Raw genomic sequence first — 56,031 nt, forward strand, 5'->3', positions numbered from 1 at the left:
CCTAAGGGATTCCCCTAGGCACAATCAGGTCCAACCTGATATTCCCGTTATCCAATAGCCATTAATGTGACGCCATTCTCATTGCTGAACGGAGTCAGGCTTTTGTGCGCGACCACAGGACATCGGACCTCCAGTCTTTCGGCCGATCCCACCCGTGCAATTGTTTGCGAATTCACTTTCGCGGATCGGCAGGGGTGTGTCGCCGTGCGTCCGACCGCGGTCGACCTTGAGATCCAGCCGTTCGCCATAAGCGGTTTCCTTTCGCCTGACATGATGTTGTGGAGATAAGCATGCCGAACGATCGCAGGAACTGGAGTCAGCGTCTTCCCGAGCTTCTGATCGAAGCCGAGACGCTGCTGGCCAAGTCGGAGGAATGCCTGAGCCATCTGCAATTGATCAACAACGACAAGGATGCCATCGATTGTATGCTCAGCACCTTGCTGAAACTGTCGAACAAGGCCAATGCCTTGGCGCTGGAAGCCGTTTCGGAGTTTTCACTGCATATCCATGGTTTGCTCAGTCACGCGCAAAACCACATGGAGTTGCATGACCAGGCCTTGGACGCCCTGAAGGATTGTTTAACCCTGATGGCCTGGCAATTGGAACTGGTCGATCACACCACCGGCCAGTTGGGCCTGGACACCAGCGAACAGATCTCGTTGATCGAGGCATTCGCTTTCCAGGTAGGCCAGAGCCCTGGCCAGGCATCGGCAGCGTCACGTCCGCTGGCCTTGGTACCCTACCCCCAGAAACAAGCCTGAGACGACGATACCGGCTCAGTGCTGCGTGCCTGGTACGTGGCGCTCACCGCGCCATGCCGAGCGCGACCAACGATAGGTGAAGTGGTACTATCTCGCGCGTCAGCCACTTCAAGACAGCGCCGTAAAGCCGCCGACCGAAGCTGCCCTCGACCTGAAACGTTTACCCGACCGGGCCTGTCAGATGCGCTGACCGGCCAGCCCGCAGCGAACATTCATTGGCTCCATCCGCTATGTACGCCAGCCTCAAGTCATTCATCACCTGGCCTCCCTCCCGAGAAAACGCCCGTCGCTTCACATTATTATTGTGTATCTGCTCGACCCTCGGCTGCCTGCTGGCCTACCTGTTCGCCTACACGGTGCCGTTGAGCCTGCTGGTACTGAATGTCGCGGCCATGACCTGTGTGGCGATCCACCATCGATTGTCACGCAAATCCATCAAGTTCCAGCCTCAGGAACTGGCCGACCGGTTGCTTGAGGTCCAGGAAAACGAGCGCCATCGCCTCAGCCGCGAATTGCACGACGACATTGGCCAGTTGCTGACCGCAGCGAAGCTGCAAGGCGAATGGCTCAAGCGGCGGATGCCGGAAGAACTGCAAGGCCAATGCGCGCTACTCTGCGAGACCCTGGACGAAACCCTCAACAAGGTTCGCGACGTATCGGCGATCCTCAACCCCCGGCAACTGGCCAGCCTCGGACTGGAAGCCAGCCTGCGGGCGCACCTGCTCAAGACGCTGGCCAATGCCCCGGTGAAGTGGAGCCTCGATTGCCAACAGCGCATGGCAGGCATCCCGGAGGAAATGTCGGTCGCGGTGTTCCGGATCACCCAGGAAGCGGTCACCAACATCTTGCGTCATGCCCGGGCGACGAATCTGCTGGTACGCTTGCAACGCCTGCCTGACGGCCTGAGCCTGCTGATCAGCGACGATGGCCAGGGATTTGTCCCGGCCACCCACCCCGCTCGCGAAGGCCAACGGGGCATGGCCGGCATGTCGGAGCGGGTCGAACAGTTGGGCGGCACCCTCAAGGTCATCAGCGAGGCCGGCAAGGGCACGCACATCGAAGCACGCTTTCCCTGGGCGCCGCGAGCCCTGGAACGAGCCAGTAAGAATAAGGTTCTCCTTTGATTTGTAATTTGCTCCTGGTCGATGACCACTCCCTGATCAGGGCCGGCGTGCGCGCGCTGGTCATGGATATCCCGGGCTATGCCGTCATTGGTGAAGCCAGCGATGGCACGCGATTGGTCGAACTGGTCGAACGGTTGAACCCCGATATCGTGCTGCTGGACATTTCCATGAAGGACACCTGCGGCCTGGACGCCTTGCAACAGCTCAAGCGGGTGCGTCCCCACAGCAAGGTGCTGATCCTGTCCATGCATACGGATCCGGCGCTGATCATGCAGGCGCTGGAATCCGGAGCCCATGGCTATTTGCTCAAGGACACCACCGCCAATGAGCTGAAACACGCCTTGGAGGCGCTGCGCAACAACGAACGCTACCTGAGCCCGGCCATCGCCCATACCGTGATCAACCAGGCGCTGACCCGCGTCCAGAAGCATCAGTCGGACCCCGCCCGGACTCATAACCTGACGGCACGCCAGCTGGAAATACTGCGGCTGATCGTGCGCGGCAAGTCCACCCGGGAAATAGCCAACGGCCTGAACCTGAGCATCAAGACCGTGGAAACCCACCGGGCGCAAATCATGAAGCGCCTGCAGATCCATGACGTGGCCGGCCTTGTGCTGTTCGCGGTTCGCGAACAGATCATCAGCCTGGACGATTGAGCGCCGTCGCGCCACCCAACAGCGGCGAATCGGACGGCAGGTGCACGTTCAGTGCTTTTGGGCGGACAGTGAAACGCAGGGCGTCTACCTGCAACGGCTCGCCATCGAGATTGATATCCAGGCCTTGCGCGACCTTGATCTCCACCCATGGCAAGCGCGCGCGGACAAACATGTTGTCGATGCCCAGGCCACCCGCCAGCAAGTCCTTCAACGTACTGACCACCTCCTGAGGCGCCGGCAAGATGCTGATGTCCAGCAACCCATCATCGGCCAACGCCTGCGGGCACAGCACGTGGCCACCCCCCGCCTGGCGGCCATTGCCGATGCCCAGCGCGAGCAAATCGCCCTGCCAGTGGAAATCGGGGCCCTGCAACTCACCATAGGCGGCACTCAGCTCACTGAATCGCGACAGGCCGGTGAACAGGTAGGCCGCGCCTCCCAGGACTTTCTTGAGATCCTCGGAAGTGTTCGCCGTCACCTGGCTGCCAAAACCGCCGGTGGCCATGTTCAGGAAAATCCGACCGCAGACGTCCCCCACATCCACGGCCTGCGGCGCAACGTCGAGCAAATCCAGGGCCTGCGCAGGCTCCAACGGAACGCCAGCCGCCCGGGCGAAATCGTTGGCAGTGCCCAGCGGCAGCAGTACCAGGCTGGCTTCACTCGCATGGAGGACGATCGCTTCGGCGATATCACGCAAGGTCCCATCACCGCCGCCGGCGATCAGTCGCGTATAACCGGCCTGCAGCGCCTCATCGACGCATCGTTGGGCATCACCGGCCTCCCAGGTCAACCGTACCGCCAGGTCCCAGCCCTGCTCGCGCTTGAGCATCACTGCCGTGCGAACCTCTTCGTTGAGCGCTTGCTTGCCATGCAAAATCAACAGCGCCTTGCCTTTGCTCATCGTTGTCTCCGTCATTGGAAGGTTCAGGAAATGGGACCGCTCATTCGAGCGAAAAAGCCCGAAACATCTCAATTTATTAAAAAAGCAGGAAGGCTTGCCCCCCGGGAAAAACCCGCAGGGCAGCTCGTTCGACCGGGACGTCTTGATTCGAAGAGTTTTCTTACACGATCTGGCGAATCAGCTCAATTGACCCTCTAGCGGTATTGAGACACCTTGGCCTTCTGTTTTGCTGGAACGCTAAAACCCTCTTCACACAAGGAAGCACTTACCCATGGATGGATACGTCACGGCCCGCTGGGGCCGGATCAGTCGTTTGAACAGTTATGGCCAAGGGGATGAACCGTCCCATGCATAACCGTGAATACAAGCTGTTGCCCCAGCAGCGCGCGCCCCTTGGAAGCGCGCGGGCCAATACTCAGAACGCATGCAAAAGTTGCAGTAATCCCGTTGGAGGAATTGATTTGGAACCGCGCGTCGTTGAACTGGAAACCCACCTCAAATACATCCGCAAAGACATGGATGAAATTCGCACCGACGTAAAGGTGATCCGCCACAGGCTGGCCTATTCGGCCGGCGCTGCAGCGGTGGTGCTCGGTCTGCTGGGCTGGATTGCGAACAATCGATTCGACCAGGTGGTGATGCTGCTCACACGATGAAGGTGAGACGCGTGAAGGCCCGAGGATCCGGCTCGGGCCGCAGGACACCTGCCACGGTGCTAACCCAGGACTTCGCTCAAGGGAATGAAACCCACCTCATCGCCCTCCACCAGCGTCCGTCCCTCGAGCACTTCGACCAACCCTTCGGCCCAGGCGGCGCTGCGAAGGACACCCGAGCTTTGATTCCGGTAGATGATCGCTCGACCATTCTCCATGCGGCCTCGCAAGTATTCTCGTCGACTGCCAGCCTTCGGCCAGGCGAAACCGGCCGGCACCTTGAACATGAGCGGCGCCACCGACTTAACGCCCTGGCGTCTTAGCAGGTAGGGCCGTGCCAGCAGTGCGAAAGTCACGAGGGTCGAGGCAGGGTTTCCAGGCAGGCCTATGACCGGCACCCCACGGTAATGCCCGAACGTCAGCGGCTTACCCGGCTTGATGGCGAGTTTCCATAGCGCCAGCTCGCCGTCCTCGCGCAAGGCGATGCCCAGGAAATCCGCCTCCCCCACCGATACTCCACCGGTGGACAGGATCAGATCGACATCAGACAACCGTGCCAGGCGCTCGCGGGTGGCCGATAAATCGTCGGGCAAGATACCCGCGTCAATCACTTCACAACCCATGCATTGCAGCCAGCCACACAGCAGCACGCGGTTGCTGTTATAGATCTGGCCTGGGCCCAACGCCTGACCGGGCTCGACCAGCTCATCCCCCGTGGACAGGACTGCGACGCGAACTTTGCGCACCACTTCCAGCGAGGCACAGCCCAAGGAGGCTGCCAGCCCCAGCTCGATCGGCCCCAGGCGCGTACCGGCAGAAAGCACCTGCTCGCCGACGGTGGTCTCCTGTCCCTGGGGGCGAATGTTCTGCCCGCTGACCATGGGCTCGGTAAACCGCACCCGCTGGTCGTCTTCAACCACGGCATTTTCCTGCATCTCGACGCAATCGGCGCCAGCAGGGACTGGCGCCCCAGTGAAGATCCGCGCACACGTGCCAACCGCCAGCGGCTCCGGGGCCTGCCCGGCAAAAATCCGCTGGCTGACCGTCAGCGGCTCGCCGCTCCAGTCAGCCAACCGCAAGGCATAGCCGTCCATAGCACTGTTGGGCCATGGCGGCAAATCAAGGGTCGACACCAGATCCTCGGCGAGCACTCGCCCTAGCGCCGCGGCCAAAGGCAAATGCTCGCGCTGGACAATCGGCGTGGCCGCCGCCATCTCGAGCAGTCGCTCCAACGCGACCTCAACAGCCATCAAGGCCCCGGCCTTGCCCGGTTTACCCACGGGATTCACAAGGCGCTGCCTGTTTCAAATGAGCCACGAAGTTGCACGGCCGATGCCGCACATCCAGCTGTTCGGCCAGGATGCCATCCCATCCGGTACGCACCGCGTTGGTCGAACCCGGCAGGCAACACACTAGCGTGCCATTGGCCAGGCCTGCCAGCGCGCGGGACTGCACGGTGGAAGTGCCGATGTCGGCCACGGATATCTGTCGAAACAACTCGCCAAAGCCATCGACCTGCTTGTCCAGCAGGCACGTGACGGCTTCCGGCGTGCTGTCACGTCCCGTGAAACCGGTGCCGCCAGTGATCAGCACCACCTGCACCACGTCTTCGGCAATCCAGGTCGCGACTTGCGCACGGATCTTGTACAAATCATCTTTGAGCAGGACCCGCTGCGCCAGGTTGTGGCCGGCCGCCGTGAGCCGATCGACGAAGACCTGCCCGGACGTATCGGTTTCCAGGGTACGAGTATCACTGACAGTCAGCACCGCGATATTGAGCGGCACAAAAGGTACATCAGCCTTGGCTTTCATAGGCGCGTCCAGTTGTGAAGGAAACAGCCCGGTGTTATATCACAGCGCTTCATTTTTGCGCCCGTGCGGAGACACGCCATGACCTCGATTACGCCGCTGCCATCCTGCTCCATTCTGCTCTTGGCGGGTGGCCGCGGGCAACGCATGGGCGGTCAGGACAAAGGCCTGGTGCAGTGGCAAGGCGAACCGCTGATTGCCCATATCCATCGCCAGACCCGCGCCCTGAGCGATGACCTGATCATTTCCTGCAACCGTAATGCGCAACGTTATGCACCCTATGCCGATCAGTTGGTGCATGACGAGCAAGGCGACTTTCCCGGGCCATTGGCGGGCATCCGGGCAGGTCTCAAGGCTGCGAGGCACCCGTATTTGCTGGTGCTGCCGTGCGACGTGCCGCAGATCGACGCAGGCCTGCTCGACAACATGCGCAGGACGGCCAGCCAGCACCCCGGCCAGCCATTGATGGTGCGGCACGGCGAGCATTGGGAACCGCTGCTGTGTGTCATCCCGTTGGCCCTGGCAGCGAGCTTCGAAAAAGCCTGGAGCGACGGCGAACGCAGCCCCGGTCGGGTTATGCGCGCGTTGCACGCCGTTGCCTTGCAATGCCCTGCCGACGACCCACGGCTGGCCAATCTGAACACCCCAGAGTTACTGGCCCGACATAAAGGCGTGTCAGATTGACACTAGCCAGGAACTTGCGCGCAATGTATACGTCTGAAGGTCAGTAACTTGAAGAATCCATTTCGGAGAAACACCATGACACAACGGACCCTCGCCACGTTCATGCTCGCTCTGGGCCTCGCCACCCTTGCCGGGTGCGCTTCGCCAACAGTGATCACCTTGAATGACGGTCGCGAAATCCAGGCCGTCGATACCCCTCATTACGATGAAGAAAGCGGCTTCTACGAATTCGAGCAACTGGATGGCAAGCAGACTCGCGTGAACAAGGATCAGGTTCGTACCGTTAAAGACCTGTAATCTTCAGCGCTACCGCCAGATACGAAAAGCCCGCAACATTTGCGGGCTTTTTTATGCCTGGTCGGAAACCAGGGGGCACTACCACTGCAATATGATCTCGCTCTGAAATACACGTTCCTGGCCGGTGATCGGGTCGATGAAACGCAGCCCTTGCGCCAGTAGCTTGAGCGGGTTGGCGTAGTCATCCTCGGCGTCCCGAAGCACATCAGGATAAAACGGATCATTGCAGATCCCCGCCCCAAGGGCATTCATGTGAACCCGCAACTGGTGTTTCTTGCCCGTGACCGGATACAAGCCATAGCGCCACAACTCGCCGTTCCTTTCCAGCACTTCGATGGCCGTTTCGGTATTGGGCTCGCCCGGTCCTTCCTGCATCCGAAAGAACGGCTCACCATCGATCATCCGGCTTCTATGCACCCGGGGAAAGGTCAACCCAGGCAACGCGCGGGCAATGGCCTGGTAGCGCTTCTCGATCTGCCGTGTCGGGAACAACGACTGATACACCGAACGGGTGTGCGGGTTGGCCGAGAACAACACCAGCCCGGCCGTGTGCCGGTCGATGCGGTGCAAGGGCACCAGATGCGGGTTGTCCAGGCGCCGGATCAGCCGTCGCAACAAGGTTTGCTCGACGTATTCGCCCGCCGGAGTGACAGGCAGAAAATGCGGTTTGTCTGCCACCACCAAGTGCTCGTCGGCATACAGGATCGACTCCACCACCGGGATCGGCTTCTCGTCGGGCACTTCACGGAAGTAGTGGATGCGCAGGCCTTCACGGTATGGCAGGTCGACCTGGATGGCCTTGCCCTCCCCGTCCAATACCCGACCCCGAGCGATCCGGTCCAGCCACTGCTCGCGACTGATGGCGCTGAAATGCTCACACAGGCACTCCAGCACCGTCTGCCAGGAACCGGGCGGCAGGTACAGCGTACTGGCCTGATGATGAGCGGCGGAAAACGATGAACCGGACATTGAAAACTCTTAGGCATTTTTTGCGAGGCAGTATTATCCGACAGTCGCACAGGCCAGCCCAGCAATGATTGCTCACGTGGTGACCGACGTCGATTTTGCCGCAGCTTCGGTGAACTCTTTCAACCAGCGCAGCACTTCTACCGCCTCCCAGCGACCTGGATCATACAACGCGTACAACAGGCCCTGGTAACCCACCACATCCAGCTGTTTGTGATAGCCGGCACGCTGGAACAACGCTTCAATCTCGGCGAAACAGGTGTTGAAATGCAGTTTATTGAAGGGCGTCTTGCCTTCGGTAACCAAGCCATCCAGGCGCAGTTCCAGGACTGCCTCGCGCACAACGTCCGCGGACATCCTGTTCACGCTGCTTTTCAGTTGTTCGACATTGACCAAGGGGATGCACTCCAGATAACTGTATGCACATACAGTAACCGAAGCACGATACTTTCGCCAACCGCAGTATCAGGAACTGACAGATGAACTGCTCAACCGAGAAACTTCACGATCTGTTCGGCCTCGAAGGGCCAGTCCAGCTCGGCACCGGTATCCAGCCTGCGCAGCACGGGAATACGCAGCCCATAACTGTCCACCCAGGCTTCGCGTTCTGAAATGTCCACCAGCTCCACCAACAATCCATGTTCGACGAGAGGCATCAGTTCAGCTTCGGCTACTTCGCAAAGATGACACCCCAGGGTGCCGAACAACTGGCATTCAGGAAGCATGGCGGGTAGACCCAAAAAAGATAGACGGTCATTCTAGGCCCGACCCGGGAAACCGTCGAGTCGCTGGCTCGCTTCAAGGTGTTTCGGTAAAACGCTGATGCAAATCACTGAACGTCAATGCCTTTCCAGCGACGCTTGTCGCATTTTCCCCTCTACGCTGTGCGTTGTAGCCTTGAAACGGAGTTCCCCTTGTTTGCCAACCTGCTGATCATCCTTGCTTCGTCCCTGGTGGTCATCGCCTTGTTCAGACGGCTGCGCCTGCCACCCGTGTTGGGATATCTCTGCGTCGGGCTGGCGGTCGGGCCCACCGCGCTGGACTGGGTCAACGACAGCGAAGAACTGCCAGACCTGGCCGAGCTCGGAGTGGTGTTCCTGCTGTTCTCGTTGGGGCTCGAGTTTTCCCTGTCGAAAATGCTCGAACTGCGTCGGGTCGTGTTCGGCCTCGGCAGCCTGCAGGTGCTGTGCTCAGGGGCGGTCCTGGCGGGATTGCTGGCGTTGGCCGGCGCCCCTGTGATCGCCGCGTTGTTGCTCGGCGCAGGACTTGCCTTGTCCTCCACCGCCATCGTCAGCAAGGAGTTGACCAGCCTGGGAGAAATCTTCAGCAGCCATGGCCAGAACGCCATCGGAGTGTTGTTGTTCCAGGACGTTGTCGCGGTACTGTTGTTGACCCTGGTGCCGGTATTCGCCGGCAGTAGCGACCATCCATGGTACTGGGCACTGCCCTTGACCTTGGGCAAGACCCTGGTTCTGTTCGGTGGTCTGCTGCTGGCTAGCCGACTGTTGTTGCCCCGGCTGTTCCATGAGGTGGCGGCGTCCCGGTCCGCGGAACTGTTCGTGCTGCTGGCCCTGGTGATCGTGTTGCTGACGGCATGGCTGACCCACCTGCTCGGTTTGTCGCCAGCCCTGGGAGCGTTCCTGGCGGGCATGCTGCTGGGGGAGAGCCACTACCGGCATCAGATCGAAGCCGACATACGTCCGTTCCGAGATATCCTGCTGGGGCTGTTTTTCGTCAGCATCGGCATGCTGATCGACCTGCAGTTGTTCCTCGATGACGGCTTGTTGATCCTGGGATTGACCATCGGCCTGATGCTCATCAAGGGCTGTGTGGTCGCCGTCCTAGTGAAATGGCGCGGCAGCGACGTTGAAACCGCCTGGCGCAGTGGCCTGGCGCTGGCCCAGGGCGGTGAATTCTGCTTCGCCCTGATGGCCCTCATGCAGCAGAACCGCCTCATGCCCGCCGACATCAGCGGCCTGCTGCTGGCCGCGACCTTCTGCTCGATGCTACTGACTCCCCTGTTACTGCGTGCGGCGCCACGCATCGCCGCGCGCCTGCATCGCAAACCCAACGAAGAGGCGCAACTGGACCAGATCAGCGCACTCAACGCCGGCTTGTCGGGCCATGTGGTCATTTGCGGCTACGGGCGCGTCGGTCAATCCATCGGGCGGTTCCTGCGTCGCGAAGGCCAGGCGTTCGTCGCCCTGGATGACGACCCGGTGATTATCCAGGAAGCCACCGTCGGGGAAAACTGCGTGCATTACGGGGATTCGCGACGAGGGGACCTGCTTGCGGCCGTTGGCTTGAGCCGCGCCAGACTGCTGGTGATCGCGGTGGACAAGACCGACATTGCCATCACCGTGCTCAAGGCGGCCCGCCAGGTCAATCACCAGGTACCGATCCTGGTGCGCACCCGTGACGACAGCCAACTGGCCGAGTTGCAGGCTGCCGGGGCCAGCGAAGTGGTCCCGGAACTGCTGGAGTCGAGCCTGATGCTGGCCTCCCACGCCTTGATCATGCTCGGCCTGCCCGAGCAGCAGGTCCGGCATCATGTGGACCAGGTTCGTCATGACCGCTACCGCCTGCTCCATGGCTTTTATCCCGGCAACCAGGACAAGGAGCCATAGTGCGACGCTCGCGACGCTCAGTCCTGGCTGACCGCGCCGATCTTGTGAATCGACAGGTCGGCGCCGTAATACTCTTCTTCCTGGGTCAGCCGCAGCCCCAACACGACCCTGACCATGCCATAGACCGCAAACCCGCCGGCCAGGGCGACGACAACGCCCAGCGCCGTGCCGATCAATTGGCTGACCAGGCTGACCCCACCCAGGCCGCCCAGGGCGCTCTGGCCAAAGACGCCACAAGCAATGCCGCCCCAGACACCGCACAGCCCATGCAGCGGCCAGACGCCGAGCACATCGTCGATCTTCCACTTGCCCTGGGCCGCAGTGAAGCACCAGACAAACAAGGCACCGGCAATGGCCCCCGTGACCAGCGCACCGACCGGGTGCATCAGGTCGGAACCGGCACAGACCGCCACCAGACCGGCCAGCGGGCCGTTGTGCAGGAAGCCCGGGTCATTGCGTCCGACTATCAATGCCGCCACGGTACCGCCCACCATGGCCATCAACGAATTGACCGCCACCAGCCCGCTCACCCCGGGCAAGGTCTGGGCACTCATCACGTTGAAACCGAACCAGCCGACAATCAGGATCCACGAACCCAAGGCCAGGAATGGAATGCTCGAAGGCGCAAACGCCACCAGGCGACCGTCCCGGTAGCGGCCATTACGCGGGCCGAGCAAGAGCACGGCAGCCAACGCCAGCCAGCCGCCCATGGCATGCACCACCACGGAGCCGGCGAAGTCATGGAAACTGGCGCCGAACCGGGCTTGCAGCCAGGCCTGCAGGCCAAAATTGCCGTTCCAGATCATGCCCTCGAAAAACGGATAGACAAACGCCACGATCAGCACCGTGGCGCACAACTGCGGTGCGAACCGGGCACGTTCGGCAATACCACCGGAAATGATGGCCGGGATCGCAGCGGCAAAGGTCAGCAGGAAGAAGAACTTCACCAGGCTATAGCCATGATCGGCGCTGAGCACCGCCGCCGGTTGCAGGAAGGTCACACCGTAGGCAATCCAATAGCCTATAAAGAAATAGGCCAGGGTCGAGACCGCGAAATCGCTGAGGATTTTCGACAGCGCATTGACCTGGTTCTTTTGCCGGACCGTTCCCACTTCAAGAAACGCAAAACCGGCATGCATGGCCAGGACCATAACTGCGCCGAGCAGGATGAACAGCGTGTTGGAGCTGTGGACCAGACCGTCCACGGCGTTTTGCATATTTTCCATGGTATGGGCAGACCTGAAAAAGTTGAAAAAAGCACCAAACCGGTTCGCCAGCCTTGCGAGCGCACCAAGTTGAAACGACTCATTGGCCGTACGCAGGCCGACGAACCGCTTTGGTGCGCAAGAACGGTCAAAACGAAATCCCGCTTGGAGGTGCTTCGCGGGTTTTGATTATTTGGGTTAAGGTTTTTCGGGCTTTCGCCCAGCTTCAGCGCACTGGCGCAGGCTGACGCACCAGTACATGGCAAAAACCTGAGCAAAAGTTGTACCAGTCACTTGTACTGAACCTTCCAGCAAGGCTCATACTCGAACGTTTCAGACGTCACTTACGGAGATTCACCGATGACCAGACCCCAGGCAAAGACTGCTCAAGAAACCCTGATGGAAGATTTCCAGACGCTGGTCAGCGACACGGAACGCTTGCTCGATCACACCGCGACGCTGGCCGGCGATCAAGCCGATGCACTGCGCAGCCAGATTCACGAAACCCTCCTGCGCGCCCGCGAAACGCTCAAGCTGACGGAAGATTCCATGCGCGAACGCGGCCAGGCTGCGGTGGCCGCCACCGAGGAATATGTACAGGCCAACCCTTGGCAATCCGTAGGCATTGCGGCAGGCGTTGGCTTTCTGATTGGTCTGCTGGCGACACGGCGCTGATGATGGGTATCGACGAATCCGGCTCGTCCGAAGCGGGCACAAAAACTACAGCACGCCGCCTGGGCGCGGCGTTCCTTGGCTTGCTGCATAGCCACGTCGAATTGTTCGGCATGGAGCTGCAGGAACAGAAGGCACGCACTGTCAGTCTCCTGCTGTTCGCCGGCCTTGCGCTGGTGTTCGGCCTGCTGCTGTTGGTCGGGCTTTCGGCGCTGGTACTGATCCTGGTATGGGACACCTATCGTCTGGCCGGCATTATCGGCCTGTGCCTGTTTTATCTGCTGGCGGCGCTGTTCTGCGGGCTTCGGCTCAAGGCGGCGATCTACGACGAGTCCTCTCCTTTCCACGCCACCCTCGAAGAACTGGCCAATGACCGGGAGCGCCTGTTGCCATGAGCCTGCCTGATGTTCCTCAAGCCCGGACACGACAGGAAATGCGCAAGGCGCTGGTGCGTCTGCGCATGGAAATGCACCGCCAGGAAATCCGTCAGGAAACACGCCAGTTGCTGCAGCCCTTGCACCGGGCACGCGGCTTGACGCAAAGCTGGCACGAAGGCTTCGGCATCAAGCACGCGCCACTGTGGGGGGTGGCGGCGGTGTCCCTGCTCGGTTTCATCACCGGCAAACGAACCCGCAATGGTGGTGGCAGTGGCTTGACTGGCCTGATCCGCCTGGCAACGACATTGCTGCCGTTGATCAAGCTGGCCAAAGATATGCGCAAACCCTGAGGCCCCAGTGGCGAGGGAGCTTGCTCCCGCTTGAGTGCGAAGCACTCACAAAAATGGGCCTGCTTCGCAGTCCAGCGGGAGCAAGCTCCCTCGCCACACAGGGTTGTGTATCCAGTCTGTGCAGGCCTATAAGCCTTGCAGGGCAGCCCACGAACCGGGAAGCTAGGACAACGACACCATCAAACGGAGCACCCAGCCTTGGATTGGCACACCCTGCTGACTCGCGAACGCCTCGGAAAACCGCTGCACAGTCCGCAAGAACTGGGCCGCAGTCCTTTCCACAAGGACCACGACCGCATCATCTTTTCCGGCGCCTTCCGCCGCCTCGGACGCAAGACGCAAGTGCATCCGGTCTCCAGCAACGACCACATCCATACGCGCCTGACCCATTCTCTGGAAGTCAGCTGCGTCGGGCGGTCCCTGGGCATGCGCGTGGGGGAAACCATCCGCAATGCCCTGCCTGACTGGTGCGAGCCAAGCGACCTGGGCATGGTGGTGCAATCGGCCTGCCTGGCCCACGACATTGGCAACCCGCCGTTCGGTCACTCCGGCGAGGATGCTATCCGCTATTGGTTCCAGCAGGCTGCCGGCCGTGGCTGGCTCGATGCAATGAGCGAAGCCGAGCGCAACGACTTCCTCAACTTCGAAGGTAACGCCCAGGGATTCCGCGTCCTCACCCAACTTGAATACCATCAGTTCGACGGCGGAACGCGGCTGACCTATGCCACCCTCGGCACCTATTTGAAATACCCCTGGACTGCCCGCCACGCGGACTCGCTGGGCTACAAGAAGCACAAGTTCGGTTGCTACCAGAGCGAACTGCCACTGTTGGAGCAGATTGCCCACAAACTCGGTTTGCCACAGATCGAGGATCAACGCTGGGCACGGCATCCCTTGGTGTACCTGATGGAAGCCGCCGATGACATCTGCTACGCGCTGATCGACCTGGAAGACGGCGTGGAGATGGATCTCCTGGAATACCCCCAGGTGGAATCGCTGCTCCTGGACCTGGTGGGCGATGATCTTCCGGACACTTACCGGCAGCTGGGGCCGCTGGACTCGCGGCGACGCAAACTGGCGATCCTGCGGGGCAAGGCCATCGAACACCTGACCAACGCCGCCGCCCGGGCTTTTGTCGAACAGCAGGAAGCCTTGCTTGCCGGCACGCTGCCAGGAGATCTCGTGGAGCATATGCACGGCCCTGCAAAACGCTGCGTGTTGAATGCCAAGGACATGGCGCGCCGGAAAATTTTCCAGGACAAGCGCAAGACCCTGCATGAAATCGGCGCCTACACCACGCTGGAAATCCTGCTCAACGGATTTTGCGGAGCAGCCCTTGAACAACATGGGGGCCGCACGCCTTCGTTCAAGAATCGCCGCATTCTCGACCTGCTGGGGAACAACGCGCCGGATCCCAACGGCCCTTTGCATGGCGCGTTCCTGCGAATGATCGACTTCATTGCCGGCATGACCGACAGCTACGCCAGCGAAATGGCCCAGGAAATGACCGGCCGCACACGCCAATAAAAGGCACCCTTTGCAGCACCTCGAAAAAATGTGGGAGCGAGCTTGCTCGCTCCCACAGGGGATTGGCGGTGAATGTGAATTCTGTAGCGCTGTGCCACAGGGAGTTTGAAGTAGATAAATAATGTATGGCTTACACACACCTCGATTAAAAATCGCTTCCTTTGTTTGCACAACCAACACAATCAAAGAAATATCCCTTCACACACTGCCAACTCCTCCCATCTCTTTTTGCCATCCACCTACTAAAAAACCGATTACATCGTAATATCTTGCCTCTTTTTTTGTAGGAAACTTCTGAAATTGAAGTTGCATGCCCGTCTCTTCGTACGGCCCTGGTTGTAAGTGGGCTAAGGTGCGCGCTTTATTCAAGTTCGCAGGGTAATTTATTCATGAACTCCGTTTTCATTGTCGACGACCATCCGGTCATCCGCCTCGCTGTTCGCATGCTTCTGGAGCATGAGGGCTATAAGGTCGTGGGAGAAACTGACAACGGCGTCGATGCGATGCAAATGGTGCGCGAATGCATGCCAGACTTGGTTATCCTGGACATCAGCATTCCCAAACTCGACGGGCTGGAAATCCTCTCGCGCTTCAACGCCATGACCACTCCGCTCAAGACGCTGGTGCTCACGGCCCAGTCGCCGACGCTCTTCGGCATTCGATGCATGCAGTCCGGTGCCTCTGGTTACGTTTGTAAACAGGAAGACCTCAGCGAACTTGTCAGCGCAATCAAAGCAGTATTGTCCGGCTATAACTACTTTCCCAGCCAGGCGCTGAATCCGGTACGCCCGGATGACCCACGCAGTATCGAGCTGGACCTTTTCAAAAGTGTCAATGATCGGGAACTGATGGTGCTGCAACTATTTGCCCAGGGGCGTACCAACAAGGAAATAGCCAAAGGAATGTTTCTAAGCAATAAGACCGTCAGTACTTATAAGAAACGGCTGATGCAGAAGCTCAAGGTCAAGTCGTTGGTCGATCTGATTGAAATGGCGAAGCGCAACGCGCTGGTGTGAGAAAAACAGGATGCTCAGACGCATAACCGAATGTCTCCTGCTGATCAGCGCAGCGTTTTATACAGGAATGCTCACGGCGGCAGCGAATGCGCCCGAGCAATATACCCTGCTGGGCCGCTCGTCCATGGCCCATACCGAGGTCAAGCTGGATGATGTTCACCGCGCCTGGCTACAGGATCGGCAAGCGCTGGTCCTGGGAACTTCCGCCCCGGATTACCCGCCCTTCGATCTTTCCACCAGCGGACGCGACTACGAAGGCCTGACGGCTGATTACGCCGACATCATCGCCAAGGCCATCGACCTGCCCATAACAGTCCTGCGCTTCGGTTCCCGCGAGGCGGCCATGGCCGCACTCAAGGACGGGCAAATCGACATGCTTGGCACCGCCAACGGTTTCGAGGCGCGCAACCCCGACATTGTGCTGTCGACGCCGTACGCAGTGGACCAACCCGTTCTCGTCACCCGAACGAATGAAAGCCGATCCCTGACTGACGATCTCGAGGGGTTGCGGCTGAGCATGGTTTATCACTACCTGCCGCTACGGGAAATTGAAAAACTCTACCCCAAGGCACTCATTACCACCTACCCGTCCTACCAGAACGCCATCAATGCCGTCGCCTTCGGTCAGGCCGATGTATTTCTCGGCGATACCCTTTCCACCCACTACATGATCAACAAGGGCTACTTGAGCAATATCCGCATGGCCAGCTTCGGCAAACACGAATCCCATGGGTTCGGTTTCGCCGTACGGCGTAGCGACACCCGCTTGCTGGAAGTCATCAACGCTACGCTGAGCCAGGTTTCCATTGCCGAGCAAGCCGCCATCTCCAAGCGCTGGAGTGCAGGCAGCGACCTGTATCTCACGGACCACAGGATACAACTGACCGACCGTGAGCAACGCTGGCTGGCGGGGCATCCGGTGGTCCGGGTGGTGGTGAACGAAACCTCCGCGCCCTTCACCTTCTTCGATGCGGATGGAGACTTTCGCGGCATCAGTGCCGACCTGCTGGAACTGATCCGGCTGCGCACCGGCCTGCGCCTGGACATCCAGCGCCGCCAGAACGACAGCGAAATGATTGCTGCGGTCCTCAACGATCAAGCCGACATGATCGCCGCACTTTTGCCCAGCAGTGAACGACAACTCCAGTTGAAGTTCAGCCGCCCCTACGTCGATAGCTCGTTCGTCCTGCTGACCCGCAAACAGTCCGACACGCCCACGACACTCGATCAGTTAGGCCACGCCAGCCTGGCAATCGCCAAAGGCAATCCGGTCATCGGATGGCTACGCAGCCAGTACCCGAACCTTCAAATCATCGAAACGGACGGCCCCTTGCGCGCCGTGGAAATGCTCGCCCATGGCCAGGTCGACGGCAGCGTGAACTCGCAGGTGATGGCCAACTACTTCATCTCCTCCTATGCGTGGCGCGACAGGTTGCAAATCAGCAGCACGGTGGGCACCCAACAAGCCATGTTCGCGCTGGCCACGGCAAAAAACGCCACAGAGTTGAACGCCATCCTCGACAAGGCCCTGACCAGCATCGACCCTGACGAACTGGGCGTCATCAACAACCGCTGGCGCGGTTACGTCTCGCCTTCGGAACACACCTGGCGCACCTACAACCGCCTGTTCCTCCAGGTCGTCGTGGGCGTTGGCCTGTTGTTACTGTTTTCCCTGGCGTGGAACGCCTACATGCAGCGCCAGATCAGGCAACGCCAACGGGCGGAACTGGCCCTCAATGATCAACTCGAATTCATGCATTCACTGCTCAACGGCACCCCCCATCCCATCTACGTGAGGGATCGCAACGGCATCCTGCAAAGCTGCAACGACAGCTACCTGCAAACGTTCGACGTCAAACGCGAAGACGTCATCGGCAAGAGCCTGATGCCAGGATCCATGAGCAACGCCTTCGAAGCGCAGGAGTACCAGGCGGACTACCAACGCGTCATGGCCGAAGGCACCGCCCTGATCGTCGACCGGCCCCTGCACATCGGGGACCGGCAACTGACGATCTATCACTGGATCCTCCCCTACCGAAACTCCGCCGCCGAAGTGCAAGGCATCATCGGCGGCTGGATCGACATCAGTGAGCGGCGCCAGCTGTTCGAGGAGCTGCGCGCGTCCAAGCAACGGGCCGATGACGCGAACCGCGCCAAAAGCACGTTCCTGGCAACCATGAGCCATGAAATCCGCACCCCCATGAACGCGGTGATCGGCATGCTTGAGCTGGCCCTGAAACAGGCCGACAAGGGCCGTGTAGACCGTTCGACCATCGAAGTCGCGTACGAGTCGGCCTCCGGCATGCTCGAACTGATAGGCGATATTCTGGACATCGCCCGTATCGAATCCGGTCATCTGAGCCTGGCCCCCGAACGCGTCAATCTCAGGGCCTTGCTGCAATCGGTCATTCGGGTATTCGAGGGCGTGGCCCGGCAGAAAAACCTGGCGTTGTCCCTGCAGTTCGACGCCGCCAAGGGCAGCCCTGACGTGTTGATGGACCCGTTGCGGTTCAAACAGGTGCTGTCGAACCTGATCAGCAATGCCCTCAAATTTACCGAGCAGGGCCAGGTAGTGATCAAGGTCCGGCTGTCTCCAACCGACCGGGACGACGTCCTGCAAATGCACCTGGAGGTCAACGACAGCGGCATCGGTATTGCTCCGGCGGACCTGCAACGTTTGTTCGAGCCGTTTGCCCAGGTCGATAACACCAGCCGGATGGCCCGCAACGGTGCGGGGCTGGGGCTGGTGATCAGTCGTAACCTGTGCCGGATGATGGGCGGCAGCCTGCACATGAACAGCCAACCCGGCACCGGCACCCAGGTCCAGGTCTGCCTGCAGCTGACCGTCCTGGCGACGGCGCCGGTTCGCCCCCCACCTGAACCGGTCATCGAAACGGCCCAGGCCCCCCTGAACGTCCTGATCGTGGACGATCATCCCGCCAACCGCCTGCTGATGTCGCAGCAATTGGAATACCTGGGCCATCACTACCAGGTCGCCCATGATGGTGCCCACGGGCTTGAGGTCTGGCAAGAGAACCACTTCGATCTGGTCATCGCCGATTGCAACATGCCCATCATGAGCGGCTACGAACTGGCCCGGTCGATTCGTCGCGATGAATCCGAGCAGCAACGACCGCCCTGCACCCTACTGGGGTTCACTGCCAATGCCCAACCGGAGGAAAAACAACGCTGCCAGGACGCTGGGATGGACGACTGCCTGTTCAAGCCAATCAGCCTGAGCGCCTTGAGCCAATGGATCAAGGCAGTCAAACCCGTCAGTTGCCCGGCAGCTTTCAGCATACAAAGCCTGCAGGCGTTGACCGGCGGCGACCCGTCGTCCAACCGACGGCTGCTGGCCGAATTGCTCAGCAGCAGCCGCTCGGACCGCCAGGAGTTGCTCGACATCGCCCACAGCGCAAACCGGTCAGCACTGGCCGAAATAGCGCACAAGATAAAAGGCGTCGCCCGCATCGTCCAGGCGACCTCACTGATCCAGCGGTGCGAGGCGCTGGAACACGCTTGTCACCAGGCGCAAGCGCCCAGGCGAATCAGCGATTGCATCGACGCCCTCGACCGAGCCATGAGCGAACTGGAGCGGGCCCTCGAAACGGAGATCGCCAAGGCAAAATAATCCAGCGTTTACTATGCTATTCGCTCAGCAGTGCGTACCTGGGGGTTCTCGATCGGTTTCCCTGCACGCGGGAACACCATCGAGAACGCCCCCTGACACTTGGAGTGACTGCAATGCCCAGCGCACCGCGTCCGGAAAAACGCCGGTTCCCCCTGCACGTTCACATCAGCGTGATGTTTACCCTGCTTCTGTTGCTGACCGGGGTGGTGCTGGGGATTTTCAATTACCGGCAAACCACGCAAATCATCCTGTCCAGCAGTGAGAAACTGTTCAACCGTATTGAACAGGATGTGCGCCTGGATCTGTACGACACCTACGAACCCATCCGCCACCTGTTGAGGCTGTTGGCCGACTACCCGGCGACGCGCACTCCCCAGATGGCGCAACGCCTGGCCCTGCTCGTGCCCTTCAGCCAGGCACTGCGGGACAACCCGAACCTGGCATCGTTGTACCTGGGCGATCATCAGGGCAACTTCATGATGGTCCGGCCATTGCGCACCGTGGCCCTGAAAGTCGCCCTGCAGGCACCGGCCGAGGCGGTCTACCAAGTCTGGACCGTGGAGCGGGCAACCGAGCAAGGCCCGGTTCACTCCCAGTCGCTGTTCTACGACGAGACGCTGACGCTCATCGGGCGCCGGGACATTGTCGACGAAACCTACGACCCCCGCAGCCGCGGCTGGTTTCGCAGCGCCGCCGGCAGCACCGAGCAGATCACCACCGAGCCCTACGTTTTTTTCTCCACCCATAACGTCGGCACCACCCTCGCCCTGCGCAGTGGTGAGCAGGCTGTCATCGGCGCCGACCTGACCCTGGCGGCCCTGTCCCAGACCCTGGCCAAACACAAGGTGACCACCGGCACCGAAGTCGTCCTGCTCGATCCCAAGGGCAACGCAGTGGGTTATCCCGACAACAGCCGGCTGCTCGCCGATGCCCAGTCGGCACGCCTGATCAAGGCCCGAGACCTCAGCCCGGCCATCGCCGCTGCGCTCGACGACCACACCGATGCCACGCGCCTGGAAGCGGACGGACGCCAGTGGATCGTTTCTCGCAGCCACATGCAGGAAGGCGGGCCCCAGGGCCTGGAACTGGCGCTGCTGGTCCCTGAAGATGAGCTGCTGGACAATGCCTATCGCATGCGCTGGCAAGGCGCGCTCATCACCCTCGCCACGCTGCTGCTGTGCCTGCCCCTGGGTTGGCTGACGTCCAGGATCCTGGTCAAGCCTTTGCGCGAACTGGTGCAGGAAGCCGATGCCATTCGCAGCTTTGACTTCAACTACCCGGTGTCCCGTCGCTCCCCGGTGCTGGAAGTCGATCAGTTGAGCGTGTCGATGGCGCGCATGAAAGAGACCCTGGCGAGTTTCTTTGAAATCACCGCCAGCCTGCGCGCCGAAACCCGCTTCGCCCCGTTGCTGGAACGGGTGTTGTTTGAAACCGTAAAAATCGGCCAGGCCCAGGCAGGCCTGATCTACTTGCGCGAGAACGACGACAACCGGGTCAAGCCGTATGGGCTGGTCATCAATGGAACCCCCAGGGACCTCGAGGCCTTCAAGTTACGCAGTCATGAGCTCCAGGCTGGCGACAGCCCGCAATGGCTCCAGCAACTGGCCACCTCGGACAACCTCGTGGCCTCCCTGGGCTTCGAACAGGCGGCCGATCTGCAGAGCGTCCTGCGGGAGCTGGACTCGCCGCGCGTCCATCTGATCGGTATTCGCCTTCGCAATCGGCACCAGGAAACCGTCGGCGTCCTGGTACTGCTGATCACCGACAGCGGCACCGAAGCCGACCTGGAAAAACTGCAGCCCGACCGCATCGCCTTCCTGCAGGCCGTGTCCGGTGCCGCCGCCGTGAGCATCGAGGGCCAGCGCCTGCAAGCCAGGCAAAAGCAGTTGCTGGACGCCTTCATCCAATTGCTGGCCGGCGCGATCGATGCCAAGAGTCCCTACACGGGCGGCCATTGCCAGCGGGTGCCGGTCCTGACCCTGATGCTCGCCCAGGCGGCCGCTGCCAGCCAGGTACCGGCATTCGAAACCTATCGGCCCACCGAGGACGAATGGGAAGCCCTGCACATCGCCGCCTGGCTGCACGATTGCGGCAAGGTCACCACCCCCGAATATGTGGTCGACAAGGCCACCAAGCTGGAAACCCTGAACGACCGGATCCACGAGATACGCACCCGCTTCGAGGTGCTCAAGCGCGACGCCTGGGTCGATTATTGGCAGGCCGTGGCAAGCGGCGGCGAGCCGTCATCCCTGGCGCAACAGCGCGACGCGACATTGACGGCACTGGATGACGACTTTGCTTTCGTCGCCCGCTGCAACCTGGGCTCCGAAGCCATGGCCGAAGCCGATCTGCAGCGCCTGCGACACATCGCGCAACGCCCGTGGACCCGGACCCTCGATGATCGCCTGGGGGTTTCCTGGGAAGAAAACCGGCGCCAGGCCCGCACGCCCAAGCCGACACTACCGGTCACTGAGCCACTGTTGGCAGACAAGCCCGAGCACCTGCTCGAACACCACGAAGCCGAACTGATCCCGGCGGAAAATCCGTGGGGCTTCCAGCTCGACGTACCGGCCTGGAAATACAACCGCGGCGAGCTCTACAACCTGAGCATCACGCGAGGCACGCTAACCCGCGAGGAGCGCTACGTCATCAACCATCACATGGTGCAGACGATCCTGATGCTCAGCCAGTTGCCCTTTCCCAGTCACTTGGACAACGTGGCGGAGATCGCTGGCGGTCATCACGAGAAGATGGACGGCAGTGGTTATCCCAAACGTCTCAAACGCGAAGAGATGAGCCTGCCGGCGCGCATGATGGCCATTGCCGACATTTTCGAAGCGCTGACGGCAGCCGACCGCCCCTACAAGAAAGCGAAGAAACTGAGCGAGGCCCTGGGCATCATGGCCACCATGTGCCGTGACGCCCATATCGATCCCGAGCTGTTCGGGTTGTTCATCGATGAAAAGATCTACCTGAGCTACGCCAACCAGTTCCTCGACCCGCACCAGATCGATGAAATCGATCCCCACGGCCTGCTGGTCAAGGCAGGGTTGAAGGTATGATCAGCAATCCGTCAGGCGCAGGAATATCGCGGCCAACTGCTCGATGCCGGCTTGATCATGCTCGGTAAAACGCGCCAGTTTCGGGCTGTCCAGGTCGAGCACGCCGATCAGGCGCCCGTCCTTGACCAACGGCACCACCAGTTCGCTGTTCGACGCGCTGTCGCAGGCGATGTGCCCGGCGAAGGCATGGACGTCTTCGACGCGCTGGGTCTGCCGGGTCGCGGCCGCCGTACCGCACACGCCACGGCCAAAGGGGATCCGCACGCAGGCGATCTGGCCCTGGAACGGTCCCAGGACCAGCTCTTCGTTGCGATTGAGGTAAAAACCGGCCCAGTTCAGGTCGTCCAGCTGACTGGACAGGAAAGCCGAGAACTGCGCGGCGTTGGCGATGAAGTCACGCTCATCGGCCAGCAAGGATTCCAGCTGTGCCGATAACAACGCGTAGCCGTCAAGGCCGACTCCGGTGCCCTTCAAATCGATCATGCCTTGTGCTCCAACAATTTCAGGCCTACCCAATAACGGGCAAACTGATAGGCGCAACGTCCGTTGCGATTGCCGCGACCGGTTGCCCAGCGCACCGCCAGTACATCCAGCGCTTCGTCGCGCTGCCAGGCCAGCCCGGCCTTGGCTGCCAATTCGCCGATCCAGTGCTCCACCACGTTAAGGAAATGCTCCTGGGTAAACGGATAAAACGACAGCCACAGGCCAAAGCGGTCGGACAAGGCGATCTTGTCCTCTACCGCTTCGCTGGGATGAAGTTCGCCGTCGACCCGTTTCCAGTTCTCGTTGTCGCTTTCCTTCTCCGGCACCAGGTGACGACGGTTGGAAGTGGCATACAGCAACACGTTGTCCGGCGCCTGCTCCAGGGAACCATCCAACACGCTCTTGAGCACGCGGTAATCGCCTTCACCGGATTCGAACGACAAGTCATCGCAGAACAACACGAAGCGCTGGGGCAGTTTCGCAACCTGCTCCACCACCCGAGGCAGATCGGCCAGGTGGTCGCGTTCGATCTCGATCAAGCGCAGGCCATGCGGGGCATGTTCAGCCAACAGGGCGCGTACCAGGGACGACTTGCCGGTGCCACGCGAGCCCCAGAGCAAGGCATGGTTGGCAGGCATGCCATCGATGAACTGCCGGGTGTTGCGGCCCAGTTGTTCGACCTGGCGGTCTACGCCGATCAGGTCCGACAGGCGCATGTCGAGGCTGACCTGCAGCGGCAGCAGGTAGCCGCTACGGCCGTCACGCTGCCAGCGGGCGGCCAGGGTCTGGGTCCAATCGATGGTGGGCCGGGGCGCCGGCAGCAAAGGCTCGATCCGGGCCAGCACGGCATCGGCACGCTCAAGAAAAGCATTCAATCGCGAGTCCACGTCTTCTCCTCGGACAGGTTCACAGTAATGATGGCGCTCGAGCTACGAAACGTCGTATCCAATGGCGGGTCTACTTCACACAATACACACCGGCTGCACCGGTACTCAGAGATGATCAGCTATGCTTGACCGGCGAAGGGAAACGTAAGTGGTTCATCACTCAATGGACATCAGATTCACCCAACGGCTTTCCTACAAGCAGGCCCGCCTGACCGTCCTGGTGGGCTTCGTGTTGGGCACCTTGCTCAGTCTGATGCAGATCGGCATCGATTATGCCAGCGAAGACGCGTCGATCAACCGTGAAATCCTCTCGCTGCTGGAAATCAGCCACAACCCGGCCTCGCGTATCGCCTACAACATCGACGCCGAGCTCGCCCAGGAGCTGTCCATGGGCCTGTTGCGCTCACCGGCCATCATTGGGGCCGAGCTGATCGACAACAACAATACCGTGCTCGCCAGCGTCAAGCGGCCCGAGCTGCAAAGCAGCTACCGGTTCATCAGCGACTTTCTGTTCGGCGCCCAGCGTCAGTTCGAGGATCGGCTCTACCTGGATCATTTGCCCAACGAATCCCTGGGCATGCTGCGACTGGACGTCGACACCTATGCGTTCGGCAGTCGTTTCCTGCGCCGTGCCGAGGTCACCTTGCTCAACGGCTTCGCCCGCAGCCTGATCCTGACTGGCCTGCTGCTGGCACTGTTCTACGTGATGCTGACCAAGCCCCTGGTGCGGGTCATCCGCGAACTGAGCAGCCGCGACCCGAGCAGCAACGAACAGAACCGCCTGGAATGCCCTGCCGGCCACCAGTCCGATGAAATCGGCGTACTGGTTTCCGTCGCCAACCAGCAGTTCGAAAATATCTCCACCGAAATCCAGCAGCGGCGCACGGCCGAAAATCGCCTTACCGAATACCTCGCGCAACTGGAGAACATCGTCTCGGCACGCACCGCCGAACTCAAGGCCAGCAACGCCCGCCTCAGCCAGTCCAACGAGGAACTGGAAGTGGCCCGGCGCACGGCCCTGGACATGGCCGAGGCCCGTTCTGCGTTCCTCGCCAACATGAGCCACGAGATCCGCACACCGCTCAACGGCCTGCTGGGAATGATCGCCCTGTCCCTGGACGGCCCCCTGACGGCCGAACAACAGCAACAGCTATCGATTGCCCATGACTCGGGCAAGGTATTGGTCGAACTGCTCAACGATATCCTCGACCTGTCGAAATTCGACGCCGGTCAACTGGAACTCGAACGCATCCCGTTCGACCTCGGCTCCCTGGTGGAGGATACCGCCAACCTGCTTTCTCAGAACGCGGCCCCGAGTGTCGAACTGGCCTGCCTGATCAAACCGCAGTTCCCGGCGCAGGTACTCGGCGATCCGACCCGGGTGCGTCAGATCGTCAGCAACCTGCTGTCCAATGCCCTGAAATTCACGCGCTTCGGCCGGGTCGACGTGAAGTTGAGTCATTACGAAGGCGGCGTGCGCATCGAGGTCTGCGACACGGGCATCGGTATCCCCCAGGAAGCCCAGGCGAGAATCCTGCAACCGTTCACCCAGGCCGGCGCCGGGATTACCCGCCAGTTCGGTGGCACCGGGCTGGGCCTGGCACTGACCTACAACCTCTGTGAAGCCATGCAGGGCCGGTTGACCATCAGTTCCGAAGCTGGCTTCGGCAGTCAGTTCTGTGCCGACCTGCCCCTGCCTTGCCATCTCCCGGCAACGCCGGTCGAACCGTTGCGCGGCAACGTCGTCGCCATCACCGCCAGCAGCAGCGGCCTGGCCGAGTTGCTGGGCATGCTGTTGCCGGGGTGGGGCCTGGATTATGTGCAGCGCTCCATCGACGACGGGTTGCTGGGGCTCAAGCCTGACATGCTGATCACCGACTGCCCGGAATGCCTGTTCAACCTGCGGCCAACCTTTGACGCACCGATCCTGCTGGTGACCGCCTATGGCAGCTTCATGCCCAGCGAAGAAGCCGCCGCCCTCGCCCCGCTGATACAACAGGCTCGGCCGCTGGCGCGCCTTGCGCTGTACCAGATTCTGCGGCGCGCCATGCAAAGCGAGGCGACCGTCATCGATGACGCACAGATCGAAACCCTGGCGCCGTCCAGGCGTGGACGGGTGCTGCTGGTGGAGGACAACCCGGTCAACCAACTGGTGGCCAAGGGGATGTTGGTAAAACTGGGCTGCGAAGTCACCGTCGCAGCCCACGGCGCCGAAGCCCTGAGTCAACTGGAACAGCGGGTGTTCGACCTGGTGTTGATGGACTGCAACATGCCGGTAATGGATGGCTACGAAGCCAGTCGACAGATCCGCCAAAGCGGGCGCTGGTCGGACCTGCCGATTGTCGCCCTGACGGCCAACGCAATGCCCGAGGAACGTGAGCGCTGCCGTGCGGCCGGCATGAACGATTACCTGTCCAAGCCGTTCCGCCGCGAAGAACTGGCGGCAGTGCTGGACCAGTGGGTGCCGACTACGTCAGCGCTTTGATCTGGCCCAACAGGTGATCGAGACCGTCTCGCAATGTTGCGAGGCGGTCCAGGTCGATACCGCTGTCGCACAACAGGCGGGCCTTGAGCGGGCCGACCTGTTCACGCAAGGCTCGTCCGGCAATCGTCAGGCTCAAGTGCACCTCCCGCTCGTCCCGGGCCGAACGCTGGCGCTGGACCAGGTCCAGCTGCTCCAGGCGCTTGAGCAGCGGCGTCAGCGTCCCGGAATCCAGTAGCAAACGCTCACCCAGCGCCTTGACCGTCGGCTGTGCCGGGGCCGTGTCCTGCCATTCCCAGAGCACCAGCATCGCCAGGTATTGCGGATAGGTCAGGCCGAGTTGATCGAGCATTGGCTTGTAGCCACGGATCACTGCACGCGAAGCAGCGTACAGCTTGAAGCACAACTGGCTGTCGAGCTTCAGGGAATCGACTGACAGGTCATTCATTTGAGCAGCGCTTCGATCTCACTGGTCAGGTCCTGGGGCTTGGTGGTCGGGGCAAAACGCTTGACCACTTGGCCGTCCCTGCCGATCAGGAACTTGGTGAAATTCCACTTGATGCCTTTGGACCCCAGCACCCCGGGCGCCCGCTGTTTAAGCTGGACGAACAGGGGATGGGCGTTGGCGCCGTTGACCTCGATTTTCTTGAACAGCGGAAAACTCACACCGAAGTTCAACTCGCAGAACTCGGTAATCGCCCCCTCGTCGCCCGGCTCCTGCTTGCCAAACTGATTGCAGGGAAAGCCCAACACCACCAGGCCCTGGTCCTTGTAGGTCTGCCACAACGCCTCAAGCCCCTTGTATTGCGGAGTGAACCCGCACTGGCTGGCCGTGTTGACCACCAGCACAGCCTTGCCGGCGAAATCGGCGAGGGTCTTTTGCTCCCCCTTGATGGTGGTGCACGGGATGCTCAGCAGATTGTCGCTCATGGCAAGGCTCCAAAACGAATAGGACAGGCGGTGAAGATAGCGAGCGATTCAATTGTGTGCAATTTAATTATCCGAACCCATGGTCTGTGGAGCCCACAGGCTCTTGTGGCGAGGGAGCTTGCTCCCGCTCGGCGGCGCAGCCGTCGTAAACCCGGCTGGTGCGATTTTCCTGCAAGACCGCGTCATCCCCTATTGGGGCGGCTGCGCCGCCCAGCGGGAGCAAGCTCCCTCGCCACAGGGGATTGTGAGCAATCCCTAACGGGGTACGAGATCCAGGCACACCGAGTTGATGCAGTACCGCAAACCCGTGGGCGGCGGGCCGTCGGGGAAGACGTGGCCCAGGTGGGCATCGCATTTGGCGCAGACCACCTCGGTGCGAATCATGCCGTGGCTGACGTCCCGCACCTCCACCACCGCGCTGCCTTCGATCGGCGCGTAGAAACTTGGCCAGCCACAGCCCGAATCGAATTTGGTCTGCGAATCGAACAACGGCTCGTTGCAGCAGATGCAGTGGTACACGCCGTCGGTCTTGGTGGCGTTGTATTTACCGGAGAATGGCCGTTCGGTGCCCTTCAGCCGACAGACGTTGTACTGCTCCGGGTCGAGCATGGAGCGCCATTCTTCAAGGGTTTTTTCCAACTTTTCCATCGTCCTACCTCGGCAATTGAAAAAGCCCGATCCGACGCTTTTCCGCAGATCGGGCGGCACGTATGATTGCGCCTCGTCAGACGCCAGTCTGGCAGTCACGTCATGCGCATTCAAACGGATTGTGACGCCTATACCGCGTCAGGCCTGGGCACAGACGCAGGATTCCCAGTACGGTGGTTCATACGCCGCCTGGATCGTTCATTTTCGGGAACACATCGCCATGCAGGTCAGCAAATCGAACAAGCTCGCCAACGTCTGCTACGACATTCGCGGCCCGGTGCTCAAGCACGCCAAACGCCTGGAAGAGGAAGGCCATCGCATCCTCAAGCTGAACATCGGTAACCCGGCCCCCTTTGGTTTCGAAGCGCCCGATGAAATCCTCCAGGACGTCATCCGCAACCTGCCGACCGCCCAGGGCTACAGCGACTCCAAGGGCCTGTTCAGCGCCCGCAAGGCCGTGATGCAGTACTACCAGCAGAAGCAGGTCGAAGGTGTCGGCATCGAGGACATCTACCTGGGTAACGGCGTGTCCGAGCTGATCGTGATGTCCATGCAGGCCCTGCTCAACAATGGCGACGAAGTGCTGGTGCCGGCGCCGGACTATCCGCTGTGGACCGCTGCCGTGAGCCTGTCCGGTGGCAATCCGGTGCATTACCTGTGCGACGAACAGGCCAACTGGTTTCCCGACCTGGCGGACATCAAGGCCAAGATCACGCCCAATACCAAGGCACTGGTGATCATCAACCCGAACAATCCGACCGGCGCGGTGTATTCCAGGGAAGTGCTGCTGGGCATGCTGGAACTGGCCCGCCAACACAACCTGGTGGTGTTTTCCGACGAGATCTACGACAAGATCCTCTACGACGACGCCGTGCACATCTGCACTGCATCCCTGGCACCGGACCTGCTGTGCCTGACCTTCAACGGCCTGTCCAAATCCTATCGGGTAGCGGGTTTCCGATCAGGCTGGGTTGTTATTTCCGGTCCCAAGCATCACGCCCAGAGCTACATCGAAGGCATCGACATGCTGGCCAACATGCGCCTGTGTGCCAACGTGCCGAGCCAGCATGCGATCCAGACGGCGCTGGGCGGCTACCAGAGCATCAACGACCTGGTCCTGCCCCAGGGCCGGCTGCTGGAACAGCGCAATCGAACCTGGGAACTGCTCAACGACATTCCCGGCGTCAGTTGTGTCAAGCCGATGGGCGCGCTGTATGCCTTCCCGCGGATCGACCCGAAGGTCTGCCCGATCCACAACGATGAAAAATTCGTCCTCGACCTGCTGCTGTCCGAGAAGCTGCTGGTGGTCCAGGGCACGGCGTTCAACTGGCCGTGGCCGGATCACTTCCGCGTCGTGACCCTGCCACGGGTCGATGACCTCGACCAGGCCATTGGCCGGATCGGCAACTTCCTCAAGTCCTACCGTCAGTAAGCCAGGCAGCGTGCGAGGCGTCCTCACCTCGCACGCTGTTTGATTCAGCAACATATCCGTTCCGCCGACTCCGTCGGGCCTTCTACACTGGGGATTGGACGGTCAACATGCATCTGGGCTCAACGTTCACGGGGGGCAGGCAGCGCATTTCTTTTCCCTGGTCACTTTCAGAAAAGTCTTTCAAACATTTAGGACGCGTGTAGGACACAGTTTGAAATAGTCGGCGAGTTGAATAGCCTGCGGCGGCACCTTATATACCCCGCATAACGCTACATCTTTAGCACGAGGAGATTTTCACAACCATGATGCGCATCCTGCTGTTCTTGGCCACTAACCTGGCGGTCGTGCTGATTGCCAGCATCACCCTGAGCCTCTTCGGCTTCAACGGGTTCATGGCGGCCAACGGGGTTGATCTCAACCTCAATCAGCTGCTGATTTTCTGTGCGGTGTTCGGTTTCGCCGGTTCCCTGTTCTCGCTGTTCATCTCCAAGTGGATGGCGAAGATGAGCACCAGCACCCAGATCATCAGCCAGCCGCGCACGCGTCACGAACAATGGCTGCTGCAAACTGTCGAGCAACTGTCCCGCGAAGCCGGTATCAAGATGCCGGAAGTCGGGATTTTCCCAGCCTACGAGGCCAACGCCTTCGCCACCGGTTGGAACAAGAACGACGCACTGGTCGCCGTCAGCCAGGGTTTGCTCGAGCGGTTTTCCCCCGATGAAGTCAAGGCCGTGCTGGCCCACGAGATCGGCCACGTCGCCAACGGCGACATGGTGACCCTGGCGTTGATCCAGGGCGTGGTGAACACCTTCGTGATGTTCTTTGCCCGCATCATCGGCAATTTCGTCGACAAGGTGATTTTCAAGAACGAAGAAGGCCAGGGTATCGCCTACTACGTGGCAACCATCTTCGCCGAGCTGGTACTGGGCATCCTCGCCAGCGCCATCGTCATGTGGTTCTCGCGCAAACGCGAGTTCCGCGCCGACGACGCCGGTGCACGCCTGGCCGGCACCAGCGCCATGATCGGCGCCCTGCAGCGCCTGCGCGCCGAGCAAGGCTTGCCGGTGCACATGCCCGACACCCTGAATGCCTTTGGCATCAACGGTGGCATCAAGCAGGGCCTGGCTCGCATGTTCATGAGCCACCCGCCGCTGGAAGAGCGTATCGACGCACTGCGTCGTCGCGGCTGACAGCCGGGGAATCTGTGGCGAGGGAGCTTGCTCCCGCTGGGGCGCGAAGCGCCCCTAGGAACCCGGCAACGCGGTGGATCAGGTTAATTGAGTGAGCTTGAGAGGGGGCTGCTGCGCAGCCCAGCGGGAGCAAGCTCCCTCGCCACAAAAGCATCCCGCTCGACCAACCGATTTGCTCTTGAAACTGACACCGATCCGAGGCACTCCCTTAACCCGCGCCGTACCCAATTCCCCGTGGCGAGGGAGCTTGCTCCCGCTGGGGCGCGAAGCGGCCCTAAAACCCGGCGACACGGTAGATCAGGCTGATTGAGTGAGCTTGAGAGGGGCTGCTGCGCAGCCCAGCGGGAGCAAGCTCCCTCGCCACAAGAGCAGGGGGCTCCCTCACCACAGCTTCATCCGTCAACGATTGGAAATACGATACACCCGCTCATCCAGCCGCTTCACCCCAGCCTGCAAGAACTTCCAGCTCTCCCCCAGCACATCCTGCTCCTGCAAGACCTCCAGTCGCCAGGCATTACCCAGCAACCTCAGCACCTCATCATTGCCCACGGAGAAAGGCGGGCCAGGCATTTCATCCTGGTTGTAATCCAGCGCAATCAACAATCCCACGCACGCCGGCATGATTTTCTGCAAATGCGCCGCATACCGCTCTCGCATCGTCACTGGCAAGGCAATCAACGCAGCGCGGTCGTACAACGCCGTGCAATCGGCCACATCTGCAGCACTCAAGGCAAAGAAATCACCACAGCGGATTTCGATGCCCCCGGCACGGAAGACCTTGAACACACCCTCTTCACTCACGCTCGGCTCAAGCTGATGCTCAAGAAAAAAATCATTGGCGGCTTTTTCCGATAACTCCACGCCCAGCACCGAGTACCCCTGATGGGCAAACCACAGCAGATCCAGGCTTTTGCCACACAATGGCACCAGCACCCGACTGCCCTGGGCCAGGCCCAGTTGCGGCCAGAACCGTTGCAGGTACGGGTTCACCTCCGGTAAGTGAAAACCAATCTGGTTCGATGACCAGCGCTTGTGCCAAAACTCGGGCTCCATGATTCACTCCAAGAAATTCGATAAAAACGGGCTAAAACTTATATTAGATTTAGATCATTGACCTGACGGAAGATGATCACATCTTAACGCTCAGGAGCCCCTTCATGCTGCCCAGCCTGTTTATCTCCCATGGCTCACCGATGCTCGCCCTGGAGCCCGGCGACAGCGGTCCAGCATTGGCTCGCCTGGCCGCTCAATTGCCCAAGCCCACGGCCATCGTCATCGTGTCCGCCCACTGGGAAAGCAACGAATTGCTGGTCAGCGCCAATCCGCAGCCGCGTACCTGGCACGACTTCGGCGGATTTCCACCAGCCTTGTATGAGGTGCAGTACCCCGCGCCTGGCGATCCTCAACTGGCGACGCAAGTCGCAGCCGTGCTCAACACCGCGAACCTGCCGGCACGCCTCGACCCTCAACGGCCGTCCGACCATGGCGTCTGGGTGCCATTGTCTTTGATGTACCCAGAAGCCGACATCCCGGTGGTGCAGGTTTCCCTGCCCAGCCGCCAGGGACCGATGTTGCAGACACAGGTCGGCCAGGCCCTGGCGAGCCTGCGTCAGCAAGGCATCTTGCTGATCGGTTCCGGCAGCATCACCCATAACCTGCGCGACCTGGACTGGAACGCCGGCCCCGACAGCATTGAGCCCTGGGCCAAGGCCTTTCGCGACTGGATGGTTGAGAAGCTGGCGGCCAACGACGAGGCCGCGCTGCATGATTACCGTCGCCAGGCGCCGAACGCCGTGCGCAGCCATCCCAGCGATGAGCACTTGCTGCCGCTGTATTTTGCCCGAGGGGCGGGGGGCAAGTTCAGCGTTGTCCATGCGGGGTTCACGATGGGGGCGCTGGGGATGGATATCTATCGGTTCGATTGACTGATGGACCGGGCCGCGTCAATCGCGAGCAAGTTTGCTCGCGAGTGGCCTCCACACCACTTTCCATGACAGAACACCAAACGACAGACATAAAAAATCCCCGAACCAGTCGGGGATTTTTCATGCTCGATCAATCAGCCCAAGAGCCGATCAATCTTCGCGATAGCGACGCAGCTTGAGCTGCTTGCCAGCCACACGAGTGTCTTTGAGCTTGGTCAGCAACTTCTCCAGACCATCTTCCGGCAGTTCCACCAGGCTGAAGCTGTCACGCACCTGGATGCGACCGATCGCTTCGCGAGCCAGGCCACCTTCGTTAAGAATGGCACCCAGCAGGTTCTTGGCGGCGATGCCGTCACGGGCACCCAACGCGGTACGGCAGCGGGCACGGCCTTCGGCCAGCGGAATCGGAGCACGACGCTCGCGATCACCACGGTCCGGACGATCACCGGTGCGCTCAGGACGATCGCCACGCGGTGCGTTGTTCGGCACCAGGGGACGCTCCTTCTCGATTGCAGCCAGGTTCAGCGCTTGGCCATTGGTGGCCTTGCGCAGCAGTGCAGCGGCCAGGGCGCGCGGGCTGCAACCGATGTCGGCGGTCAGGCGATCGAGCAGATCACCGTGGGTCGATTCGGCGTCAGCCACCAGTGGCGACAGGCTGTTGGTCAGCTTCTTGATGCGGGCATCGAGAACGGCCTGGGCGTCCGGCAGGCGAACTTCAGCTACCTTCTGGCCAGTTACACGCTCGATCACTTGCAGCATGCGACGCTCACGCGGGGTGACCAGCAGCAGCGCACGGCCTTCGCGACCAGCACGGCCAGTACGGCCGATACGGTGAACGTAGGATTCCGGATCGTACGGCATGTCCACGTTGAATACGTGGGTGATGCGCGGAACGTCCAGGCCACGGGCAGCAACGTCGGTCGCCACAACGATGTCCAGGCGGCCATCCTTGAGGGAGTCGATCACGCGCTCACGCTGGTTCTGGGCAATGTCACCGTTCAGCGCTGCGGCTTTGTAGCCTTTGGCTTCCAGGGCGCTGGCCAGGTCCAGGGTCGCTTGCTTGGTACGCACGAACATGATCAGGGCGTCGAAGTCTTCCACTTCCAGCAAGCTGAGAACGGCAGACGTCTTCTGGTCAGCGTGAACCAGCAGGTGAGCCTGTTCGATCGCGGTGACGGTCTGGGTCTTGGTCTGGATCTTCACGTGTTGCGGATCGCGCAGGTGGCGCTCGGCAATGGCACGGATCGATTGCGGCAGGGTGGCCGAGAACAATACAGTCTGGCGGGTCGCTGGCAGGGCCTTGAAGATGACTTCCAGGTCATCCATGAAACCCAGCTTGAGCATTTCGTCGGCTTCGTCGAGAACCAGGTGGTTCACGGTGGCCAGGACTTTTTCGTCACGACGCAGGTGATCGCACAGACGACCCGGAGTGGCGACAACGATCTGCGCGCCATTACGGATGGCTTTCAGTTGTGGGCCCATCGGGGCACCGCCATAAACGGCCACAACAGTAACGCCAGGCATCTGCTTGGAATAGGTTTCGAAAGCGGTTGCTACTTGCAGCGCCAACTCACGAGTTGGCGCCAGGATCAGGGCTTGCGGTTCGCGCTTGGCAGGATCGATGCGATGCAGGATCGGCAGGGCGAACGCAGCGGTTTTACCCGTACCGGTTTGCGCCTGGCCAATCATGTCGTGGCCGGCCATGATGATCGGGATCGATTGCTGCTGAATCGCCGAAGGTTCTTCGTAGCCGGTCGCAGTGACGGCAGCAAGAATGTTCGGGTTGAGATTAAAAGCGGCGAAGCCGCCGGTTTCCTGGGTCATGGGTCTGCCTCTAAGTGCATCCGCAAAGACCCATGCTCCAAAGCTGCGCATGCCGTGTTGAGACTCAAGAGTCGCCCTGGCTGCTTTGTCGGCGGGGATTTGCGAAAACGAATGAATGAAAAAGAACGTCGTGGAAGCATCCGTTGTGCGGACATGCAACCGAAGCTGACTTCGGGGAATTGCGCTACCTTGACGCGGCCCGGCTAAAGGCCGGCGCGCACTATACCGGAATTCGCCCGAAAAGGGAGCTTTTTTTATTGCCAGATACCGTTATGGGGCTCGTTGACCTGGGCCTTGGGACAGCCGGCTAAAACGGTTCACCTCCAGACGACTTTGCCCTTGGTGGCGAGGGAGCTTGTTCCCGCTCGGCTGCGAAGCAGACGCCTGGGTTGATATCTGAAATCGAAGGGGGCCGCTTCACGACCCAGCGGGAGCAAGCTCCCTCGCCACAAAAGCATCCCGCTCGACCAACCGATTGGCTCTTGAAACTGACACCGATCCGAGGCATTCCCTTAACCCGCGCCGTACCCAATTCCCCGTGGCGAGGGAGCTTGCTCCCGCTGGGGCGCGCAGCGGCCCTAGAACCCGGCGACGCGGTGGATCAGGTTGATTGAGTGAGCTTGAGAGGGGGCTGCTGCGCAGCCCAGCGGGAGCAAGCTCCCTCGCCACAGGGGAACTCACTTGTAAAAAGGTTTTGGGGCCTTTGATCAGGTCGCCGGCCGGATCGCCTTGATCAATGACTGCAACGAATACCCCAAGCGTGGCGCCAGCCCTTCGGCCCTGGCGACCAGTCCTTGCATGTCCAGCTCCTGATCCAGGTCCGCCGGCACGATCAGGATCACATTGCCCTCCTTCACCGGCAGCTCCCAATAATGCCGGTGGTACAAACCGCGCAACAGCGCCGCGCCCAATGGCTTGCCGTCGTCGGTGGCCCATTGGTTGATCACCAGCCAGCCGCCCGGGTTGAGGCGTTTCTGGCAGTTTTCCAGGAAGCCCCAGGCCAGGTGCCCGACGCCAGGACCGACATCGGTATAGAGATCGACGAAAATCAGGTCCGCAGGCTCAGCGCTTTCAAGCAATTCCAGTGCATCGCCGACGCGGATGTACAGTCGCGGGTCGTCATCCAGCCCCAGGTATTCGATGGCCAGGCGCGGCACGTCGGGGCGCAATTCGATGGCCTCGACATCTTCCAACGGCAGGAACTTGAGGCAGGCTTGAGTCAACGTACCAGCGCCCAGCCCCAGAAACAGTGCACTTTCCGGCTGCTCGTGACACAACGCGCCAATGAGCATGGCGCGGGTATAGTCATATTCGAGCCAGCTCGGATCGGCTGTGAACACGCAACTCTGCTCGATGGCATCGCCAAACTCGAGAAACCGATAATCGGCCACTTCGAATACGCGAATCATGCCGAACTCGTCGTGCACCTCGGCGAGCAAATGCTCGACGCGCTCCTCTGTCATTTCATCTCCTGATGGTTGCCGTGCCGGCTTGAGCCTGCGGATACGGGACAAGGGCGCGATTGTCCGCGAAGCAACCGGAGCAGGTCACGCACTAATTTGCTGATAACATGGCCGTCCGAGCGTCAATCACCTAGAGATCATGATGAGCCAACCCTGGAGCCCTGACAGCTGGCGCGCCCTGCCGATCCAGCAACAACCCCGCTACCCCGACGCCGCGCACCTGTTGCAGGTGGAGCAGACCCTGGCCAGCTATCCGCCACTGGTGTTTGCCGGTGAAGCCCGGGAGTTGCGCCGTCAGTTCGCCGAGGTGACCCAAGGCCGGGCGTTCCTGCTGCAAGGCGGCGACTGCGCCGAAAGCTTTGCCGAGTTCTCGGCGGCCAAGATCCGCGACACTTTCAAGGTCCTTTTGCAGATGGCGATCGTCATGACCTTTGCCGCCGGCTGCCCGGTGGTCAAGGTTGGGCGCATGGCCGGGCAGTTCGCCAAGCCGCGCTCGGCCAATGATGAAACCATCGACGGCGTGACCTTGCCGGCCTACCGGGGCGACATCGTCAACGGCATCGGTTTCGACGAGAAAAGCCGCGTACCGGACCCGGAGCGGTTGCTGCAGTCCTACCACCAGTCCACCGCCACCTTGAACCTGCTGCGCGCCTTCGCCCAGGGCGGGTTCGCCGACCTGCACCAGGTGCACAAGTGGAACCTGGACTTCATCGCCAACTCGGCCCTGGCGGAAAAATACAGCCACCTGGCCGACCGCATCGACGAAACCCTGGCATTCATGCGCGCCTGCGGCATGGACAGCTCGCCGCAACTGCGTGAAACCAGCTTTTTCACTGCCCACGAAGCGTTGCTGCTCAATTACGAAGAAGCCTTCGTGCGCCGTGACAGCCTGACCAACGACTATTACGACTGCTCGGCCCACATGCTGTGGATCGGCGACCGTACCCGTCAGTTGGACGGCGCCCATGTCGAATTCCTGCGCGGGGTGAACAACCCGATCGGGGTCAAGGTCGGCCCGAGCATGGACCCGGACGACCTGATACGCCTGATCGACGTGCTCAACCCGCAGAACGACCCCGGCCGACTGAACCTGATCGCCCGGATGGGCGCCAACAAGGTCGGCGAACACTTGCCGCCGCTATTGCGCGCCGTGCAGCGTGAAGGCAAGCAAGTGTTGTGGAGCTCCGACCCGATGCATGGCAACACCATCAAGGCCAGCAGCGGCTACAAGACCCGGGACTTTGCGCAGATCCTCGGCGAAGTGAAGCAGTTCTTCCAGGTCCACGAAGCCGAAGGCACCTATGCCGGCGGAATTCACATCGAGATGACCGGGCAAAACGTCACTGAATGCATCGGCGGCGCGCGTCCGATTACCGAGGATGGGCTATCGGACCGCTACCACACCCACTGCGACCCGCGGATGAATGCCGATCAGTCGCTGGAGCTGGCGTTTTTGATTGCCGAGACGTTGAAGCAGGTTCGGCGGTAGGTTCTTCTTCGCCGGTTGGACTGCTATCGCGAGCAAGCTCGCTCCCACAAGGGGGTCCCGGGTGACCACAGGTTTTGTGTTCACAACAGGTCCAATGTGGGAGCGAGCTTGCTCGCGATAGCGTTGGGTCAGTCACCACTTAACTGGGCCAATGCCACCGCCAAGCGAACCCCACCCACCCGCTGACAGTTAAGCTGGACCTGCTCCAACCCCAACCAATCGGCCATGCGCCGCAGGTTCACCGCCAAGGCTTGCACCCCCTCCTCGTCCAACCCCGGCTCTTCCTCGTGCACCGCATGCACCGCCAACCGGCCCAGGGCACGCTCCGCCCGCAGGTCCACCCGAGCGGCGATGCGTTCATTGTGCAGGAACGGCAACACGTAATAGCCATACACCCGCTTGTGGACAGGCGTGTAGATCTCCAACCGGTAGCGAAAGTCGAACAACCGCTCGGTGCGGTCGCGCTCCCAGACCAGCGAGTCGAACGGCGACAACAAGGCACTGGCGGCGACTTTGCGAGGAATTTTCGCCGCGGGTCGACACCAGGCCGGTTGTTTCCAGCCCTGCACCTGGCAGCGCAGCAGCTCTCCGGCCTCCTCCAACTCAGCCAGGCGCCCGCGGCTGTCGGCCGGAGCGAGGCGAAAGTAGTCGCGCAGGTCTTTCTCTGTCGCAATGCCCAAGGCGTCAGCTGCATGCAGCAGCAAGGCGCGTTGGGCCTGGGCCTCGTCCGGCAACGGTTGCTGCAGGATCGAGGCCGGCAGTACGCGTTCGGGCAAGTCGTAGAGCCGTTCGAACCCGCGCCGCCCCGCCACCGTGACTTCGCCTGCGGCGAACAGCCACTCCAGCGCATGTTTCTCCGCACTCCAGTCCCACCAAGGCCCGGCCTTTTCCTGACGCGTAGACAAGCTGCCCGCACCCAGGGCGCCCTGCTCCTGGACCGACGCCAGAACGCGGCGGATGACATCCTGGCGTTCTTGGCCGAAACGCGCCAACTGCTGATAAATCCCTTCGCCACCCGACGCCCGATTCATGCGCCAGCGCATCAGCGGATACATCGACATCGGCAGCAGCGAGGCTTCATGCCCCCAGTACTCGAACAGCGTACGACGTCGGCCCTGGCTCCAGGCTGCTTGATCAAGCAAATCGCGATTGTAGTGACCGAGACGGGAGAACAGCGGGAGGTAATGCGAGCGCACCAACGCATTGACTGAGTCGATCTGCAGGACGCCGAGGCGTTCGATCAGGCGGTTGAGGCGTGAGGGTTGCACCGAAGCTGGCGGTGAGCGCCCATCGAATCCTTGGGCGGCCAACGCCAGACGCCGGGCCTGTTTGAGGGTAAAGGACAGAGTCGCGGGCATGGAGATCTCCTTGTCTGCTCGCAACCTACCTCACCAATAAGGGGTTTGTGTAGGAAAGGATGGCTCATTTGTGCATTGGGTCGTCCCAGAATGGCCGAACCACTTCCCGCTCCACATCGGCACGACTCACGCCAATGTCCTTGAGCGCCTCGTCGCTCATTCCGGCCAGCAGTTCGCGCTCGTGGTGCAATTCGTACCAGCGGCTAAACTTGTGCAGCAGGGCGCTGACGGAGAAGCCGTGGGAGAGTTTGTCTATCAGTAGATAACCTTTTTGACCTTTCATCGTGATGTCCTCCGTTGGGGATGGATCAAGTCTCGCGCTAACGATAAGATCAATCCAACGAATGTTTCTTATGCAATACATCTCGGAGATTGATCAATTGTCGAGTTACCCGAGCATCGATACGGAAGTGCTGCGTACCTTTGTCGCCATCGCCGACCAAGGCGGTTTCACCCGGGCCGGGGAATTGGTCAATCGCACCCAGTCTGCCGTCAGCATGCAGATGAAGCGGTTGGAAGAAGACGTGTTGCAACGACGGTTGTTCGAGCGTGACGGACGCCAGGTCAAGCTCACCGCTGAAGGCCAGGTGCTGTTGGGTTACGCGCGGCGGATCCTCAAGCTGCACAGCGAAGTGTTCAATACCCTGCGTGAACCGCACATGGTTGGCACGGTGCGCATCGGCACGCCGGACGATTACGTGATGCGCTTTCTGCCAGGCATCCTGCAACGCTTCGCCCAGTTCTACCCGCTGATCGAAATTGAAGTGCACTGCGAATCGTCCAAGCAGTTGCTGCTGCGCCAGGACCTGGACCTGTCCATCGTCACCCGCAAACCGGGGGACGAAATCGGCCAGTTGCTGCGCAAGGAACGCTTTGTCTGGGCCGAAGCCGCTTGCTTCAATGTCCATGAACAAACACCGCTGCCGCTGGCGATGTTCAACAGTGACTGTTTCTGCCGGCAATGGGCCTGCAATGCGCTGGATGCCATGGGTCGCGATTATCGCGTGGCATACAACAGCTCGAGCCTGTCGGCGCTCATGGCGGTGGTGGGCGCCGGCCTGGCAATCACGGCGCAACTGGAAAGCCTGCTGACCCCGGACATGCGCGTACTGGGCGAAGCTGAAGACCTGCCGGAACTGCCCGAGGCCAGCATCATGCTGATCCGCAACCTGCATAACCCATCGCCGATCACCGAGTGCCTGGCCGAGCACATCGTCGAAGGCTTCAAACTTTAAAGGCGAGCAGCACCGCGCACAGCACCAGGAAACCGCAAAACAGCCCGCGCAACAGCCGCTCCGGCAAGGCGTGGGCGACTTTCACCCCCCAACTGATGCTCAGCAGGCCACCGACGGCCAGCGGCAGGCCGATGCTCCAGTCCACCTCATGGTGAAACGCATAAGTGGCGAGGGTCACGCCGGTGCTGGGCAAGGCCAGTGCCAGGGATAACCCTTGGGCGACCACCTGGCTGGTGCCAAAAATGCTGGTCAGGATCGGCGTCGCGACCACGGCCCCGCCAACACCGAAAAGGCCGCCCATGGTACCGGACGCCGCCCCAAGCACGGCGAGCCATGGCCAGCCATAACGCATCTGCGCCGAAGCCGGTGCGTTGGCGGCGAACATGCGGGCCATGTTGTAGAGTGTCAGCGCGATCAGGAACGCGACGAAGCCGATCCGCATGCTGTTCGCGTCGATCCCCACGGCCCAGATCGAACCCAGCCAGGCAAAGCAGAACCCCATGGAAGCCAAAGGCAGGACATGGCGCAATTCGATGCGATTGCGCTGGTGATAGCGCCACAACGCAAGCATCACATTGGGCACCACCATGACCAGCGCTGTCCCTTGGGCCATTTGCTGGTCGAGGCCGAACCAGACGCCCAGCACAGGAATGGCAATCAGGCCACCACCGATCCCGAACAATCCCCCCAAGGTGCCCAACACGGCACCAAAGACCAAGAACAGTGCAAATTCGAACACAGAAGACTCCCCTTTTCCTCAGGGCGCTTATCCTACGCAGTCGGCGCCAGCGGGGAAACGTAACATCCATCCGAAATATCAGAATTATCTGGTGCATTAAAGATTCGCCCGCTAGATTCGTATCGATCATTGATTGAAGGTTCTGCCATGAACACCCTGCGCGACACCCCCGAAGCCTGCGAAGCCCTGCTACTCGACAACCAGGTCTGTTTCGCCCTGCACTCCACGTCGCTGCTGATGACCAAAGTCTACAAGCCGCTGCTACAGGCCCTGGGCCTGACCTATCCGCAATACCTGGCGATGATGGTGCTGTGGGAAAAGGATGGATTGACCGTCGGTGAAATCAGCACGCGCCTGCTGACAGACCCCGGCTCGCTGACGCCACTGCTCAAGCGCCTGGAGGTCGAGGGCCTGCTGAGCCGCACCCGCAGCCGTGAAGACGAACGTGTGGTGATTGTCGAACTCACCGAACAGGGCCGCGCCCTGCGCGAAAAAGCCCTCGACATTCCCCAATGCATCCTCGCCGCCAGCGGCCAGACCCTGGAGCAGTTGAAGAAGCTGCAACTTGACCTGCAGGCACTGCGCGGGCATTTGCAAGACAGCCTCTGACTAACCTCCAACTGACCCACCGCTATCGCGAGCAAGCTCGCTCCCACACTTGATGCTCAGTGGCTATAAATCTGCCTTCGACGCAAATCTAATGTGGGCGCGAGCTTGCTCGCGATGGCGGGGATCCTGCAGCTCCTTGATCTCTAACTCGCCCATCTAAATTTTTTTTGCTGCGCTGAAACGCTCTAGCTCAAGGGTTACACGCCCTTTCAGTGGCGCAAATTCAACTCACCTCAAAAACTTATCTTGCGCGCAAAATATTAGCGCTATACATTTGCCTCACACCTAATTAGCGCGCAAACATTTAGCGCGATAACACCACCCTAGAAACGAGGCTCTCATCATGCAAACTCTCTACACCGCAATCGCAACCTCCACCGGCGGCCGTGATGGTCGTGCGATCTCCAGTGACAACATCCTCGACGTCAAACTCGCCACGCCCAAGGAACTCGGTGGTGCAGGCGGTGCGGCGACCAACCCTGAGCAACTGTTCGCCGCCGGCTACTCGGCCTGCTTCATCGGCGCACTGAAATTCGTGGCTAGCCAGAGCAAACGCAAGATCCCGGACGACGCCTCGATTACAGCCCATGTCGGCATCGGCCAGATCCCCGGCGGTTTCGGCCTCGACATCGACCTGCACATCAGCCTGCCAGGGCTGGACCAGGCCGACGCGCAAAGCCTGGTGGATGCGGCTCACCAAGTCTGCCCGTACTCCAACGCCACCCGCGGCAACGTTGATGTGCGCCTGCACGTGACCGTCTGACCACCAACCCTGGACCCGAACCTAAGGAGATGCACATGAACACCCTCAGCAAAGCCTTTGCCGGCACCCTTCTCGCCCTCAGCGTCAGCAGTGCCTTCGCCGACGGCATCGTCGAACACAACACCCAGGCGTTTCTCGACGTGCTGAATGCCGGCACTGGCAAGCCCCTGGAGCAACTGTCGCCCAAGGACGCCCGCGCCGTATTGGTGGGCGCCCAGGCGGGGGTGAAACTGACTTTGCCCAAGGCCGACGTCAGCGAGAAAACCATCCAGGTCGATGGTCAGTCGATCAGCCTGACCATCGTTCGCCCGGCCGGGGTCAAGGGTGAGTTGCCCGTGTTCATGTTCTTCCACGGCGGTGGCTGGGTATTGGGTGACTTCCCGACCCACGAACGCCTGGTTCGAGATCTGGTGGCGGGCTCGGGCGCTGTCGCGGTGTTCGTCAACTACACGCCCTCACCCGAGGCGCATTACCCGGTGGCGATCAACCAGGCCTACGCCGCCACGAAATGGGTGGCCGAACACGGCAAGCAGATCAACGTCGACGGCAAGCGCATGGCCGTGGTGGGCAACAGCGTCGGCGGCAACATGGCGGCGGTCGTGGCCCTGATGGCGAAAGACAAAGGCACACCGGCGATCCGTTTCCAGGCGTTGCTATGGCCGGTGACCGACGCCAGCTTCGAGACGGCGTCCTACAACCAGTTCGCCGAAGGGCACTTCCTCAGTAAAAACATGATGAAATGGTTCTGGGACAACTACACCACCGATGCCGGGCAACGCGGCGAGATCTATGCCTCGCCGCTGCGGGCCAGCACCGCACAACTCAAGGGTCTGCCGCCAGCGCTGGTGCAGACCGCCGAGGCTGATGTCTTGCGCGATGAAGGCGAAGCCTATGCCCGCAAGCTGGACGCGGCCGGTGTACCCGTCACCGCCGTGCGCTACAACGGCATGATCCACGACTATGGCTTGCTCAACGTGGTCAGCCAGGTCCCAGCGGTGCGTTCGGCGATGTTGCAGGTGTCCGAAGAGCTCAAGCAGCACTTGAAATAACTGGGCCCCGGAGCCTTGGTGGCGAGGGAGCTTGCTCCCGCTCGGCTGCGCAGCAGTCGTAAAATGGGCAAATGCGGTATGACTGGATAATCGCGTTGTCTGGGTTTGGGGCTGCTGTACAGCCCAGCGGGAGCAAGCTCCCTCGCCACAGGGTTCTGCTGTGGCACTTTGAAATAAAAAAGCCCGACTCAATGGTCGGGCTTTTTCATACACAAGGCTTCGCTTATTTTGCGCGGCCTTTGTAGGAACCGCCTTCGCGGGTATCGATCTCGATCATGTCGCCGATTTCGATGAAGTCAGCGACCGACAGCTCGGTACCGTTCTTCAGTTTGGCAGGCTTCATCACCTTGCCGGAAGTGTCACCGCGAGCGGAGCCTTCGGTGTAGTCAACCTGACGCACGATGGTGGTCGGCAGTTCTACGGAAACCAGGCGTTCTTCGAAGAACACGGCTTCGCAGACGTCGGTCATGCCTTCTTCGATGAACGGCAGAACGCTTTCGATGTCTTCGGCGTTCAGCTCGTACATGGTGTAGTCAGTGGTGTCCATGAACGTGTAGGTGTCGCCGCTGATGAAGGACAGGGTCGCTTCTTTGCGGTCGAGGATCACGTCGTCCAGTTTGTCGTCGGCGCTGTAGACGATCTCGGTCTTGTAACCGGTCAGCAGGTTCTTCAGCTTGGTCTTCATGATCGCGCTGTTACGACCCGACTTGGTGAACTCAGCTTTCTGAACCAGCCAAGGATCGTTTTCGAGACGGATCACGGTCCCGGGTTTCAGTTCTTTACCAGTTTTCATTGCGAATATCCGAATTTGGATGGGATTTACAAAAATCTAGGCCGCGTATCATATCCAATTTACATAAAACTTCACCAGCGCTGCGGCAAGATCGGCTCGCGAGGCCTGTTCCAGACACCACGCCTGGGCATGTTCGGCCAGTTCCTGCTGCTGTTCACGGGTGGCTTTCCAATATTCGGTCATGTCCTGGCCGGCATTCCAGGCCCGCCAAAGACCGCTGATCGCTTTTTGCGCAGCCGGTGAAAGCCCCTGATTGTAGAGCCTGAGAAATGCCTCGAGCTTTTCCAGGTGGACGTCTTCTTCCTGCTGGTAGATATGCCAGAGCAGCGGCCGACCAGCCCACTGGGCGCGCACGAAGGAGTCTTCGCCACGCACGGCGTTGAAATCACAGCACCATAGCAACTGGTCGTACTGATCCTGGCGAACGAACGGCAGCACCTGCACCGTCAGTGCACCGCGTCGATGCAGCGCACCGACCTTCAGGCCTTCGACACCGAGCCAACGCTCGACGTCGCCCAACACTCGCCCTTCGGGAACCAGCACATGAAATGCCTGGGTATCGGCTGCCATCGCGTCAAACCAACTCGCCAGCCCAGCGTTCTCGTAGGCAAACAGCGAGATCAGGCAGGCTTGCGGCGCCCGCTCCACGCCCAATCCTTGCAGGAAACTGCGTTGCGCTTCGGCATCCTGCTGAAATTGCCGACGGCGCTCCAGCAGGCCGGCCTCGCGCAGCAAGCCACCCGTTCCCTCCCGAAAGCCGGGGAAAAAGAAATATTTCTGCACGTGCTTGTATTTGACTGACGGTAAGCCATGGCAACCGATCACCCAGTCCTCGGCGCTCAAATAATCAAGGTTCATCCACAGGGGCGTCGTCTGGCGCGCGGCCATCGCATCCATGTAGGCGCTCGGCAGTTGGCAGGCAAACGCGGCGATCACCACGTCGGCGGCGTCGGTGGGCGCCCACTCCTCGGGCCAGTGACGCACTTGCACGCCCTGCTGCCATTGCTCGGACAGGGTGATGTCGATTTCCGGGCAAATTCGTTCGAAGGCACGCAGGTCGTCGACCCATAGCCGTACCGCGCATCGATGCTCGGCCACCAACTGCCGAGCCAGACGCCATGTGACACCAATGTCGCCAAAGTTATCGACGACGGTGCAAAAAATATCCCAACGCACGGTCATTCCCGACTCCCTGTGGCAAAGGCCTGATTGTCCCGAATAAACCGATCACGCAGAAGAGCCGACGGCGATTAATCTTCATGCGACAATATCGCCTGCCCATGCCCCTGCCAGGAAGCAGCCATGCCCGATCACCCGACACCCTCGCGCCTCACGGCTTTGCAATTGACCTTCAGCATCGCCCTGGGCCTGTGGCTGGGGTTCCTCGCCATCGTGTTGACGGGCTGGCTGCTGTCCAGATTCCTGTTCAACGAACAACTGGCACCCGTGGCCGCCGCCGTCCATCAACTGGCGCAACCACCGGCGGTGCAACCACCTCCAGAGCCGCCCACGCCGATGTTCGAGCAGTACCAGCAGAACCTGCAGAGGAACGAGCAGCGCCAGGCGCTCGATCAGGCCCGCAACAATCCGCGCAACCTGTCCAACCCCAAGTGCCAGTTCTGGCTGCAACAGGACCAGAATGCGCCCAGTGAGAAAAGCCGCGCCAACGTCCTGCAATTCTGCGAATGACCATGAACAAACAGACCGTCCACCAGTTGATTCTCGACAAGCTCAAAATTGATCTCGACATCGCCGAACGCGCCGCGCAGACCGCCTACGAAACCGCGACCCACGAAGAAAACATCGCCGAGAACAAATACGACACCCTGGGCCTTGAAGCTTCTTACCTCGCTGCCGGGCAAGCCCGGCGCGTGGAAGAAATACGCCAGGCCCTCGCCCTCTGCCAGAACCTGACACTAAGGCCATACGACGAACAGCGCGGCATTCAGGTGGGCACGTTGATTGGTTTAGAGGATGAGGACGGTCGCCAGCAATGGCTGTTCCTGGGACCGGATGCGGCGGGCTTGAAGGTCTCGCTGGTGGGCCAGCCGATCACCGTCATCACCCCTCGCTCACCGCTGGGCCGCGGCCTTTTGGGCAAGTTCGAAGGGGATGAAGTAGAGATCGTGGTAGCGGGCGCCCGGCAACAGTTCGCTGTCACCGAGGCGATCTAGAAGGGTCTTAGTGCACCGGTAGCTCGACGCCGTCGAACAACTCTTCAAGTTCTTGCTTGTTGTGGCACTGGATGGCCTTGGCCATCACTTCCCGGGTCAGGTGCGGTGCAAACTTCTCGATGAAATCGCACATGAACCCCCGCAGGAAAGTGCCACGACGGAAACCGATCTTGGTCACGCTGGATTCGAACAACTCACTGGCATCCAGTACCACCAGGTCGCTGTCGAGCTTGGTATCGACGGCCATCTTCGCGACGATGCCCACACCCAGGCCCAGGCGAACGTAGGTCTTGATCACGTCGGCGTCGGCGGCGGTGAACACCACCTTGGGCGTCAGGCCACGATGGCTGAAGGCTTCGTCAAGTTTGGAACGACCCGTGAAACCGAATACGTAGGTCACGATCGGGTATTCGGCCAGGGCTTCGAGGGTCAGCTTCGGCAGCTTGGTCAACGGATGGCCCTGGGGCACGACCACACAGCGGTTCCAGCGATAGCACGGCATCATCACCAAGTCCCCGAACAGTTCCAGGGCCTCGGTGGCAATGGCGAAGTCCACGGTACCGTCGGCGGCCATTTCGGCGATCTGCATCGGCGACCCCTGGTGCATGTGCAGCGCCACGTCCGGGTATTGCTTGATGAAGTTGCTGATCACCGGCGGCAGCGCATAACGGGCCTGGGTGTGGGTGGTGGCGATCGACAAGGTGCCTTTTTTCTCGTTGGAGAATTCCTGGGCGATCTGCTTGATGCTCTCGACCTTGCGCAGGATCTCGCCAGCGGTGGTGATGATGCGCTCACCGGCCGGCGTCACGCGGGTCAGGTGTTTGCCACTGCGGGCGAAGACTTCGACGCCCAGCTCATCTTCCAACAGGCGGATCTGCTTGCTGATGCCGGGTTGCGATGTGTAGAGGCTTTGGGCAGTAGCGGAAACGTTGAGGTCGTGGTGCGCCACTTCCCAGATGTAGCGCAGTTGTTGAAGCTTCATATGTATCCCTCAAAGCAGTTGGACGCCACGGGCATCAGCGACGGTATATAACTATATGAAAGGTTTCGACAATAAATCTAGAACTTTTTATAAAAAGCCATCGTTTCGCCTCAGGCCTCTCCCTGGCGTCGGCGCTGTACCAGCGGTACCAGATAGACCGGCACCCGGGATAACTGCAATACCCGTGCAGCGGTTCTGCCCAAGGGGGTTTCACCGCTTGCCCCTTGGCAATGACTGCCTACGATCAGCAAGTCGACGGAGAGTTTCGCAGCCTGCTCCAGGATGACTTGGGAAGGATCGCCCTGGTACACCCTGACCGACTTGATCAGTTTCAAGTCCTGCTGCCCTTCCCCCAACTCCTCGCGGAAACTGTCGAGCACCCGCTGTTCGATATTGGCCATCACCGTATTCAGACCTTGGCGGTGAAATTCGTTCAGCGCCTGCTCGTCGAGATAGCTTTGCAACACCGACTCGGCGAACAGCCCCATCGGTTCTACCGCATGCACCACATACAACTCGGCTTCAAACGTCCGTGCTAACGCCAAGGCATGCTGCATCACATAAGGGGCGTACAGGCCCAGGTCTGTGGCGTACAGCATCGAACGAATCATGTGACCTCCTCGCGTGCCAAAATGGCGGAGATTGATTCAGCTTAGCAGCGCCCAGGGGACTGCGACGTGCGGCTTGACGTCCCGGACCAAGGGCAGTCAGGGCTTCACTTCGTTACTGATACCGTGGGGCACGTGACCGGTGGCGACCACCTCCCGGGCCAGTTCGCAATGGCCGGTCTGGTCATCGAAAAAAACATCGGCGGCGAAGGCTTCGAGGAAGGCCGATTTGGTCAGGCCACCCAAGAACAACGACTCGTCCAGGCGAATATCCCACTCACGCAAGGTCCGGATGACCCGCTCGTGGGCCGGTGCCGAACGGGCCGTCACCAACGCCGTACGAATGGGGCAGGCGTCCTCGGGAAACTCGCGCTGCAGTGCATTGAGCGCCGCCAGGAACCCCTTGAACGGCCCGCCTCGCAGCGGCTCGCGGGCGGCCTGTCGCTCGCTGGCCTGGAAGGCCTCCAACCCATCGGCCTGATAGACGCGTTCCGACTCATCGGAAAACAGCACGGCATCGCCGTCGAAGGCAATGCGCAGTTCCTCGCTGGCCGCGCGACTGGCACCACCCGACAGGATGGTCGCGGCGGCAAACCCGGCGTCCAGGGCACTGCGCACGTCTTCAGCGTGGGTGGACAAAAAGAGATCACAACCGAACGCCTTGAGGTACGGGTACGGGCTGCGACCGCCCACGAAAGCCGCGCGCGAGATCGCCAGCCCATAATGATGGATCGAGTTGAACACCCGAAGGCCGGTGTCGGCGCTGTTGCGCGAAACCAGGATGACTTCGACCCGGGCACGCCCCAGGTGCTCGTTAAGGCTCAGCAGCTTTTGCACCAGGGCGAAGGCGTCGCCGGGTGCCAGGACTTCGTCCTCATGCTCGATCTGGTATTGCCGGTAGGCTTCGACACCACTCGACAAGTACACCTTGTGGCTTTCCCTCAGGTCGAACAGCGCCCGCGACGAAATCGCCAGCACCAGTTTGTCGTCGATGTTGTTTGCCATACCGCTCCCCTTTTGCCCGCTCAGCGGTTATATCGGTCCACGAACGCCAACGCCTGGTACAAGGCTTCGATTTTCGGCAGCTCACACCCTGCCGCTTTCGCTGCCGCCAATGGCCGGCCGTAGATCGCGTCCAGTTCCAGCACACGCTTGTGGGAATAATCGTGGTACATGCTCGGCCAGTAGTCGGGCATCTTCTCGGTCATCGTGAACAGATACTCGGCATAACCCGGCGCGATATGATGCCCGCAGGCTTGCGCACCGCGGACCACCTCCCCCATCAGTGCCTGGATCAATTCGCGGCTATGGTCGTTGGCCATCAACGGCGTGGTACTGGCGCCCAACAGGACCGAAAGACCGTTGTACGGCACATTCCACACCAGCTTCTGCCAGCGGGCCTGTTGCAGGCCCGGCATGGCCTGGGCGTCGATACCGGCGCTGCGGAACAACGTCGCCGCCTCTTCGACGATCACCATGCGTTGTGCCTGATCGGCGCAAGGCCCACTGTGATAACCGACGTTGACCGCGCCCAGGGCCTGGTGGGTGACGACACCAGGGCCGACGCGATGCACGCAGATCAGGCACAGGCCGCCCAACAGGTGCAACGAATCGGGCAACAAAGGGCGAAGATCGTCTTCGACATCCAGGCCGTTCTGCAGCAAAAGGACTTTTGCCCCCTCAGCGGCAGCCTGGGTAATGACCGGGGCCAGCTCGGTATTGCTGGTGGTCTTGGCGCCAACCAGCAGCCAGTCGCAGGGCGGCATGTCGGCTGCCGAGCGATACGCCTGGACGGGGTTGAGGGCCAGCGTACCGTGGACCGCGCTGTCGATCCGCAAACCGGCTTCGGCCACGGCGGCAAATTCGCTGCGCAGCAAGAAGTGCACGTCAAAACCGGCACGCGCCAGCATCACGCCGTAGAACCCACCGATCGCCCCGGTGCCGATCATCCCGATCCGCGGTTTCACGCCTGCCTGCATCTTTGCAACTCTCCTGGTAAAAAGTCCTTGCACACTATCAGCGCGAGCGGCATGGCATGCAATCATCATTACATCTGCTCACGAATCTGCTGCAGAGCCATCGCCAAGGCCTTTTCCCCCGCCTATAGGGCATTAAACCCGTCCCAGCCCATTGTCGAGCCCCCTCGTAACGCGATAAGGTTCGGCTCCCCGACGCGCTTAAAATCCGCTGTGCACCGCCGCGCGGGGATCGCTGGCGGCCGGCACCCGTGACCTGACGAGTAACACGATGGCTGATTTACCGATCAACGACCTTAACGTCGCCTCCAACGAGACCCTCATCACGCCTGACCAGCTCAAGCGCGATATTCCCCTGAGCGACGCTGCCCTGCGCACCGTGACCAAGGGCCGGGAAGTCATCCGCAACATCCTGGACGGCACCGATCATCGCCTGTTCGTGGTCATCGGGCCCTGCTCGATCCATGACATCAAGGCCGCCCACGAATACGCCGAGCGCCTGAAGGTGCTGGCTGCGGAAGTCTCCGACACCTTGTACCTGGTCATGCGGGTGTATTTCGAGAAGCCCCGGACCACCGTCGGCTGGAAAGGCCTGATCAACGACCCGTACCTGGATGACTCCTTCAAGATCCAGGACGGCCTGCACATCGGTCGTCAGTTGCTGCTGGACCTGGCGGAAATGGGCCTGCCGACGGCCACCGAAGCCCTGGACCCGATATCGCCGCAATACTTGCAGGACCTGATCAGCTGGTCGGCCATCGGCGCGCGCACCACAGAATCCCAGACCCACCGCGAAATGGCCTCCGGCCTGTCGTCGGCGGTGGGCTTCAAGAACGGCACCGACGGTGGCCTCACCGTGGCGATCAACGCCTTGCAGTCGGTCTCCAGCCCACACCGTTTCCTGGGCATCAACCAGGAAGGCGGCGTGTCGATCGTCACCACCAAGGGCAACGCCTATGGTCACGTGGTACTGCGCGGCGGCAACGGCAAGCCGAACTACGATTCGGTCAGCGTCGCGCTGTGTGAACAGGCGCTGAACAAAGCCAAGATCAAGCCGAACATCATGGTCGACTGCAGCCACGCCAACTCCAACAAGGACCCGGCACTGCAGCCGCTGGTGATGGAGAACGTGGCCAACCAGATCCTGGAAGGCAACCAGTCGATTATCGGCCTGATGGTCGAAAGCCACTTGAATTGGGGCTGCCAAGCCATTCCGAAAGACCTCGCCGACTTGCAGTACGGCGTCTCCATCACCGATGCCTGCATCGACTGGAGTGCCACCGAGAACACCCTGCGCAGCATGCATGCCAAGCTCAAGGATGTTCTGCCGAAGCGTCAGCGCGGTTAAAAAACATCGCAGCCTCGTTTCACTCGACAACTCCTACACAGCTCCTGCACATGTTTGGAGCGGGGATGTAGGAGTTGGCGAAGCCTGCGATCCTTTACTTTCCTCAAGGCATAAAAAAACGCCGTGCTCTTCAGCCCGGCGTTTTTTATTGGGAATCCTTTTTCTCAGAGTTTCGCCGCGTGCCGCTGGTGACGCTCCATGTAGCGCTCCACGTAGGAGCAAGATGGGATCACCGTGTAGCCCATTTCTTCGGCGTACTGCAGCGCACTTTCGGTCAACGCCGCCGCGATGCCCCGGCCGCGCAAGGCGTTGGGCACGAAGGTGCGATAGATATCCAGGGTCTGCTTGCCCAGGTCCATATAGGTCAGATAAGCACGATGACCGTCCACGTTGGTCTCGAACTGATGACCAGCCTGGTCATGGTGGATGGTAACCGCCTCGCTCATCACTACTCCTCGCGGGTCTGAATGCCGACCCCTACCTTACCGATGTTTTTCCGGCGAAGGAACATCTACGCCACCCCGTGCCGTCCTGGTCACCGAGCGCCAAAATCGATCCGCTCAAACCCGAGCACGTCGTGAATAGTAGGCACCAATGACGCAAATGCTCAAGGCACGCCTGTCATCGAAGGGGTAAACCTCGTCGGGTTTATCGATTGAGCGCCATCGTCGCGCTGTAGTCGGTCACGGTGCAATAGCTGAACATCGCCAGTTGTTGAGTCTTGAGACGAGCGCGCGTAGTTAAAGTCACCGCCAATACCAATAAAGATGCCTGGGGCATTGCACAAAAAATGTACAAAAGTGTAGGTGAATCAATAAACAACGACGTTAGCGAGGGCTGCTAGAGTTCTCCGCCGCCACGGAACTTTTTTTCGTCGACGTGCTCCAGCCAAGGGCTTTGGGCTGTATATTTTTTAAACACCCCTTAGAAAAGTTGCTCGAAAAAGAATCACCGCCTACAATTTTTTTGCTTCTTGCGCTACGTCAGTTTACTTACTACAAGTAATGGGTAGTATGTACGCCGGCTAACTCCTCAGTCTGGGGAGACAGTCACTAATAGAATGTCCTTGAAGGGGAACACGATGAACAACGTTCTGAAATTCTCTGCTCTGGCCCTGGCCGCAGTTCTGGCTACCGGTTGCAGCAGCGCATCGAAAGAAACCGAAGCACGTCTGACTGCTACCGAAGACGCAGCAGCTCGCTCCCAGGCTCGTGCAGACGAAGCTTACCGTAAAGCTGATGAAGCTCTGGCTGCTGCTCAAAAAGCACAACAGACTGCTGACGAAGCTAACGAGCGTGCTCTGCGCATGCTGGAAAAAGCTAGCCGCAAGTAATAGTCCCCCGGGATTGTTATCGAGCCGACCCATTTTTGGGTCGGCTTTTTTTTGGGTTCGAGAGCGGCTGCCCGGTGTTTTCCCAAGCAATAAAAAACCCGCCGACATCGCGAAACGTCGGCGGGTTGTTGTCGAGTCTTTTATTGCTGCAAGTCGATCGGCGCGCTCGTGACCATCGGTGCTGAGGTATTCGGAACAGCGATTTCCACCGGCATGCCATCTTCGGCCGCCACCACGTCCCGCACCACGTCCCAGTTCATGCGCAAGTTGCTGGTGATGTCTTCACGCTTGAGCATCGCGTTGATCACTGAGGTGTGCTTGTCCACCACCGACGGGTTGCCCTTGTCGTCCAGCGGTGTGTGAGCCTCCAAGTACACCTTGCCACCGCTCAACCCCAGCTTGTAGGGGTCGTTGATGATCCGCACCGATGTGCCCACCGGCACCATGCCGGCCATTTCCAGCACGTTATTGTTGAACATCCGGAAGCAGCCGTGGCTGGTGCGCATGCCGATGCCGAACTTCTTGTTCGAACCATGGATCAGGTAGCCCGGGGTGCCCAGGGTGAACTTGAAGGGCCCCAGCGGGTTATCAGGGCCGGCGGGCACGACGTTCGGCAGCGGGTCGCCGTCGGCGGCGTGTTCGGCCTTGATCGATGCCGGCGGGGTCCAGGTCGGGTTCGGCGTCTTGGCGATGATGCTGGTGTGGGCGATCGGCGATCCCCAGCCCTCACGCCCGATCCCCAGCGGGAAGGTGTAGACCACGTTCCGCCCCTTGGGGAAATAGTAGAGACGGTACTCGGCAAGGTTGATCACGATGCCTTCGCGCGGGCCCGGCGGCAGGATGAAACGAGTCGGCAGCACGATCTCGGTGCCTGCGCCCGGCAACCAGGGATCGACCCCCGGGTTGGCGGCGACCATCTCGCTGTAGCCCAGGTCATAGGTGGTGCCCAGGTCGGCGAAGGTGTCTTCGTATTTGGCCTTGATAACCTGCACCTGGCCAACGATGTCTTCACCCGGTGGTGGCAGAGGCAGCTCCAGGGCGGCAACGTGGCCCGCCATACACAGGGCGGCAAGAGACAGGCAGCGGGCGACGGCAGGCAAGCGCGGCAACATCCAGGAAATCCTTCGCAGATCGAACAAGGGGTGATGAAAACGGCGATTGTACACTGCCACCTGTTATTTCGGGGAGAGCGGCAATCAAGCGTCCGATGCACAGCATTTTGTTCGGCATTCACCCCGCGCCCTGTGGGAGCCGCGGGTCATGGCACGCGAGAAGGGATTACAACTCGAACCGCAGCTCCGGCCAGATCGGCGATGTGCCGCGCTTCTGGGACTCCAGGATCGCCCGGCACAACGAGCACAGGCGATGATCCTGGAAAATCTTGCGATCGACGCTCGACCAGCGCGGTTGGGCCGGCAGCAGGCTGCCGCAGAGAGTCCGATCGGCCGAGCCACCGAGTTCCAACTGCCGGGTCACCAGGTGCACCCGCACTTCCTGGCAGGCGAACAGATCCAGCTGCTCGTCAGGCTCGATCAGTTGGTAGGCAAACAGGGACCAGGCGGGACGCGGCATCGGGGGCTCCAAATCGGGGGCGCCACATTAGCCGAAAGCCCGCCGGTAGAAAAGCGTCAAAGCAGCGGTTTCAGTGTTGGCCATACATTTTCCAGCAACTTGCCCTGGGCCGCGACGGACGGGTGCAATCCGTCGCCTTGCATCATGGTCGGGATGCCACCGACGTCCTTGAGAAAAAACGGCACCAGGGGGACTTTTTTTTCCTCGGCCAGGGTGCTGTAGACCCGGGCAAAGGCTTCGGTGTAGCGCCGTCCGTAATTGGGTGGCAGTTGCATACCCAGCAAAAGCACCTGGGCACCGCTGGCGCGAGCGCTGTCGATCATCGCTGCAAGGTTTTGTTGCAATTGTGTTGGCGGTTGTCCGCGCAAGCCATCGTTGCCGCCCAGCTCCAGGATCACCAGGTCCGGCTTATGGGCTGCAAGCAGCGCCGGCAGCCGCGCCTGGCCTCCGGCGCTGGTGTCGCCACTGATGGAGGCATTGACCACTTTATCGTCAAAACCCTCGGCCTTGAGCCGTTGTTCGAGCAACGACACCCACCCTTGCCGGGTATCCAGGCCGAAAGCCGCGCTGATACTATCGCCAACGATCAGGACTGTACCCGCCGCTGCGTTCTGGGCCATGCACATCAAGGCCAGGCCGGCACTCAAAAACCACACACGCATCGGATTCTCCATGGGCTCAAGCATTCTCACCGCGACGGACCTTAGCAAAGTGGTCTCCAGCGCGGAAGGTGAACTGACCATCCTGCACGAACTCAGCCTGGAACTGAACAAAGGCGATAGCCTGGCCATCGTCGGCGCGTCCGGTTCCGGCAAATCCACCCTCCTGGGCCTGCTGGCCGGCCTCGACCTGCCCAGCAGCGGCGAGGTGACGCTCGCCGGCCGGGCCCTCAGTACTCTGGATGAAGACCAGCGTGCGCGGATCCGCGCCGAGCACGTCGGTTTCGTCTTCCAGTCGTTCCAGTTGCTCGACAGTCTCAATGCACTGGAAAACGTCATGCTGCCGCTGGAACTGGACGGGCGCAAGGATGCCCGCGAACGCGCCACGCAACTGTTGCAGCGCGTCGGCCTGGGCCAGCGCCTGACTCACTCGCCGCGCCAGCTCTCCGGCGGCGAACAGCAACGCGTGGCGATTGCCCGCGCCTTTGCCGCCGAACCCGACGTGCTGTTTGCCGACGAACCCACCGGCAACCTCGACAGCCACACCGGCGAGCGCATCAGCGACCTGCTGTTCGAATTGAACAAGGAACGCGGCACGACCCTGGTGCTGGTGACCCATGATGAACGCCTGGCCCATCGCTGCCGGCGCCTAATCCGACTTGAAGCCGGCGAGATGGTCGCCCCTCTGGAGCCTTGATGGCACGCTTGCCGCTGTTGCGCCTGTTCAGTCTCGCTGTCCGTCAATTGCTTCGCGATGCCCGCGCCGGTGAGTTGCGGGTGTTGTTCTTCGCCCTGCTGGTGGCGGTGGCGGCCAGTACCGCCATCGGTTACTTCGGTGCCCGCCTCAACGGCGCGATGATGATGCGCGCCACCGAATTCCTCGGTGCCGACCTGTTGCTCGAAGGCAGTTCCCCCGCCCGCCCGGAGCAGATCCGCAACGGCACCGACCTGGGGCTGGAACACGCCCGGGTCGTGGAGTTCTCCAGTGTCGTGGCCACCGACAATGGCATCCAGCTGTCCAGCGTCAAGGCGGCCGATGACCGCTACCCATTGCGCGGCGAACTGAAAAGCAGCCCCGCCCCGTTCGCGCCGGAAGAAACCGGCGGACGCCCGAACCCTGGCGAGGCCTGGGTCGAAGCACGGTTGCTGACGGCACTGGACCTGAAGATCGGCGACAGCATCGACGTTGGCAACCAAACCCTGCGGTTGGCCCGAGTGCTGACCTATGAACCGGATCGCGCCGGCAATTTCTACAGCCTCACCCCGCGAGTGCTGATCAACCTCAAGGACCTGGAGGCCACCGGCGTGGTCCAGCCGGGCAGCCGTGTCAGCTATCGCGACCTGTGGCGCGGCCCGGCATCGGCGCTGCAAACCTACCGCGACCTGGTCAAGCCTGGCCTTGAAGCCAACCAGCGCCTGCAGGATGCCCGCGACGGAAACCGGCAGATCGGTGGTGCCCTGGGCAAGGCCGAGCGCTACCTGAACATGGCCAGCCTGGTGGCCGTGTTGCTGTCCGGAGTCGCCGTCGCGCTTTCGGCCAACCGCTTTGCCACCCGACGTTTCGATGCCAGTGCGCTGCTGCGTTGCCTGGGCCTGTCACGCCGGGAAACCATGGTGCTGTTCAGCCTGCAATTGACGGTGCTGGGCCTGCTCGCCAGTATCAGTGGCGCCCTGCTCGGCTGGATCGCCCAACTGGGCCTGTTCGCCCTGCTGCACGACCTGCTGCCCACCACCGTTCCGCCGGGTGGCCTGCTGCCAGCAG

Annotated in this window: 57 protein-coding genes (1 of these 57 cut by a window edge); 29 read left to right on the top strand and 28 right to left on the bottom strand. The window is 60.7% G+C overall.

The window, feature by feature from the left end; translation table 11 throughout:
• Positions 1-290 precede the first annotated feature (290 nt).
• The 3 genes from TK06_RS12200 to TK06_RS12210 all read left to right on the top strand — a co-directional run bounded on the left by TK06_RS12200 (position 291) and on the right by TK06_RS12210 (position 2,541).
• Positions 291-761 (top strand): hypothetical protein, encoded by a 471-nt coding sequence (locus tag TK06_RS12200; RefSeq protein ID WP_063322289.1) that lies wholly within the window; start codon positions 291-293, stop codon positions 759-761.
• A gap of 230 nt (positions 762-991) precedes the next feature.
• Positions 992-1,885 carry a sensor histidine kinase gene (locus TK06_RS12205; protein ID WP_063322290.1) on the top strand — a complete coding sequence of 298 codons (894 nt, stop codon included), beginning with the start codon at positions 992-994 and terminating at the stop codon, positions 1,883-1,885.
• Positions 1,882-2,541 (top strand): response regulator, encoded by a 660-nt coding sequence (locus TK06_RS12210; RefSeq protein ID WP_063322291.1) that lies wholly within the window; start codon positions 1,882-1,884, stop codon positions 2,539-2,541. Before TK06_RS12205 ends, TK06_RS12210 begins: the two co-directional genes overlap by 4 nt.
• Here the strand turns inward: TK06_RS12210 and yegS are convergent.
• Entirely contained in the window at positions 2,525-3,442 is a 918-nt protein-coding gene (gene yegS / locus TK06_RS12215; protein ID WP_063322292.1) for a lipid kinase YegS, read from the bottom strand. The two genes, TK06_RS12210 and yegS, sit on opposite strands and share 17 nt — an antisense overlap.
• Before the next feature lie 347 nt (positions 3,443-3,789).
• On the opposite strand from yegS, the gene TK06_RS33025 reads away from it, so the two are divergent.
• Entirely contained in the window at positions 3,790-4,098 is a 309-nt protein-coding gene (locus TK06_RS33025) for a hypothetical protein (protein WP_238992627.1), read from the top strand.
• A gap of 59 nt (positions 4,099-4,157) precedes the next feature.
• On the opposite strand, the gene TK06_RS12225 is transcribed toward TK06_RS33025, so the two are convergent.
• Positions 4,158-5,345, bottom strand: a complete 1,188-nt coding sequence (locus TK06_RS12225; RefSeq protein WP_161951753.1) for a molybdopterin molybdotransferase MoeA — start codon at positions 5,343-5,345, stop codon at positions 4,158-4,160.
• 22 nt (positions 5,346-5,367) lie between these two features.
• Positions 5,368-5,907, bottom strand: coding sequence for a molybdenum cofactor biosynthesis protein B (gene moaB / locus TK06_RS12230; RefSeq protein WP_063322294.1), 540 nt, complete (start codon positions 5,905-5,907; stop codon positions 5,368-5,370).
• A gap of 78 nt (positions 5,908-5,985) precedes the next feature.
• Here moaB and mobA point away from each other — a divergent pair, with 78 nt between their 5' ends.
• Complete coding sequence (gene mobA / locus TK06_RS12235) at positions 5,986-6,588, top strand: molybdenum cofactor guanylyltransferase MobA (RefSeq protein ID WP_063322295.1); 603 nt, start codon at positions 5,986-5,988, stop codon at positions 6,586-6,588.
• A 75-nt stretch (positions 6,589-6,663) separates the two neighbouring features.
• Positions 6,664-6,885, top strand: coding sequence for a YgdI/YgdR family lipoprotein (locus tag TK06_RS12240; protein ID WP_003199454.1), 222 nt, complete (start codon positions 6,664-6,666; stop codon positions 6,883-6,885).
• Between the two features lie 78 nt (positions 6,886-6,963).
• Here TK06_RS12240 and TK06_RS12245 read toward each other — a convergent pair whose 3' ends face one another.
• The 3 genes from TK06_RS12245 to TK06_RS12255 all read right to left on the bottom strand — a co-directional run bounded on the left by TK06_RS12245 (position 6,964) and on the right by TK06_RS12255 (position 8,576).
• On the bottom strand, positions 6,964-7,854 hold the full coding sequence (locus TK06_RS12245) for a pseudouridine synthase (RefSeq protein ID WP_063322296.1): 891 nt from the start codon (positions 7,852-7,854) through the stop codon (positions 6,964-6,966).
• A gap of 72 nt (positions 7,855-7,926) precedes the next feature.
• Positions 7,927-8,247, bottom strand: a complete 321-nt coding sequence (locus TK06_RS12250) for a hypothetical protein (protein WP_063322297.1) — start codon at positions 8,245-8,247, stop codon at positions 7,927-7,929.
• A 92-nt stretch (positions 8,248-8,339) separates the two neighbouring features.
• Complete coding sequence (locus TK06_RS12255; protein ID WP_063322298.1) at positions 8,340-8,576, bottom strand: glutaredoxin family protein; 237 nt, start codon at positions 8,574-8,576, stop codon at positions 8,340-8,342.
• Positions 8,577-8,765: 189 nt separating this feature from the next.
• Here TK06_RS12255 and TK06_RS12260 point away from each other — a divergent pair, with 189 nt between their 5' ends.
• On the top strand, positions 8,766-10,478 hold the full coding sequence (locus tag TK06_RS12260; RefSeq protein ID WP_063322299.1) for a cation:proton antiporter: 1,713 nt from the start codon (positions 8,766-8,768) through the stop codon (positions 10,476-10,478).
• A 17-nt stretch (positions 10,479-10,495) separates the two neighbouring features.
• Here the strand turns inward: TK06_RS12260 and TK06_RS12265 are convergent, their stop codons facing one another.
• Positions 10,496-11,704, bottom strand: coding sequence for an ammonium transporter (locus tag TK06_RS12265; protein WP_063322300.1), 1,209 nt, complete (start codon positions 11,702-11,704; stop codon positions 10,496-10,498).
• Positions 11,705-12,043: 339 nt separating this feature from the next.
• Here TK06_RS12265 and TK06_RS12270 point away from each other — a divergent pair, with 339 nt between their 5' ends.
• The 7 genes from TK06_RS12270 (at position 12,044) to TK06_RS12300 (ending at position 22,318) form a co-directional block, all read left to right on the top strand.
• Entirely contained in the window at positions 12,044-12,358 is a 315-nt protein-coding gene (locus TK06_RS12270) for a DUF883 family protein (RefSeq protein WP_063322301.1), read from the top strand.
• Between the two features lie 2 nt (positions 12,359-12,360).
• A complete protein-coding gene (locus tag TK06_RS12275) occupies positions 12,361-12,750 on the top strand; it encodes a phage holin family protein (protein WP_063322302.1) in 390 nt (129 codons plus the stop codon).
• Positions 12,747-13,082, top strand: a complete 336-nt coding sequence (locus TK06_RS12280; protein WP_063322303.1) for a hypothetical protein — start codon at positions 12,747-12,749, stop codon at positions 13,080-13,082. Before TK06_RS12275 ends, TK06_RS12280 begins: the two co-directional genes overlap by 4 nt.
• 198 nt (positions 13,083-13,280) lie before the next feature.
• Positions 13,281-14,609: a deoxyguanosinetriphosphate triphosphohydrolase gene (locus tag TK06_RS12285; protein ID WP_053183171.1), complete on the top strand. Its 1,329-nt coding sequence runs from the start codon at positions 13,281-13,283 to the stop codon at positions 14,607-14,609.
• A gap of 389 nt (positions 14,610-14,998) precedes the next feature.
• Positions 14,999-15,625, top strand: coding sequence for a response regulator transcription factor (locus TK06_RS12290; RefSeq protein ID WP_003199430.1), 627 nt, complete (start codon positions 14,999-15,001; stop codon positions 15,623-15,625).
• 10 nt (positions 15,626-15,635) lie between these two features.
• Positions 15,636-19,256 (top strand): transporter substrate-binding domain-containing protein, encoded by a 3,621-nt coding sequence (locus tag TK06_RS12295; protein ID WP_063322304.1) that lies wholly within the window; start codon positions 15,636-15,638, stop codon positions 19,254-19,256.
• Positions 19,257-19,369: 113 nt separating this feature from the next.
• Entirely contained in the window at positions 19,370-22,318 is a 2,949-nt protein-coding gene (locus TK06_RS12300) for an HD domain-containing phosphohydrolase (protein WP_063322305.1), read from the top strand.
• On the opposite strand, the gene TK06_RS12305 is transcribed toward TK06_RS12300, so the two are convergent.
• Positions 22,319-22,801 (bottom strand): GAF domain-containing protein, encoded by a 483-nt coding sequence (locus TK06_RS12305; protein ID WP_014337288.1) that lies wholly within the window; start codon positions 22,799-22,801, stop codon positions 22,319-22,321.
• On the bottom strand, positions 22,798-23,688 hold the full coding sequence (locus tag TK06_RS12310) for an ATP-binding protein (RefSeq protein WP_003199422.1): 891 nt from the start codon (positions 23,686-23,688) through the stop codon (positions 22,798-22,800). Before TK06_RS12310 ends, TK06_RS12305 begins: the two co-directional genes overlap by 4 nt.
• 163 nt (positions 23,689-23,851) lie before the next feature.
• Between TK06_RS12310 and TK06_RS12315 the strand changes: the two genes are divergently transcribed.
• Complete coding sequence (locus tag TK06_RS12315) at positions 23,852-26,173, top strand: hybrid sensor histidine kinase/response regulator (RefSeq protein WP_063322306.1); 2,322 nt, start codon at positions 23,852-23,854, stop codon at positions 26,171-26,173.
• Here the strand turns inward: TK06_RS12315 and TK06_RS12320 are convergent.
• The 3 genes from TK06_RS12320 to msrB all read right to left on the bottom strand — a co-directional run bounded on the left by TK06_RS12320 (position 26,157) and on the right by msrB (position 27,748).
• Complete coding sequence (locus tag TK06_RS12320) at positions 26,157-26,618, bottom strand: MarR family winged helix-turn-helix transcriptional regulator (RefSeq protein ID WP_063322307.1); 462 nt, start codon at positions 26,616-26,618, stop codon at positions 26,157-26,159. The genes TK06_RS12315 and TK06_RS12320 overlap by 17 nt on opposite strands.
• Positions 26,615-27,100: a glutathione peroxidase gene (locus tag TK06_RS12325; RefSeq protein WP_063322308.1), complete on the bottom strand. Its 486-nt coding sequence runs from the start codon at positions 27,098-27,100 to the stop codon at positions 26,615-26,617. The genes TK06_RS12320 and TK06_RS12325 overlap by 4 nt, the downstream gene beginning before the upstream one ends.
• 255 nt (positions 27,101-27,355) lie before the next feature.
• Positions 27,356-27,748: a peptide-methionine (R)-S-oxide reductase MsrB gene (gene msrB / locus TK06_RS12330; RefSeq protein ID WP_063322309.1), complete on the bottom strand. Its 393-nt coding sequence runs from the start codon at positions 27,746-27,748 to the stop codon at positions 27,356-27,358.
• A 220-nt stretch (positions 27,749-27,968) separates the two neighbouring features.
• Between msrB and TK06_RS12335 the strand changes: the two genes are divergently transcribed.
• Positions 27,969-29,180 (top strand): pyridoxal phosphate-dependent aminotransferase, encoded by a 1,212-nt coding sequence (locus tag TK06_RS12335; protein ID WP_003199412.1) that lies wholly within the window; start codon positions 27,969-27,971, stop codon positions 29,178-29,180.
• A gap of 302 nt (positions 29,181-29,482) precedes the next feature.
• On the top strand, positions 29,483-30,370 hold the full coding sequence (htpX, locus tag TK06_RS12340) for a protease HtpX (RefSeq protein WP_003199411.1): 888 nt from the start codon (positions 29,483-29,485) through the stop codon (positions 30,368-30,370).
• A gap of 399 nt (positions 30,371-30,769) precedes the next feature.
• Here htpX and TK06_RS12345 read toward each other — a convergent pair whose 3' ends face one another.
• Entirely contained in the window at positions 30,770-31,423 is a 654-nt protein-coding gene (locus TK06_RS12345; protein WP_063322310.1) for a thiopurine S-methyltransferase, read from the bottom strand.
• A gap of 104 nt (positions 31,424-31,527) precedes the next feature.
• Between TK06_RS12345 and TK06_RS12350 the strand changes: the two genes are divergently transcribed.
• Positions 31,528-32,295, top strand: coding sequence for a DODA-type extradiol aromatic ring-opening family dioxygenase (locus TK06_RS12350; protein WP_063322311.1), 768 nt, complete (start codon positions 31,528-31,530; stop codon positions 32,293-32,295).
• Between the two features lie 150 nt (positions 32,296-32,445).
• On the opposite strand, the gene TK06_RS12355 is transcribed toward TK06_RS12350, so the two are convergent.
• A complete protein-coding gene (locus tag TK06_RS12355; protein ID WP_003199404.1) occupies positions 32,446-34,119 on the bottom strand; it encodes a DEAD/DEAH box helicase in 1,674 nt (557 codons plus the stop codon).
• 707 nt (positions 34,120-34,826) lie between these two features.
• On the bottom strand, positions 34,827-35,582 hold the full coding sequence (locus TK06_RS12360) for a spermidine synthase (protein WP_003199402.1): 756 nt from the start codon (positions 35,580-35,582) through the stop codon (positions 34,827-34,829).
• 142 nt (positions 35,583-35,724) lie between these two features.
• On the opposite strand from TK06_RS12360, the gene TK06_RS12365 reads away from it, so the two are divergent.
• Positions 35,725-37,071 carry a class II 3-deoxy-7-phosphoheptulonate synthase gene (locus tag TK06_RS12365; protein ID WP_003199400.1) on the top strand — a complete coding sequence of 449 codons (1,347 nt, stop codon included), beginning with the start codon at positions 35,725-35,727 and terminating at the stop codon, positions 37,069-37,071.
• 128 nt (positions 37,072-37,199) lie between these two features.
• On the opposite strand, the gene TK06_RS12370 is transcribed toward TK06_RS12365, so the two are convergent.
• Together TK06_RS12370 and TK06_RS12375 are read right to left on the bottom strand one after the other, a co-directional pair.
• Positions 37,200-38,429 carry a winged helix-turn-helix domain-containing protein gene (locus tag TK06_RS12370; RefSeq protein ID WP_063322312.1) on the bottom strand — a complete coding sequence of 410 codons (1,230 nt, stop codon included), beginning with the start codon at positions 38,427-38,429 and terminating at the stop codon, positions 37,200-37,202.
• A 64-nt stretch (positions 38,430-38,493) separates the two neighbouring features.
• Positions 38,494-38,712, bottom strand: a complete 219-nt coding sequence (locus TK06_RS12375; RefSeq protein WP_063322313.1) for a DUF1127 domain-containing protein — start codon at positions 38,710-38,712, stop codon at positions 38,494-38,496.
• A gap of 97 nt (positions 38,713-38,809) precedes the next feature.
• Here TK06_RS12375 and TK06_RS12380 point away from each other — a divergent pair, with 97 nt between their 5' ends.
• Complete coding sequence (locus TK06_RS12380; RefSeq protein ID WP_027912697.1) at positions 38,810-39,664, top strand: LysR substrate-binding domain-containing protein; 855 nt, start codon at positions 38,810-38,812, stop codon at positions 39,662-39,664.
• On the opposite strand, the gene TK06_RS12385 is transcribed toward TK06_RS12380, so the two are convergent.
• The gene (locus TK06_RS12385) at positions 39,654-40,403 is read right to left on the bottom strand and encodes a sulfite exporter TauE/SafE family protein (RefSeq protein WP_063322314.1); all 750 of its coding nucleotides are present in this window, start codon (positions 40,401-40,403) and stop codon (positions 39,654-39,656) included. The two genes, TK06_RS12380 and TK06_RS12385, sit on opposite strands and share 11 nt — an antisense overlap.
• Before the next feature lie 147 nt (positions 40,404-40,550).
• Between TK06_RS12385 and TK06_RS12390 the strand changes: the two genes are divergently transcribed.
• From TK06_RS12390 to TK06_RS12400, 3 genes are all read left to right on the top strand, one after another.
• On the top strand, positions 40,551-41,012 hold the full coding sequence (locus TK06_RS12390) for a MarR family winged helix-turn-helix transcriptional regulator (RefSeq protein ID WP_063322315.1): 462 nt from the start codon (positions 40,551-40,553) through the stop codon (positions 41,010-41,012).
• 343 nt (positions 41,013-41,355) lie between these two features.
• A complete protein-coding gene (locus TK06_RS12395; protein ID WP_003199389.1) occupies positions 41,356-41,775 on the top strand; it encodes an organic hydroperoxide resistance protein in 420 nt (139 codons plus the stop codon).
• Between the two features lie 35 nt (positions 41,776-41,810).
• Positions 41,811-42,824 carry an alpha/beta hydrolase gene (locus TK06_RS12400; protein WP_063322316.1) on the top strand — a complete coding sequence of 338 codons (1,014 nt, stop codon included), beginning with the start codon at positions 41,811-41,813 and terminating at the stop codon, positions 42,822-42,824.
• A gap of 223 nt (positions 42,825-43,047) precedes the next feature.
• Here the strand turns inward: TK06_RS12400 and TK06_RS12405 are convergent, their stop codons facing one another.
• The gene (locus TK06_RS12405) at positions 43,048-43,617 is read right to left on the bottom strand and encodes an elongation factor P (RefSeq protein ID WP_003199385.1); all 570 of its coding nucleotides are present in this window, start codon (positions 43,615-43,617) and stop codon (positions 43,048-43,050) included.
• A 48-nt stretch (positions 43,618-43,665) separates the two neighbouring features.
• Positions 43,666-44,799, bottom strand: coding sequence for an elongation factor P maturation arginine rhamnosyltransferase EarP (earP, locus tag TK06_RS12410; protein WP_063322317.1), 1,134 nt, complete (start codon positions 44,797-44,799; stop codon positions 43,666-43,668).
• 120 nt (positions 44,800-44,919) lie between these two features.
• On the opposite strand from earP, the gene TK06_RS12415 reads away from it, so the two are divergent.
• The gene (locus TK06_RS12415; RefSeq protein ID WP_063322318.1) at positions 44,920-45,306 is read left to right on the top strand and encodes a hypothetical protein; all 387 of its coding nucleotides are present in this window, start codon (positions 44,920-44,922) and stop codon (positions 45,304-45,306) included.
• A gap of 2 nt (positions 45,307-45,308) precedes the next feature.
• Positions 45,309-45,791 carry a GreA/GreB family elongation factor gene (locus tag TK06_RS12420; RefSeq protein ID WP_025212614.1) on the top strand — a complete coding sequence of 161 codons (483 nt, stop codon included), beginning with the start codon at positions 45,309-45,311 and terminating at the stop codon, positions 45,789-45,791.
• A 7-nt stretch (positions 45,792-45,798) separates the two neighbouring features.
• Here the strand turns inward: TK06_RS12420 and cysB are convergent, their stop codons facing one another.
• From cysB to TK06_RS12440, 4 genes are all read right to left on the bottom strand, one after another.
• A complete protein-coding gene (cysB, locus tag TK06_RS12425) occupies positions 45,799-46,773 on the bottom strand; it encodes an HTH-type transcriptional regulator CysB (protein ID WP_003199376.1) in 975 nt (324 codons plus the stop codon).
• A gap of 110 nt (positions 46,774-46,883) precedes the next feature.
• Positions 46,884-47,384: a universal stress protein gene (locus TK06_RS12430; RefSeq protein ID WP_014337270.1), complete on the bottom strand. Its 501-nt coding sequence runs from the start codon at positions 47,382-47,384 to the stop codon at positions 46,884-46,886.
• A 96-nt stretch (positions 47,385-47,480) separates the two neighbouring features.
• Positions 47,481-48,386 carry a 5'-nucleotidase gene (locus TK06_RS12435; protein ID WP_063322319.1) on the bottom strand — a complete coding sequence of 302 codons (906 nt, stop codon included), beginning with the start codon at positions 48,384-48,386 and terminating at the stop codon, positions 47,481-47,483.
• A 20-nt stretch (positions 48,387-48,406) separates the two neighbouring features.
• Entirely contained in the window at positions 48,407-49,360 is a 954-nt protein-coding gene (locus tag TK06_RS12440) for a putative 2-dehydropantoate 2-reductase (protein ID WP_063322320.1), read from the bottom strand.
• 268 nt (positions 49,361-49,628) lie between these two features.
• On the opposite strand from TK06_RS12440, the gene TK06_RS12445 reads away from it, so the two are divergent.
• The gene (locus TK06_RS12445; protein WP_003199364.1) at positions 49,629-50,705 is read left to right on the top strand and encodes a 3-deoxy-7-phosphoheptulonate synthase; all 1,077 of its coding nucleotides are present in this window, start codon (positions 49,629-49,631) and stop codon (positions 50,703-50,705) included.
• 164 nt (positions 50,706-50,869) lie between these two features.
• Here the strand turns inward: TK06_RS12445 and TK06_RS12450 are convergent, their stop codons facing one another.
• On the bottom strand, positions 50,870-51,151 hold the full coding sequence (locus TK06_RS12450) for a GNAT family N-acetyltransferase (protein ID WP_003199362.1): 282 nt from the start codon (positions 51,149-51,151) through the stop codon (positions 50,870-50,872).
• A 635-nt stretch (positions 51,152-51,786) separates the two neighbouring features.
• Between TK06_RS12450 and oprI the strand changes: the two genes are divergently transcribed.
• Complete coding sequence (oprI, locus tag TK06_RS12455; RefSeq protein ID WP_003183784.1) at positions 51,787-52,038, top strand: outer membrane lipoprotei OprI; 252 nt, start codon at positions 51,787-51,789, stop codon at positions 52,036-52,038.
• A 140-nt stretch (positions 52,039-52,178) separates the two neighbouring features.
• Here the strand turns inward: oprI and TK06_RS12460 are convergent, their stop codons facing one another.
• The 3 genes from TK06_RS12460 to TK06_RS12470 form a co-directional block, all read right to left on the bottom strand.
• On the bottom strand, positions 52,179-53,150 hold the full coding sequence (locus tag TK06_RS12460; protein WP_063322321.1) for a L,D-transpeptidase family protein: 972 nt from the start codon (positions 53,148-53,150) through the stop codon (positions 52,179-52,181).
• 166 nt (positions 53,151-53,316) lie between these two features.
• Positions 53,317-53,610, bottom strand: coding sequence for a hypothetical protein (locus TK06_RS12465; RefSeq protein ID WP_003199347.1), 294 nt, complete (start codon positions 53,608-53,610; stop codon positions 53,317-53,319).
• A gap of 56 nt (positions 53,611-53,666) precedes the next feature.
• Positions 53,667-54,272: an arylesterase gene (locus TK06_RS12470; RefSeq protein WP_063322322.1), complete on the bottom strand. Its 606-nt coding sequence runs from the start codon at positions 54,270-54,272 to the stop codon at positions 53,667-53,669.
• Between the two features lie 10 nt (positions 54,273-54,282).
• Between TK06_RS12470 and TK06_RS12475 the strand changes: the two genes are divergently transcribed.
• Together TK06_RS12475 and TK06_RS12480 are read left to right on the top strand one after the other, a co-directional pair.
• Positions 54,283-54,966, top strand: coding sequence for an ABC transporter ATP-binding protein (locus TK06_RS12475; protein ID WP_063322323.1), 684 nt, complete (start codon positions 54,283-54,285; stop codon positions 54,964-54,966).
• Positions 54,966-56,031, top strand: partial view of an ABC transporter permease gene (locus tag TK06_RS12480; protein ID WP_063322324.1) — the start only. It continues 1,439 nt past the right edge of the window; only the first 1,066 of its 2,505 coding nucleotides appear in the window; it begins with the start codon at positions 54,966-54,968; its stop codon lies off the right edge, out of view. Before TK06_RS12475 ends, TK06_RS12480 begins: the two co-directional genes overlap by 1 nt.

Source organism: Pseudomonas fluorescens, from assembly GCF_001623525.1.
GTDB classification, from domain to species: Bacteria; Pseudomonadota; Gammaproteobacteria; order Pseudomonadales; family Pseudomonadaceae; genus Aquipseudomonas; species Aquipseudomonas fluorescens_Q.

Bases quoted from the DNA above. Each gene is read 5' to 3' on its own strand.
- moaB (WP_063322294.1), bottom strand. From the start codon at position 5,907: ATGAAAGCCAAGGCTGATGTACCTTTTGTGCCGCTCAATATCGCGGTG.
- TK06_RS12225 (WP_161951753.1), bottom strand. From the start codon at position 5,345: ATGGCTGTTGAGGTCGCGTTGGAGCGACTGCTCGAGATGGCGGCGGCC.
- TK06_RS12430 (WP_014337270.1), bottom strand. From the start codon at position 47,384: ATGATTCGTTCGATGCTGTACGCCACAGACCTGGGCCTGTACGCCCCT.
- TK06_RS12445 (WP_003199364.1), top strand. From the start codon at position 49,629: ATGGCTGATTTACCGATCAACGACCTTAACGTCGCCTCCAACGAGACC.
- TK06_RS12470 (WP_063322322.1), bottom strand. From the start codon at position 54,272: ATGCGTGTGTGGTTTTTGAGTGCCGGCCTGGCCTTGATGTGCATGGCC.
- oprI (WP_003183784.1), top strand. From the start codon at position 51,787: ATGAACAACGTTCTGAAATTCTCTGCTCTGGCCCTGGCCGCAGTTCTG.
- TK06_RS12335 (WP_003199412.1), top strand. From the start codon at position 27,969: ATGCAGGTCAGCAAATCGAACAAGCTCGCCAACGTCTGCTACGACATT.
- TK06_RS12245 (WP_063322296.1), bottom strand. From the start codon at position 7,854: ATGTCCGGTTCATCGTTTTCCGCCGCTCATCATCAGGCCAGTACGCTG.
- TK06_RS12420 (WP_025212614.1), top strand. From the start codon at position 45,309: ATGAACAAACAGACCGTCCACCAGTTGATTCTCGACAAGCTCAAAATT.
- yegS (WP_063322292.1), bottom strand. From the start codon at position 3,442: ATGAGCAAAGGCAAGGCGCTGTTGATTTTGCATGGCAAGCAAGCGCTC.
- TK06_RS12315 (WP_063322306.1), top strand. From the start codon at position 23,852: ATGGACATCAGATTCACCCAACGGCTTTCCTACAAGCAGGCCCGCCTG.
- TK06_RS12435 (WP_063322319.1), bottom strand. From the start codon at position 48,386: ATGGCAAACAACATCGACGACAAACTGGTGCTGGCGATTTCGTCGCGG.
- TK06_RS12270 (WP_063322301.1), top strand. From the start codon at position 12,044: ATGACCAGACCCCAGGCAAAGACTGCTCAAGAAACCCTGATGGAAGAT.
- TK06_RS12450 (WP_003199362.1), bottom strand. From the start codon at position 51,151: ATGAGCGAGGCGGTTACCATCCACCATGACCAGGCTGGTCATCAGTTC.
- TK06_RS12440 (WP_063322320.1), bottom strand. From the start codon at position 49,360: ATGCAGGCAGGCGTGAAACCGCGGATCGGGATGATCGGCACCGGGGCG.
- TK06_RS12375 (WP_063322313.1), bottom strand. From the start codon at position 38,712: ATGAAAGGTCAAAAAGGTTATCTACTGATAGACAAACTCTCCCACGGC.
- TK06_RS33025 (WP_238992627.1), top strand. From the start codon at position 3,790: ATGCATAACCGTGAATACAAGCTGTTGCCCCAGCAGCGCGCGCCCCTT.
- earP (WP_063322317.1), bottom strand. From the start codon at position 44,799: ATGACCGTGCGTTGGGATATTTTTTGCACCGTCGTCGATAACTTTGGC.
- TK06_RS12365 (WP_003199400.1), top strand. From the start codon at position 35,725: ATGAGCCAACCCTGGAGCCCTGACAGCTGGCGCGCCCTGCCGATCCAG.
- TK06_RS12300 (WP_063322305.1), top strand. From the start codon at position 19,370: ATGCCCAGCGCACCGCGTCCGGAAAAACGCCGGTTCCCCCTGCACGTT.
- TK06_RS12325 (WP_063322308.1), bottom strand. From the start codon at position 27,100: ATGAGCGACAATCTGCTGAGCATCCCGTGCACCACCATCAAGGGGGAG.
- TK06_RS12350 (WP_063322311.1), top strand. From the start codon at position 31,528: ATGCTGCCCAGCCTGTTTATCTCCCATGGCTCACCGATGCTCGCCCTG.
- msrB (WP_063322309.1), bottom strand. From the start codon at position 27,748: ATGGAAAAGTTGGAAAAAACCCTTGAAGAATGGCGCTCCATGCTCGAC.
- TK06_RS12290 (WP_003199430.1), top strand. From the start codon at position 14,999: ATGAACTCCGTTTTCATTGTCGACGACCATCCGGTCATCCGCCTCGCT.
- TK06_RS12275 (WP_063322302.1), top strand. From the start codon at position 12,361: ATGGGTATCGACGAATCCGGCTCGTCCGAAGCGGGCACAAAAACTACA.
- TK06_RS12305 (WP_014337288.1), bottom strand. From the start codon at position 22,801: ATGATCGATTTGAAGGGCACCGGAGTCGGCCTTGACGGCTACGCGTTG.
- TK06_RS12280 (WP_063322303.1), top strand. From the start codon at position 12,747: ATGAGCCTGCCTGATGTTCCTCAAGCCCGGACACGACAGGAAATGCGC.
- TK06_RS12390 (WP_063322315.1), top strand. From the start codon at position 40,551: ATGAACACCCTGCGCGACACCCCCGAAGCCTGCGAAGCCCTGCTACTC.
- TK06_RS12395 (WP_003199389.1), top strand. From the start codon at position 41,356: ATGCAAACTCTCTACACCGCAATCGCAACCTCCACCGGCGGCCGTGAT.
- TK06_RS12320 (WP_063322307.1), bottom strand. From the start codon at position 26,618: ATGAATGACCTGTCAGTCGATTCCCTGAAGCTCGACAGCCAGTTGTGC.
- TK06_RS12345 (WP_063322310.1), bottom strand. From the start codon at position 31,423: ATGGAGCCCGAGTTTTGGCACAAGCGCTGGTCATCGAACCAGATTGGT.
- mobA (WP_063322295.1), top strand. From the start codon at position 5,986: ATGACCTCGATTACGCCGCTGCCATCCTGCTCCATTCTGCTCTTGGCG.
- TK06_RS12265 (WP_063322300.1), bottom strand. From the start codon at position 11,704: ATGGAAAATATGCAAAACGCCGTGGACGGTCTGGTCCACAGCTCCAAC.
- TK06_RS12465 (WP_003199347.1), bottom strand. From the start codon at position 53,610: ATGCCGCGTCCCGCCTGGTCCCTGTTTGCCTACCAACTGATCGAGCCT.
- TK06_RS12240 (WP_003199454.1), top strand. From the start codon at position 6,664: ATGACACAACGGACCCTCGCCACGTTCATGCTCGCTCTGGGCCTCGCC.
- TK06_RS12415 (WP_063322318.1), top strand. From the start codon at position 44,920: ATGCCCGATCACCCGACACCCTCGCGCCTCACGGCTTTGCAATTGACC.
- TK06_RS12475 (WP_063322323.1), top strand. From the start codon at position 54,283: ATGGGCTCAAGCATTCTCACCGCGACGGACCTTAGCAAAGTGGTCTCC.
- TK06_RS12370 (WP_063322312.1), bottom strand. From the start codon at position 38,429: ATGCCCGCGACTCTGTCCTTTACCCTCAAACAGGCCCGGCGTCTGGCG.
- cysB (WP_003199376.1), bottom strand. From the start codon at position 46,773: ATGAAGCTTCAACAACTGCGCTACATCTGGGAAGTGGCGCACCACGAC.
- TK06_RS12255 (WP_063322298.1), bottom strand. From the start codon at position 8,576: ATGCTTCCTGAATGCCAGTTGTTCGGCACCCTGGGGTGTCATCTTTGC.
- TK06_RS12205 (WP_063322290.1), top strand. From the start codon at position 992: ATGTACGCCAGCCTCAAGTCATTCATCACCTGGCCTCCCTCCCGAGAA.
- TK06_RS12400 (WP_063322316.1), top strand. From the start codon at position 41,811: ATGAACACCCTCAGCAAAGCCTTTGCCGGCACCCTTCTCGCCCTCAGC.
- htpX (WP_003199411.1), top strand. From the start codon at position 29,483: ATGATGCGCATCCTGCTGTTCTTGGCCACTAACCTGGCGGTCGTGCTG.
- TK06_RS12405 (WP_003199385.1), bottom strand. From the start codon at position 43,617: ATGAAAACTGGTAAAGAACTGAAACCCGGGACCGTGATCCGTCTCGAA.
- TK06_RS12295 (WP_063322304.1), top strand. From the start codon at position 15,636: ATGCTCAGACGCATAACCGAATGTCTCCTGCTGATCAGCGCAGCGTTT.
- TK06_RS12360 (WP_003199402.1), bottom strand. From the start codon at position 35,582: ATGACAGAGGAGCGCGTCGAGCATTTGCTCGCCGAGGTGCACGACGAG.
- TK06_RS12200 (WP_063322289.1), top strand. From the start codon at position 291: ATGCCGAACGATCGCAGGAACTGGAGTCAGCGTCTTCCCGAGCTTCTG.
- TK06_RS12460 (WP_063322321.1), bottom strand. From the start codon at position 53,150: ATGTTGCCGCGCTTGCCTGCCGTCGCCCGCTGCCTGTCTCTTGCCGCC.
- TK06_RS12355 (WP_003199404.1), bottom strand. From the start codon at position 34,119: ATGACCCAGGAAACCGGCGGCTTCGCCGCTTTTAATCTCAACCCGAAC.